This is a genomic window from Streptomyces sp. NPDC057271 (genome assembly GCF_042668715.1).
Lineage (GTDB): Bacteria > Actinomycetota > Actinomycetes > Streptomycetales > Streptomycetaceae > Streptomyces.
This window is the reverse complement of the sequence record NZ_JBHUYJ010000025.1, coordinates 1-54920: the sequence shown is the minus strand read 5'-3', so window position 1 is coordinate 54920 and position 54920 is coordinate 1. Positions and strand designations below refer to the sequence as shown.

The window sequence follows — 54920 nt, the reverse complement described above, 5'->3', positions numbered from 1 at the left end:
GGGCCGCTGAGGAAGGTAACTCATGGCTGCTACGCCGCCCATCAAGCTGTCTGACATCGACAGCACTTTCCTGCCCGAGACGCTCGTCGGGCCCATCTTCGAGAAGTCCGTCGAGCAGTCGGCGGTCATGTCGCTCGCGAAGCGCGTGCCGCTCGCCATGACGGCGAACACCGCGGTCCCGGTGCCACTGGACGTGCCCACGGCCGACTGGGTCGAGCAGGCCGGCCGAAAGCCGATCAGCACCGGCGGCGTCGACATCAAGCAGATGGCCGGCAAGAAGATCGCCGTGCTCATCCCGGTCGCGATGGAGGTCGCGAACAGCAACGCGGCCGGACTGTGGACCCAGCTGCAGCGCGACCTGCCGACGGCCTTCGCCCGCGCCTTCGACCGGGCGACGATCCACGGCAAGACGATGAAGGGCGCCACGGGACCGTTCGCGGACTACCTGGCGATGACGACCAAGAGCGTCACCATCGGCGGCACGACGCAGGCCAACGGCGGCATCTACGGCGACATCGTCAAGGGCATGAAGGAGACCATCGACGACGACTGGGACTACACCGGCACGGTCCTGGACCACCGGATGAAGCCCAGCCTTCTCGGCGCGACGGACACCACCGGCCGGCCGATCTTCGTGGACACCACCCAGCCGGGTACCGGCGCCGCCCTCGCGGGCACGCTGGTCGGCGAGCCTGTCGCCTACTCCCGCAGCGTGTCGGGCAAGCTCCGCCGGCAGTCGGGCACCATCGACACCGGCCTTCGCGGCATCGGCGGTGACTGGTCTCAGACGGCGTATGGCGTCGGTATGGACATCACGGTCAAGATCAGCCGTGAGGCGACGTACATCGACGAGGACGGCGGCGTCCACTCGGCGTTCCAGGAGAACCTGGTGCTCCTCCTGGCGGAGGCGTACTACGGCTTCGTCCTCGGCGACGAGGAGGCGTTCGTGAAGTACCTGGCTGCGGGCGGAGCCTCGTGACGTCGGGCGGGTCCGGCAGCCGGGCGCCGATGCAGATCGTGGCCCGGCTGCACGGCTACCCGCCGCGCCACAACGCTGGCGCCGAATGGATGGTCCACAGCATGCTGCGGGCCCTCGTCCAGCGCGGCCACGAGGTGTCGGTGTGGCTCTCCCGCTACACCGACGACCGCGAGGCCTATGACCTGGACGGTGTGCAGGTCATCCCGCTGCAGACACGACTGGATGCCGCGACGGCTATCCGCAAGTGCGACGTGGTCGTCTCTCATCTGGAGAACGTCCCCAGCGCCGGTGCGCTCGCCCGCGGCTACGGCAAGCCGCTGGCGGTCGTCGTCCACAACACCCACCTGCCGAGCTTTCGGCAGATGGCCGGCGGAGACACCGCGCTCGCGGTCTACAACAGTCAGTGGATGGCGCGGGAGGCGGAGCTGTTCTTCGCCGAGTACCCGAAGGGCGTCCGGCCGGGGGCCGAGGTGATCGTGCGGCCCCCGGTGTTCGCCGAGGAGTACCGCACCCGGCCCGGCAAGAAGGTCACGCTGATCAACTGCAACCTGGAGAAGGGTGGCCGGCTCTTCGAGAAGCTGGCCCGCCGGATGCCGGACGTGCAGTTCATGGCTGTGCGTGGAGCCTACGGCGAGCAGCTCCTTCCTGAGCTGCCGAACGTCGAGATCGTGGACCACCTGTGCGGCCACGAGATGCGGGACCGGGTCTACAGCAACACGAAGGTGCTGCTGATGCCGTCCTCCTACGAGTCGTGGGGCCGGGCCGGTGTGGAGGCCCTTGCGTCGGGGATTCCGGTGGTCGCTCACCCCACCCCGGGGCTGTGCGAGTCGCTGGGCGAGGCCGGCGTGTTCGTCGACCTGCACGACGTCGAGGGCTACGAGACGGTCATCCGCAAGCTGCTGGACGATCCGGCCGAGTACAGGCTGGTGTCGAAGCGGGCGAAGGCCCGCTCGGCGGAGCTGGACCCGGCACCGGACCTGGCCGCCTGGTGTGACGCCGTAGAGGCCCTGGCCTGACAGGAGGCGACGATGCCATTCGTACCCCCGACGGCTGAGGAGCTCGGGCTCTATCTGGGCCTGGGCGAGATTGACGGCGACCGGGCGGATCTGCTGATCGTGCAGGCTGTGGCCTTGTGCGAGTCCGTGGTGAAACCGCTGCCGGACCAGGCTACGGCCGTAGTCTTGTCTGCTGCCGGCAGGGCCTACGTGAATCCGCAGCAGGTCTCTTACGAGACGATCGGCCCCATGTCGGTGCAGCGCCCCAGCGGTTCGGGCGGCCTCTACCTGACGAAGGCTGACAAGGCCGCGCTGAAGAGCCTTGCCGGTCGCGGCGGGGCGTTCACCGTGGACCCGACACCGGCGACGGCTGACCCGTCGCCGTCGTGGCCTGTGGACGACACCTATGGGGCTGGCCTGGAGTATGAGCCGGGTTGGGGGTGGGTCTAATGGCCCGCTACCCGTTCGGGGAGACAGTGGTGCGGCTGCGCCGCGGCACATCTCCCGGCCGGGACTCTCGTGGCCAGCCGATTCCCGGGCCGCTGATGGAAACCGAGGTCGACGGCTGCGTGGTAACGCCTCGCGCAGAGACCCCGCAGGTTGGCGGGGATCAGCAGCAAGCCCGAGACACCGTCATCGTCGGCTACACCGTCTACGACCCGTCTCGAACCAGCTGGAGAACGACGGACCAGGTCCGCATCCGTGGCGAGGTCTGCGAGATCACTGGTGAGCCAGGGGACTGGGGCGTCTCACCGTTCACTGGCACGCCCGGCCCGGTGCAGTTTGCCGCAGACCGAGTCACCGGCTGAAGGAGGGCGACGTGGCGGCCAAGTTCAGGATGTCGAAGAAGGGCGTGGGGCAGCTCCTGCGCAGCCCGATGGTCCTTCACGAGATGGTGCGCCGGGCCGAGGTCATCAAGGGCGTCGGGGAAGTAATCGCCCCTGTCGAGCGAGGCACCTACAAGGCGTCGTTCTTCGTCCGCCCCGTACCTCGCGGCGGCCGGCGTCGCGACCGCGCTGTGGCCGTAGTCGGGAACGCATCGCCTCACGGTGCCCACGTCGAGTACGGCACCGACAAAGTTCGGGCCCATCATGTGCTGCTGCGGGCCGCGCAAACGGGTGGGCGGAACTGATGGCCGCCGTCGGCTCCGTCGACATTGAGCTCGAACTCATCGGCTGGACCCAGGACAAGCTCGGAAGCGAGGTTGTGGTCCGGGACGAACTGGACAACAACCTCACGGACGAGCTGCCCACGGTGCAGATCGAGGTCGTGGGGGGTGACGACGACGGGATCCGGCTCGACCGGGCTCTGGTCGACGTCAACGTCTACGCAGCCACTCGGGCCGAGGCCATCGCCCTGGCGGCCCAAGTGCACGGCCTGTACCTGACCGAACTCCGCGGCTCGAAGACTACGAATGCCGTCTTCGGCCTGGTCGCCACGGTCTCACGCCCGGCGGCCCGACCCTACGAGAACACCGCGCTCCGCCGCGTCGGGGCCACCTACGCCCTTCACAGTCACCCGGTCTCCTGACCGAACTGGGCCCGCGCCGGACCCTTCTCAGTCCCCGCCCGTGCGCGGGCTTCTTCACGTCTGGAGACGTCATGGTCAACATCACCCGCGCCGCGGATCTGCTCGAGGTCGGCGCCAACGGCGGCGGCTGGGTCGCCCCCGTGGGCACCGCATCCCCGGGCGACCCGGCGGTGCAACCGCTCGCCCCGTGGCTGCCGCTCGGCGCACTGTCCGACGACGGACTCGTCCAGGGCTTCGAGGAGGACTCCCAGTCCTTCACGCCGTGGGGCTACACGGCACCGATCCGGACCACCATCACCAGCTCCCTGCGGACCTTCTCCGTCACCGCGTGGGAAACGGGCCGCACCACGGTGCAGTCGCTGCAGTACCGCATCGACGTCGGCGACCTGACGCCCGCTTCCGGGCTGACGACGTTCGCCGAGACGGCGTCTCCGACTCCGGACCGGCGGGCGTTCTGGTTCGTCGTCCTGGACGGCGAGTTCCAGCGCGGCTTCTACGTCCCCCAGGGCGAGATCACCGAGCGTTCGGACGTGACCCACAAGCAGGACGAGGTCGCCGGCTTCCAGTGGACGATCACGTCCTACCCCGACGAGTCCGGCAACACCGTCTACCACGCCGACCGCGTACCCGCGACCCCCGAATACACGGGGTCCTGATCGGGTGGGCGGGCCGTCAACCGTCGGCGCGGGCCCGGCCCGCCCACCTCTACCTCTGCCCGCGCCCTGACCTAGGAGGTCCGCGCCATGACCGACACCAAGACCGACGTCACCCCCGCCGAAGCCCAAGAGACCGAGGCCACGGGCCACTACGTCACCGCTCCGCTGTGCGGCAAGGACCTGGAGATCGTGCCCCCCGGCGCCTGGCGCCAGTCCTGGCAGCGCAAGCTGAAGGCCGGCGACTTCGACGCCTTCCTCGAGGACGTCCTCAGCCCTGCGTCATACGAGTTGTACCTCGACCTCGACCCGACCAACGACGAGGTCGGCGAGCTCCTCAGCGTTGCAGGCGAGGCGGCTGGAGAGCCGCTGGGAAAGTCCGGTGGACCCAAGCCGTCGTCGAGGAGCACGCGGAAGCGGTAGAGGCCGACCTCTGGCGCTACTACCGGCGCGACCTCCTGGACGTACACCGCGGCACGATGACGTGGCGGCAGCTCCGAGTTCTGATCCAGCACTTGCCGCCGGAGTCGTCGACGATGACCGCGCTCAGGAACAAGCTCTCTGACGAGGAGCTGGCCGCGCAGGCGGATGACGGCGAGCCCGAGAAGGGCCGTTGGTCGCAGGATCAGCAGCTGGTGGCCGCCTGTTACGACGTGCTGCGCCGGATCGAGTACGTCCTGATCTGCGTGAACACGGAGAAGCAGTCGCGGCCGGCCCGCCCAGAGCCGATGCGCCGCCCCGGCGCGGCCCCGAAAAGGGTCAAGCCGAAGCTCACACCGGCCAAGGCAGACCGCCTCTTCGCACTCATCAACGGAGGCGCGGCCTGACGCGCGGGAGGGAGTCTCCTAGTGGCGATCCAGGTCGGCTCTGTTGAGGTCGATGTCGTCCCGAACACTCGGGGGATCTATGCCCAGCTGAATGCAGGCCTGGTACCCGCGGCCACTCGGGTGGGGGATGAGATGGGGCGGGTCATCGCCCGCCGTTTGACCGTCCGAATCACGCCGGCGATCCGAGACGCGATCGAGGGCGGCTCTCGTGCGGCTCGTCCGTCCGCTGTACGGCAGGGCGACGAGACTGCGGGAGCCTTCTCGCGGGCGCTGAAGGCTCGTCTGCAAGCCGCGTTCCGCAGCTTGCCGAAGATCACCATTGACGCGAACACCTCAGAAGCAGACGCGGACCTGCAGGCGCTTCGCGTGCGCATGGAGACCCTCGCCAACAAGCACATCGGCATCGACATAGACGCCGGCGCCGCGAGGGCAGAGATCCGCCTCATCGAAGCGGAGCTGACCCGGCTGGGCGCCCAGCATCCGAACGTGCAGGTCCGCGCTGACACGACAACGGCCCTGGGCGAGCTGGCCGCAGTTCATGCCGCGATCGACGCGGTGGACGGCAAGCGGGCCCGCATCGACGTAGACACCTCTGGCGCGGTGGCAGCGGTCCTGCACCTGACCGTAGCCATCGGTGGCCTGGCAGCCATTCCGGCGATCCCTGTCCTCGCTGCTGGCATCGGCGCCATTGGGTCCGCGGCGGTGGCGGCTAGCGTCGGTGTCGGGGCGCTTGCGGCTGTCGCGGTCCCGGCTTTCATCAGCATCGGCGGGGCTCTGCAGGCGCAGAAGGCTGCGCAGGACGCGGCGACCAACTCGTCGCTGCGGGGTGCTCAGGCAAGCAGCCAGGGCGCCTCGCAGGCTCTGCAACTGGCTGGCGCCCAGCAGGCCCTGGCGGCGGCGGAGCGCAACGGTGCCCGGCAGATCGCCCAGGCGCTGCAGCAGGTGCGGCAGGCGAAGATCTCGGCTGCCGACGCTGTGGTGCAGGCCGCAGAGCGTAACGCCCAGGCGGCCCGCAGCATCGAGGACGCCGAACGCGCACTGGCTCGCTCGCAGCAGGACGCACGGCGCGCTCAGGAGGAGCTCACCGACGCCAGGCGCGATGCCGCACAGGAACTCGAAGACCTGAACTCGAGGCTTGCCGGCGCGCAGCTCTCCCAGAAGGACGCGGCCCTCAGCGTCCGGGAGGCTGAAGCCGAGCTGAACGCCGTCCGGGCGAAGGGCAGCAAGGCTACCCAGCTCGAGCAGGACCGCGCCCAGCTTGCCTACGACCAGGCCGTGCAGCGGCTGAAGGATCAGACGACCGAGACGGCCCGCCTCACGCAAGAGACCGCTGAGGCGAACAAGGCCGGCGTCGACGGCTCGGACACGGTCAAGTCCGCGCAGGAACGTCTGGCGGACGCCCAGGAGCAGGTGGCGGATCGTACCCGTGCGGTACGAGACGCCCAGGTTGAGGCTGCCCGCACGCAGGTGGAGACGGCCCGCCAGGTTGCCGCCGCACAGGAGCGGGTTGGCGAGGCGACGGCGAACGTCGCACAGGCCCAGCAGTCCGCTGCCGAAGCAGCGGCCTCAGCGCAGCGTCAGATCGCCTCCGCGTCGCTCTCGGCGGCCGGGGGCGTGGATCAGGCTGCCGTCGCGCAGGCGAAGTACCAGGCGGCTCTGGCGAAGCTGTCGCCAGCCGCGCGGGACACGTTCAACGCGTTCCAGTCGCTTCGGACCGCTTTCAAGGGCTGGTCGACGTCGCTGCAGCCGCAGGTGATGCCCATCTTCACCCGTGCGTTGGAGGGCCTGAAGAACAGCCTGCCTGGCCTGACGCCGTTCGTCCGCGCTGCGGCGCAGGCGATCAGCGACCTGCAGGACCGGGTGTCGCGCGGCTTCAAGTCGCCGTGGTGGCAGCAGTTCAAAGCAGATCTGTCGGGCGGCGCCTATCAGGCGATCATCGGGTTCGGAGTCGGGTTCGGCCGGATCTTCAAGGGCATGGCGGGCGTCGTGCAGGCCTTCCTGCCGCACATGGACTCCATCAGCACCCGGATGCAGGAGATCACCGGACGGTTCGCGAACTGGGGCACCGGGCTGAAGGGGTCGGAGCGGTTCGAACGCTTCCTCGCCTACGCCTCGGAGCAGGCCCCCATTCTTGCCCGCTTCCTCGGCGACATCGGATCGGCTTTCTATCAGATCGCGAAGGCCGCATCGCCTCTGTCCGGACCGGTCCTGACTGTGCTGGGCGCGGTGGCGTCGGCCATCGCTTCGATCGCCGAGAATCTTCCCTGGCTGATCCAGCTGCTGTACGCGGTCTGGGTCGCGACGAAGCTGTGGACGCTCGCAATGATCGCGTTCAACCTGGTCATGAACGCCAACCCCATCGTTCTGATCGTCACAGCGATCGTGGCGCTCGTTGCTGCGGTCATCTACGCCTACAAGAACTGGACGTGGTTCAGGGAGGCTGTCGACGCTGCATGGGAGGGCATCAAGACGACGGTCCTGTTCATCTGGGAAAACGTCCTTAAGCCCGTCTTCAATGCGATCGTCGTGGCCCTCAAGGCTGTGGCGGATGCCGCATCGTGGCTGTGGAACACCATCCTCAGCCCGGTCTTCAGCTTCATCGGGCAAGCGGCAAAGATCCTGGCCACGGCTGTCCTGACGTTTCTGATCGTTCCGATCGTGCTGGCATTCAAGGCTGTGGCGGCTGTCGCCACGTGGCTCTGGGAGAACATCCTGAAGCCTGTCTGGGACGCGATTGCCGCGCTGGCCATCTGGCTCTGGGAGAAGGCTCTCAAGCCTGCCTTCGACAACATCGTAACCATCCTGAAGGCTGTCGGTGCGATCGCCGAGTGGCTGTGGGACAACGTCCTGTCGCCTGTCTTCACCTTCATCGGCGACAAGGCGAAGTGGCTCTGGAGCAACGCCGTCAAGCCTGCTCTCGACAGTTTCAAGAAGGGGCTGGAGGATGCAGGGAACAAGGGGCAGTGGGTCTGGGAGCACCTCCTGCGCCCTGTCTTCAGCTTCATCGGTGACAAGGCAAAGTGGCTGTGGGACAAGGCGCTGAAGCCGGCGTTCGATAACATCAAGAAGGGCGTCCAGGCGGTCGGGGAATCTTTCGACGACGCCAAGGGGTTCATCGAGAAGGCCTGGAACAAGGTCCAGGACATCGCGAAGAAGCCTGTTCGCTTCATCATCGACAAGATCTACAACGCGGGCATCGTGCCGACGTGGAACAAGATCGCAGACGCTTTCGGTGCCCCGAAGATCAAGAGGATGGAGCTGAAGGGCTGGGCCCGAGGCGGCATCCTTCCCGGACAGTCCTCCTTCCGGCAGGGCGATGACCAGCTCGTCCCGATGCGCCGAGGCGAGGGCGTCTACGTCTCCGAAGCGATGCGGGACCCCTACGAGCGCGCCCGGCTGCACGCCGTCAACAGGGCTGCCATGGCCGGCAAGCCGCTCAGCCAGTTCCAGGGATTTGCCAAGGGCGGCATCTTCGACTGGGTCGGCAACGCTGCATCCAACGTGGTCGACTTCGCTTCCACCGGAGTGTCGTGGCTCAAGGACGGCATCAAGGCGTCCGCGACCGCCGGCCTCGACCTGGTCGTGAAGCCGCTGCTGGACAAGATTTCCGGCTCAGCCTCCCTCTACCGCGACATGGTGACCGGCATCCCGCGCAAAATCATCAAGGCGATCGTCGGGTACTCCGGCGAGGCGGACAAGCGTCTGACTGAGTCCGGCATCGGCGGAGGCGGGTTCGCCAAGGGCCTCAGCTGGGCTCGCACTCAGCACGGCCTGCCGTACCAGTGGGGCGGCAACGGCAACCCGTCCTGGGACTGCTCCGGGCTCGTCTCGGCGATCGAGTCCGTCATCCGAGGGCAGAAGCCGCACCGCCGCTGGGCCACAGGCTCCTTCTCCGGGCGTACAGCACCGCCCGACTGGGTCCTGAACGGCCGCTCGCCGTACATGATCGGCATCACGAACGCAGGTGTCGGCCACACGGCAGGAACGATCAACGGGGTCAACGTCGAGTCTCGCGGTGGCGATGGAGTGGTCATCGGCAGCCGGGCCCGCTCGTACCACGACCCGCTGTTCACTCACCGGTACGCCTATCAGGGCAAGTACGACTCGGGCGGCTACCTGCAGCCCGGCCTCAACCTTGCCTACAACGGCACCGGCCGGCCCGAGCCGGTGTTCACGACGCAGCAAGCCAACGCACTCGCGCGAGTGGCCACGGCTCCGGCCGCAGGCGGTCTCCAGCCGGGCGACACGTTGACCCTGAGGGTCGGCGAGCACGAGTTCGCTGCCTACGTCGACCGCAGGGCCGACGGCCGAGTCGACGCGACCCTCCGCCCGGCCGTATCCGCGATGCGCGCGAACAGGAGGGGGTGAGCATGGCGATCCCGGGCAACTTCCTCTCGGCGGTGACGGAGTCGGTAGACCCGAACACCTCGGGCTGGGTGGCCAAGCTCAACTGCTCGATCTCGAAGGGCACGGGCGGCCGGAACGGCGACGGCACGCTGCGGCTGTCGTCGACGGCGGCGGGCGAGATGCAGGCCCGCACCGTCGCCTCCTACCCGGTCACCCCGTGGACGGAGTACCAGACTCTCGCGGATGCGTCCGGCGCTACGGTGCCGGAGCGCATCGGCCTGCGCTGGCTGGACTCCACGGGCACCGAGATCAGCATCTCGTGGTCGCTGACAACGGCCACTGCTTCGGCGACGTGGCACCGGATCAGCGTCGCCGATTTCGCCCCCGGCACGGCCGCTTCGGTGCAGGTCGTGGTCTCCGCGACTCCCGCCGCTGGCAGCGTGATCAACCACTTCGAGAACGTGTACCTCGGCCTTCCCCAGCGGACGACCGGCAACATGATCGCGTTCAATCCGGAGACGCTCGAGCGGGACACCTCGGGCTGGGTCGTCGAGACGAACTGCACGCTGTCGCGCCAGGTCCCGATGGTGCAGTGGCCGGTGAACTACTACGCCGGCGGCGGCCACGTCATGGCCATGACCGTCACCGCGAACGGCAACGCATCGGCGAAGACCGTGGACTCGGTGGCGGCGACGCCCGGCGTCGAGTATCTCGCGTATGCGCTGATCAACCCCCCGACCGCGGGGTCGACTTGCTGGGTTGAGATCCGGTTCCTCGACGCCGCCAACTCGGTGCTGCAGACGGCGCGGGCGAACCTGGCGGCGCCGGGTACCGGCTACTACCGGCAGCGGGTCGCGGACACGGCTCCGGCGAACACGACGCAGATGGTCATCGCCGTCGGCATCACCGGGGCCACGGCCGCGCAGGTTGCGCGCTTCGACGGCATTGTCGTCTACCCGTCCTCGATGACCCCGGTCCGCGAGGGCAGTCTGGTGAAGTGGCCGGACGCCACTTTCGAGCAGGGCGTCGGCAGTTGGACGGTGGCATCAGGTGCGGCGACCCTGGCCCGGATCACGCCGTGGGGCACGGATTTCGTCGAGAACGCGTACTGCCTGGTCGTCACATCCGCGACAGCCACCACCAGTGTCATCCGCACCGGGAAGATCCCGATCGGGGACGCGGCCGGCCTGTCATTCACCACCGAGTACGCCATGAAGGTCGTCTCGGGCGGCTGGACGCTGACGCGCTCGATCCGCTGGTACGACGCGGCGAACGTCGATCTGGGTATCACGTCGGGCGCGGCTGCCGCTGTGCCGACGCCGAACTGGTGGCTGCTGTCGATCCAGCACACGGCCCCGGCGGGTGCGACGCAGGCGGCGGTGGAGTGGACGCTGACGGCCACGGCGGCGCCGTCGGTGCTGCGGGTCGACAAGGTCTCGCTCTGGGAATCCGTGCCGCTCGTCGAAGCCATTCCGAACGACGCCGAGGCCTACGTCACGGTCACCATGCGGGAGCTTCCCCTGGGCGACACGATCAGTGTGTGGCGGGTCGCGGAGGACGGCTCCCAGACGCTGGTGCGCGGCACGTCCGGCCTGATCAACGCCGAGACGATCGCCAGCGACGTCCTGGTCTTCGAGGACTACGAGGCACCCCTCGGCAGCCCGTTCGTGTACTACGGGGAGACCCGGGACAGCAGCAACGGCATCTCGGGCACCCGCGTCAGCGTCAGCATCACCCTGGATCCCGGCGACACCAACTACGGCTGGCTGAAGGACCCTGGCCAGCCGCAGCGGAACACCAGGGTCATGATTGCGCGGGCGCCGGACTGGCAGCGCCCAATCGCACAGGCCGAGCATCGCGTCAAGGGCCGCAAGAACTCGGTCGTCCACTCCGACGTCCGCGGCGGCCTCGAGGGCGACCTCGTCGTCTACACACAGTCCGACGACGAACGGAAACGGCTGGACTGGCTCCTCGACTCCGGAAACGTCCTGCTCTGGCAGGTGGCCCCGGGCATGGGCGAGGACGACGTCTACGTGAACGTGGGCCAGGTTGTCCGCCCCCGCACCGGCGGTGTCGCCTCGGATCCGTGGCGGACGTGGACTCTGCCGCTCAAGGTGACGGACATGCCCACAACGGTCGGCCTGGCCGGCTCGGCGGGCCGCACCTGGCAGGACGTGCTCACGGAGTTCGCCACCTGGGCAGACGTGCTCGCCACCTACGCCACCTGGGAAGACGTGCTCCTGGACCGGAGGATCACCTGATGTACCCGGTCAGTCAGCGGTTCCTCGACACCATCGTCGAATCCCACAACCCGCTGGTCGAGGTGACGCTATTCCGGGCGGACGGCAGGGTGGAGTCCCTGTCTCACACCGGCGGCAGTGTCTCGGTGGACCGGGGGAGCCAGTGCCGGCGGACGTGCAGCGTCACCATCGCCGACATCAGCCTCATCCCGCGGACCGCCCTCGACAAGCTGTCCGTGTACGGCGCCCGTCTGCGAATCGTTCGCGGGGTCGAATACGGAGGTGGGCAGACAGAGACTGTGCCGCTCGGCGTGTTCCGGCTCGACGAGACCGGCGGCGATGTCGACGAGGGGCCCGTCACCCTCACCGGGAAGAGCCTCGAATGTGTGGTCGCCGACGACAAGTTCACCGCCCCGTACCGGGCGACGGGTACAGCCGTGAGCGCGGTGACCGCACTCATCCAGCGCAGCATCCCCGACGCCGTCGTCACTACCGCCTCGACCGTCGCGGATGCCGCCATCGGGCCGCGGACCTTCGACATCGAGGGCGACCCGTGGGCGGCCGTGCAGGAGATCGCTGCCGCGATCGGCGCCGAGGTGTACGCCGACGCCGACGGCCAGTTCACCGTCTCCGACCTTCCCGACCTGCTGACAACACCGGTCGCCTGGACGATCAGCGCGGGGGAGGGTGGCGCCTACATGCAGGCGAGCCGGGCCATGACTGCCGACGGCATCTACAACGGAGTCCTCGCCCGCGGGGAGAACGCCGAGACGAACACCGCTCCTGTGTCGGCGCTGGTCGTCGACAACGACGCTGGCTCGCCCACGTACTGGTCGGGCCCGTTCGGGCACCGGCCGATGTTCTACACGTCCAGCACGCTCATCACAGCCGGCCAGTGCACGGCCGCCGCGACCCTCAAGCTCCGGGCGGCTCAGGCGCCGAGCGCGAGCGCGGACATCACATCGCTGCCCAACCCGGCTCTCGAGCCCGGCGACATCGTGCGCGTCGTCTACCCCGACGGCACGAAGGAGCTCCACCAGGTGCACAGCTTCTCGGTGAGCCTGGACGTGGGTGGCAGCTTCACGATTCAGACCATCTCGGCGAAGGAGGGCTCGTGACGTCGAACGCGCTCTCGCTGCAGTTGGCGGACGCCGTCAGGCAGCAGGCGGTGGCCGCGGGGCAGGAGTCCACGACCGTCCGCGGCTCCGACTGGCGCATGGCCACGGTCGCAACGGTGGGCACCGACGGGACTGTCACCACGACCGACGGCATCGTCGCCCGCCGCATGGACACCTACGCCTCGCCCGCCGTAAGCGACCTGATCTACATCACGATCAGCAGCGCAGGGAACTGGGCCGCATGGGGTCGTGCGGCACCATCCACGACGGCAGGAACGTGGCAGGCACTGAGCTTCGCCGGTTCCTGGTCGGCGTGGGGCTCCCCGTACTACACGCCCGCGTACCGCATCAACGGCGACCGCACGGTACAGATGTGCGGTCTAGCCCGAGCGCCGGCCGCGACGACCGGGGCGTCCACGGTCGGCACGCTGCCGACCGCGGCGCGACCGGCTTCGAAAGTGCGTTTCCCGGCCCAGATCGCCGTCGGGATTCTCGGCGTCATCGACATCAACACGGACGGGACCGTCGTGATCAACGACTACACGGGAAACGCAAGCTGGGCGCCGCTGGACGTCGTCCGCTTCCGGCTCAGCTGACAAGGAGGGCCGATGGCCACCGACGACTACGGGCAGAGCATCACAATCCCCGCCCTCACAGATGCTCCGAGCATCGCGGCCATGAGCGCCGCCGTACAGCAGGTCCTGCAGCGCGCGGTGCTGTCCTTCGCCTCCGCCTCAGCCCGCAACGCCACCCTGGTCAGCCCCGTCGAAGGCATGACGGCCTGGCTGCAGGACAGCAACACGATGACCCAGTACGACGGAGCCTCCTGGCAGCCTCTCCAGTCCGGCGGCACGTGGACGGCATACGCGCCAGCCTGGACGGCGAACGGCTCCAACCCTTCGATCAGCAACGGCAGCATCGCGGGCCGGTACCAGCTCATTGGCAAGACGTGCACGGCGGTCTTCGAGGTCGTGTGCGGCACGACGACCACCTTCGGCACGGGCAGCTGGGCGATCTCGCTCCCCTTCGCTGTGGCGTCCCCTGGAAGCACCTCCGCGAACTGGTGCTACCTCGGAAGCGCCCGCGGGCACAACCCCAGCCAGTGGGTGGCCGGCACCGTAGCCGCCCTGCAAGGCACATCGGTAGCCCGGATCTACTCCCACGAGCACGCTGCCGAATGGTCGAACTCCCAACCGCACGTCTGGACCGCGACCACCGCAAACCATTTCCAAGGCCAAGTGACCTACGAAGTCGTCTGACCCCACCCCACCCCTGACGCCCCGTGCCCGCCGGCCGGGGCCTTCGCCATTTCTGGAGGCCTCATGGCCTGGTACTCCGCGGCCACGCAGATGGAGCTCCAACCGGAGTCGGACTCGCAGCCGGCCATCCGGCCGACCCAGTTCATCCTCCACAGCATCGCCGCGCCGTGGACCGCGCGCCGCATGTACGAGTACTGGCGCGACAGCACGAACTTGGACAGCCATTTCGGCCTCGGGTACGAGGGCGACCTCGGTCAGTACATCGGGACCGAGACCCGCGCGGACGCCAACTACCGGGCGAACCGGCGGCCTGACGGTACCGGCGCCGTCTCGATCGAGACCGCGTCGAACCTGCAGCACACCGATCCGTGGACTGACGCCCAGGTCGAGCAGCTGATCAGGCTCGGTGTGTGGCTCCACCAGCGGCACGGCATCCCACTGCGGATCTGCCGCACAGCATCCGACCCCGGCTACGGCTACCACCGGTTGCACGCCGACTGGGCCGTTTCCGGTACGGCCTGCCCCGGCGACGCCCGGGTCCGCCAGTTCCGAGAGGTCGTGTTCCCGGGCATCGTCGCCCGCGCGACCGGCACCGCACTCCCTGAGGAGGAAGACATGGCCACGCCCGTAGAGCTCTGGGCCTACAAGGGCCGGGATGAGACGCAGGACGCCTACGCCTACCTGCGCGGCACCAGCCGCAAGATCGACGCGCTCACCACGCAGGTCGCCGGGCTCTCCGCCGCAGTGCAGGCGATCGCCGGGCAGCTCGGCGACGACGTCGACACCGCCACCGTCGTGGCGGCCGTCGAGCAGGCCATCGCCGACGCCGTCGTCCAGGTCAACGTCGACATCACCGGCCCCACCAACCCCTGAACGGATCGGACATCATCGTGAGACTCTTCGGCAAGGAGCCGGCGCTCGTCATCGCCGCCATCTCCGCAGCGCTGTCGCTGCTCGTCACCTTCAACGTCGGCCTCAGCACGGAGCAGGCGGGCGCGATCGTCGCCGTCATCTCCGCCGCCCTCGCCGCCGCGACTGCGGCCATGACCCGGCCGATCGCGCCCTCCGCGTTCACCGGCCTCGTCGCCGCCGGTGTCGCCCTGCTCGCTGCCTACGGCTTCAACGTCGCCCCGGAGACGGTCGGTGCCCTGAACGCCGTCGTCCTCGCCGTCCTCGGCCTCGTGACGCGCGGCCAGGTCAGCCCGACGACCGGCGCCCGCCCGCTGTCTGGGGTGTGAGTGCCGCGCCGCGTAGCCCGGCGGCTGTCCCGGATCCTCGGCCGCCGCGGCGCATTCCTCGCCAGCTTCGGCGTGCTGTGGGCGCTGTACGGATTCGGGCAGCTCGTCGAGCCTCTGCCGGACACTCGCGGCATCCGGCTCCTGCTGCACCTGATGCCACTGGAGGCGTGGGCCTGGTGCTGGGTCGCCTGCGGTCTCGTCGCCGTGGCATCGGCTGTACTACCAGAGGGGCGGGACTGGTACGGATTCCCCGCCCTCCTGGCCATCGTTGTTCCGTGGATGCTCGCGTACCTCGTGTCGTGGTGGCCGCTCGGAGACAACGCTAGGGGGTGGGTGACGGCACTGATCTGGGCGGTAGCCACAGTGCCGGTGATCGTGGTGGCCGGGTGGAGAGAACCACCGCGCCCCAAGAAACTGGAGTGAGCCCATGAGCGTCGAGATGTGGACCGCGGTGTCCAGTGGCGTAGTGGGGGTGGCCTCCGCCGGGGCCGCAGTGTGGAGCGGGCGTGCGGCACGCCGGACGCGACGGGACCATCGGCGTGATGACTTCAGTGTCGTCACGGACGCCATGCGGAAGGAGATCAGCAGGCAGGGTCAGCGGATCGACGAGCTGGAGCAGGTCGCCGACCGGCAGGACCAGCGCCTCGAGGGCGCGGGCGTCGCCATCTCCTACCTCATCGAGCGGGTCCGCGGCCTCACCACATGGGTGCGGGGTGCCGGCCTCGAGCCGCCGGCCGCACCACCCGTACCGCAGCGAGCCCGCGAGTTCATCCACCACGACCTGTGAACTGGGATGCCATGACCGAACTACCGTCCCAACGGCCCGTCGCTCGCCGGATCGACGAGACCGCTGCCGACATGGGCACCCTCGTCGACATGGGCGTCGTCCCCGAACAGCCCGAACCGCCGCCGGAGGAACCGGCCCCCGAGCCTGTGCCTGAGGAATGACAGAGCCCCCGCCGCCTCGCGCGGTGGGGGCCTTCTGCTGTGCCCAGAGGTCAGTGCATGTGCTGGATCATGCGCTCGGCCTCTTCGCGGCTGGAGCCGTTCTCCATCTCGACTTCGATGAGGCGGTCGGTGGCCAGCTTGGTCTGACGCAAGCAGTAGTCCACGAAGTCATCGGAGCTGGCACCAGGGTTGTTCCTGCGCCACTGCTCCAGTTCCTGCCGGACGAAGACCCATGTGGCTGCCTCGATCTGAGCCTGAAGGGTCTCGTGGGCGTTGGCCATCCTGTCCCCTTGATCATCCGTTGACGGCAAACCACCGTCTATCGTCATCACGTCAACGAGCCTATCGTCGCAGGAAGTTGATGTCGACAACTCGCGTCGAAAATCTATGACGGGTAACCCTTCGCCGGTAGAGTCGTCACATGGACTTCGGATACGCCCGGGTCTCAACGGCAGACCAGAACCCGGATCACCAGATCGACGCCCTCCTGCGGGCCGGCGTCGACGAGCAGAACATCCACATCGACTACGCCAGCGGCGCCAAGGCGTCCCGGCCTGAGTTCGACATCCTCCTGAAGCGACTGCGAGACGGAGACACCCTCAAAGCCACGCGGCTGGATCGCATCTCGAGGTCTCTGCTGCACCTGGTCACGCTGGGTGCCGACCTGCGGGAGCGGGGCGTTGGGCTGCACATCATCGAGCAAGGCATCGACAGCTCCACCCCAGAAGGCCGCGCCATGTTCGGGATGCTCGGCGTCATGGCCGAGCTCCAGCGAGAGCTGATCCTGGCGAACACCCGGGACGGACTGGCCGCGGCCAGGGCTCGCGGTCGAGTCGGTGGCCGGCGGGCAAGGCTCACAGAGCACCAGGCTGCCATCGCTCAAGAGCTGTACGACAAGCGAGAGAAGACCGTGCAAGAGATCGCCGACCTGTTCAGCGTTCCGCGTACAACCGTGTATGGGCACCTGAACAGAGACGGCACCAACGCACGCAAGTCCAGCAAGTAGCCGAGACGTTATGCGCTGGACGAGTTACGTCGTCCGTCCTAGGTAAGGGCCACTCGCCGAGGAGGACGCATGGAGTGCACGTTCTGTGGAATGCCCCTGAGGGGCGACGATCCGAAGCTGGTCTGGGGTGAGGGCAAGGATCGCGACCCGTTCTGCAACGTCGAGTGCGAGGCGTCCGAGATCGTGGACAGAACGATCTCGGAGGCCGGCAACCGCCGCCGAAGGCACTGGAGGCGCCGCGTCGCAGCATGCTTGGCCTACCGCTAGCCCGTCCCGGTCTTACCGCCGGGGCGGGCTTCGTCGTTGCACATTCTGCAAGACCGCTTGACGCCCGGGGCTGTCAGTGCCCGCTCGTACAGTGGTGTCATCTATCCGCGCTCGCTGGCTGCGGCGCACTCGGACCCGCCCGTCGGACCCCGCCCGGGGACAGCGCCCGACGGGCGGGGCATACCCCTCGGAGACCCCATGGACGACCTCGCGCAGTTCCTCCGCGCCCGCCTCGACGAAGACGAGCAGACCGCGCGCCGCGCGGGCGACAGCTTCCGGCAGATCGGGAAGACCGGCGTCATCGTCTCCACGGAGGGCGACAGGGCCGAGGAGTGCGCCACCGCGAACTGGGCGGGCATTGCCGAGCACATCGTCCGCCACGACCCGGCCCGCGTCCTTGCCGAGGTCGACGCCAAGCGGCAGCTGATCGACTGGGTGCTCAGGTGGCCGATGCGCCCGCACGCCCCGTCCTCGGTGGACGGGATCCTGGAGCGCCTTGCCCTGCCGTATGCCGACCACGCCGACTACCGGGACGAGTGGCGGCCCTAGTCGCCCTCGGGCTCTGGGTTCCGCACCCGCTTCTTCAGCTCCGTCTCGACCTCGTACCGGGACTGCCCGGTCGCTTCGGCGTGTGCCGTGATGGCGGCCTGCACGGCGGCTGCCGTGTCGAAGGTGAGGACGCCGGCCTGGATCTCTGCCCAGGCGCGCGTCTCGAGCTGGATGAGTTCGTCGGTGAGTTCGATTGCCACGGCCGGATCCTAAGCTGCGAGCTCCTGCTCGACGCGCATCGCCTCGGCCCGCACGACGAGCAGCTGGTGATACTCGGCCTGGCGCTCGGCGGGCAGCGTGCCGCCAACCCACAGGTCGCGGATCGCCTGGTTCACCGCGGCTGCGGTGGGCTTCTCCTCCGGCATCGATGCCATGCGGCAAGGCTACGGGGCGGGTGTGACAGCGGACCCCCGAGCTTCGCTGTCGGTCACATATTCACACCCGGTGCGAACGGAACGTAGAAGTTTCCCTCGCACACCCGTTCCCAGGCATATGCCGGATGATGCATGCTCCGTAATGCGCGTCGGGCCCGGCACTACTGGGCGCCCCCGCCGACGCGCGCTACGCCGTGCCGCTCAGGCGGATCATCCACCGATCCATCGGGAGGACGAGATCAGCAGTCTCCACAGGGCGCCCAGATGTATCCAGTCGGGTCCGCACCAGCCTGTACGCCAGCACGTCCGAGACCAGGCCGAGGGCCGCAGCCTGGTCCTCGTCGAGCGGTGCGACGCTCAGCTCCACCACGTAGCTTGCGTGCGGTCGGCGCTGGCCCCGCCACCACGACGACACGAGCATGGCCGACCGGCCGCCCGGATCCAGGCACTCGACAGTCTCGTGCTGCAGGGTGGCCCCCACGGGTACGTCAAGGCGGGCGGCAAGCTCGGCATCGGCCCGCCGGGTCCGGGTGTCGGTCGTCTCGGATGAGTGGGGCCAGTCGGCATCCGCGTCCGTGAGGGTGCGCATAGCAGGAGGGTGCGCCACATAGACGCCCTTACGCTTCTCGCCCTCGAGGATTCCAGTCCGACGGAGAAGGGCATGAGCCAGTCGCATCGTCTGCGGGTGGACGTCGTACTCGACTGCCATCACTTCGCGGGACGGGAGCTTGTCGCCTATGGCCCACTCGCCGGCCTCGATGCGGGCGCGGATGTCAGCTGCGATGCGGCGGTAGCGCGCGTCGGCTGACATGGGACCCCTGGCGACGATCATGACGTGACGTCGCACAGTAAGAGGTACCGTGATGACTAGATATATCTAGGCCTCGGATGGCCGGAAGTCCGCCCTTGCGGCAACTGAAGAGTGAGAGTTCGGCAGTTCGGGTTCAAGTCCCGGGCGGCCGACGGGACCGCCTCCGCCGCTCGTACCCGCCTGCGATCGGAAGCGGCCCCAGCGACCATCCGTCTCCCAACGGCGGATGGGCGCACCGACGAGTGTCGCTCAGGGCGTGATTCCTGTACGAGGCATTCGTTGGCCATATGCCGGGACTGGGCCGCTGTAGTCGCCTCCAAGGGCGCGCGGTCCAGTCCCGGTTTGGCGTTTGTGGGGGCAAGTGGGAAACCGGTGGGAGTTGATCATGTCCGCAGAAGGGAATAGCCGTCTTGACGTGTCCCGCGCTACTTCGGGAAAGCGCCAGGTCAGAGCCATGGTGGGGGAGTGCATGCAGGTCGCGGCAGGGTGTCGTTACATGTACCCGGTCATCATGTGCATGTTGAGCGGGACGTCCCTGCCGCCCGCCGCCTTCCTGATGTCCGCCTTGAACTGCCTCATCGCGGGGCTGTCGGCCTCGAACGGCTGGAACTGCAGCAGCACATGGACCCCGTCGAGCGCCTGCCTCGTCGCGTCCTTCGTGAGCAGCCCGGGATCGTAGTCCGTCGGGTCGGAGAGCAGGCCCTTGTACCCGGACCGCTTGAGGGCGGTGAACAGGCCGATGTTGTACGGCGTCTGCATCACGGAGACGACGGCGTCGGGGGCCCCGCCTCCCGGGCCCGAGCGCAGGATCTCCTTGGTGTACGCCGACCAGTCGCTGGGCATCGAGGTCGCGGGCACCACGGCCTTCGCGTAAGGAACCTCGAAGCCCGCCGCCTTGAACCCCTGGGTGAACGTACGGATGCCGAACGTGCCGGCGTCGTTGTCACCCGCGATGAGCGCGACCGACTTGCCGCGCGCACCGCCGAGCACGGCGGCGAGGCCCTCGGGCCAGGTCTGGTTGAGCGTGCCGCCGGGGGTGGGGACGAGGCAGCCGTTGAAGCCGTAGATGTGCTGGGGGCCGCAGAACGAGGGGAGCGTGCCCCAGCCCACGGTGGGGACCTTCTGGCCGTCGAGGAAGTCGGCTCCGGCGAAGGTGACCGAGCTCATGGGGGAGACCGCGAAGACCTCGTCCTGCTGGACGAGCTTGCGGGCGGCGGCCAGGTTCCTGGCCGGGTCCTGGCCGTCGTCCTCGGCGCCCAGGTAGTCGATCCTCCGGCCGTTGATCCCGCCTTCGGCGTTGGCCCGGTCGTAGCGGGCCCTGGCGCCGAGGTCGGTGTCCTTCTTGGAGTAGCCGCTCGCGGTGGTCATGGAGACGATGCCGCCGACCTTGACCGCGTCGGCGGTGACTCCGCGTACGGAGGAACCGGGGGAGCCCGGCTTCCCCGGACTTCCCCCGGTGGAGGCGGAGTTGCAGGCTGTGGCCAGGAGCAGGGCCGCCGCAGCGGTGGCGAGGGTGCGGATCGGTCGCGGCACGTCGGTCGTCCCTCCGTCGGGTGACCGCATTCTGTGACTGGCCTGACGAACCGTCAATAACTGATGCAGCGTCAATTGACGATGCATCAGTTATTGACCCCGGTGGCCCTTGACCGCCGCCCGGTCAGCCGTACAGCGCCTCGACCTCCGCCGCGTACGCCTTCTCGATCGCCTTGCGCTTGAGCTTGAGCGAGGGCGTGAGCAGCCCCTGCTCCTCGCTGAACGGATGGGCCAGGATCCGGAAGGTCCGGATGGACTCCGCCTGCGAGACCAGGGTGTTGGCCGCCACCACGGCCCGCCGGATCTCCGTCTCCAGGGTCGGGTCGCGCACCAGGTCGGCCGCCGGCAGCGGCGCCCGCCCCTGCATCGCCAGCCAGTGGTCCACCGCCTCCTGATCCATCGTCACCAGCGCGGCGATGTACGGCCGGTCGTTGCCCACCACGATGCACTGGGCGATCAGCGGATGCGCCCGTACACGCTCCTCCAGGCCTGCGGGCGAGACGCTCTTGCCGCCGGAGGTCACCAGGATCTCCTTCTTGCGCCCGATGATCGTCAGGTAGCCGTCCTCGTCGAGCATCCCCAGGTCACCGGTGGCCAGCCAGCCGTCGTTCAGGACGGCCGAGGTGGCCTGCGGATTGTTGAGGTATCCCGAGAAGACCTGGCCGCCGTGCAGCCACACCTCCCCGTCCTCGGCGATGTGCACCGTGGTCCCCGGCACCGGTTGCCCGACCGTCCCGTACCTGACGCGCCCGGGCGGGTTCGCCGTCGCCGCCGCGGAGGACTCCGTCAGGCCGTACCCCTCGAACACCGTCACCCCGGCGCCCTCGAAGAAGAGGCCGAGGCGCCGGTCCATGCCCGAGCCACCCGACATCGCGTGCCGGACCCGCCCGCCCATGGCGTCGCGGACCTTTCCGTACACGACCTTCTCGAAGAACTGGTGCTGCATCCGGAGCCCGGCCGACGGGCCAGGGCCGATGCCGAACGCCTTGTGCTCCATCGCCTCCGCGTACTTCACCGCCACCTCGACGGCCTTGTCGAAGGGGCCCACCCTCCCGTCGCTCTCGGCCCTGCGGCGGGCGGCGTGGAAGATCTTCTCGAAGATGTAGGGCACGGCCAGGATGAAGGTCGGCCGGAAGGACGCCAGGTCCGGCAGGAGCGCGGACGCCGCCAGCACCGGCTGATGCCCCATCTTCACCCCGCTCTGCACCGCCGCGACCTCCACCATCCGCCCGAAGACATGGGCGAGGGGGAGGAAGAGCAGAGTCGAGGCCTCTCCCCCGGACTCCGTCCGGGAGTGACCCCATCCCGGCTTGGAGGCGAAGACCGGCTCCCAGCGGCCGACCAGCATGTCCGTCTCGAACATGAAGTTGGAGTGGGTGAGCACGCAGCCCTTGGGGCGGCCCGTGGTGCCCGAGGTGTAGATGATCGTGGCCACCGAGTCCGGCGTCACCGCGCGGCGGTGCCGCTGCACGACGTCCTCGTCGATCTCCGTACCCGCCGCCATCAGCTCGTCCACCGCGCCCGCGTCCAGCTGCCACAACCGCTGGAGCCGGGGCAGCCGGTCGACCACCGAACCGATCGTCATCGCGTGGTCCTCGTGCTCCACCACGCAGGCGGTGACCTCGGCGTCGTGCAGCATCCAGTAGACCTGATCGGCCGACGAGGTGGGGTAGATCGGCACCGACTGGGCGCCCAGTGTCCAGAGCGCGAAGTCGAACAGGGTCCATTCGTAGCGGGTCCTGGCCATGATGGCGACCCGGTCGGCGAACCGTACGCCGTGCGCGATCAGCCCCTTCGCGAGCGCGAGCACCTCGTCCCGGAACTGCGCCGAGGTCACGTCCCGCCACTGGCCCGAGGCGTCCTTACGGCCGAAGGCGACCCGGTCGGGCGTCTGCTCGGCGTGTTCGAACACGGCGTCCGCCAGACCGCCGACCTGAGGCGCCGCCTCGATGGGCGGCACGGTGAACTCGCGCAAAGACCTGCTCCTCGACCGCTCGTTGTCGCGCTCCGTACGGCGCGGGTGACGGTACCCCACCCGACTGGCGGGCGGGAGGGCCTTCACCAAGCCGGGACATTGGGTGTTGTCACAGGTCAGGGGAGGGAGAAGGGGCAAGTGGCGGGTGGCCGGGGACCGTTACTGACCGTGCGGTAAGTAGGGCGGTCGGGAATCTCCACGGAATCTGTACCGGCCGCTCACCCGCTCGCCCGGGGTTCAGGGGCCGAGAGGTCCGGCGGTCCGGTGCGGGCGGTGCAGCCGGTCGGCCCCCGCGAGGATCGCCGCGGCCAGGGCGTCGGCCGCCTCCCGCGCCTTCCCGGGGTGCCGCCCCTTGCGCAGGACGAAGTCGACGTCGCCCAGGCCCGGCAGCCCCGCGCGGGCCGGCAGCTGCGACAGACCCGGCGGAACCAGCCCACGGGTGTGCGCCATCACCCCGAGACCGGCCCGGGCCGCCGCGATGTTCGCGCTCAGACTGCTGCTCGTACACGCGATCCGCCAGGCCCGCCCCTGTGCCTCCAGGGCTTCCAGGGCCCGGGCGCGGGTGATGCCGGGCGGCGGGAAGACGATCAGCGGCACCGGACGGTCCGGGTCGAGTCGCAGCCGCGCCGAGCCGATCCAGATCAGCGAGTCCTGCCAGACCAGCTCGCCCGCGCTCTCCTGCGCGCGCCGCTTGGCGAGGATCAGGTCGAGCCGGCCCGCCTCCAGCCGGGCGTTGAGCGTCCCGGACAGCTCGACCGTCAGCTCCAGATCCACCTCCGGGTGCTCGCGCCGGAACGACTCCAGGATCTCGGGCAGCCGGGTCACCACGAAGTCCTCCGAGGCCCCGAAGCGCAGCCGCCCGCGCAGCCGGGTCCCGGTGAAGTAGGTGGCAGCCCGCTCATGGGCCTGGAGGATCGTCCGGGCGAAGCCCAGCATCGCCTCGCCGTCCTCCGTCAGCTCGACGCTGTGGGTGTCCCGCGCGAACAGCGGACGCCCGGTGGCGTCCTCGAGCCGCCGCACATGCTGGCTCACGGTCGACTGCCGCACCCCGAGCCGCCGGGCGGCCTGGGTGAAGCTCAGCGTCTGCGCCACGGCGAGAAAGGTGCGGAGCTGCGCGGGTTCGTACACGCCGTCCAGGATACGCACGGTCATCGCGATGCGTGATGACAGTCAGAGCGCTGTGCGGGATTCCCGATCGCCGAGCCGGGGAGCAGGATGGGGACGCACGATCCGTCGCCCGAGAGCAGTGGAGCACATGAGCCGCCGTACCACCCTCCTGCCGTCCCGGCTGCCGGTCGATCCGTACATCGCGGCTCTGCTCGCCACCGTCGGCATCGCGGCGCTGCTGCCCGCTTCCGGCGCGGCCGCGACGATCGCCGACGGGGCCTCGACGGCGGCCATCGCACTGCTCTTCTTCCTCTACGGCGCGCGGCTCTCCACACGCGAGGCGCTGGACGGGCTCAAACACTGGCGGCTCCACCTCACCGTCCTCGCGGCCACCTTCGCCGTCTTCCCGCTGCTCGGTCTGGCGGCGAAGGGGCTGGTCCCGGCCGTTCTCACGCCCTCGCTCCACAGCGGCCTGCTCTTCCTCTGCCTGGTGCCGTCCACCGTCCAGTCCTCGATCGCCTTCACCTCGATGGCCCGGGGCAACGTCCCGGCCGCGATCTGCGCGGGCTCCTTCTCCTCCCTGGCCGGCATCGTGCTCACTCCGCTGCTCGCCGCCGTCCTGCTCGGCGAGGGAGCGGGCGGATTCCCGGCCGACTCGCTCCTGAGGATCGTGCTCCAGCTCCTCGTGCCGTTCCTGGCCGGACAGGCGCTGCGGCGCTGGGTGGGCGGATTCGTCGTCCGGAGGAAGAAGGCGCTGGGGTACGTTGACCGGGGCTCGATCCTGCTCGTCGTCTACACGGCTTTCAGCCACGGCATGGTCGCCGGCATCTGGCACCAGGTCACCCCGGCGCGGCTCGGACTGCTGCTCGCCGTCGAGGCGGTGCTGCTCGCGGTGATGCTGACGCTGACCTGGTACGGCGCGAAGTGGCTCGGCTTCGACCGGGCGGACCGGATCGCGATCCAGTTCGCGGGCTCGAAGAAGAGCCTGGCGGCGGGGCTCCCGATGGCGAGCGTGCTGTTCGGAACGCAGGCATCCCTGGCGGTCCTGCCCCTGATGCTCTTCCACCAGATGCAGCTGATGGTCTGCGCTGTCATCGCCAGACGCCGCGCCAGGGACCCGGAACGGCCTCCGGAAGGCGGGACCCCGCTGCCCGAGCGGGCTCCGGAGGCCGCGACGGCCGCGAGGGGGTGAGGGGTGATGCCGGTGGGGAGGTCCGGCCGTCCGGTGGCACTGCCGTCGGGCGCCAGGGCGTCGGGCGGCGGGCGTCGAGCGCCAGGCCGTCGGGTGGCGGGCGTCGGGCGCCAGGGCGTCGGGCGGCGGGCGTCGGGAAGTCCTGCCGTCGGACGCCCCGCCGTGCGCGTTGGCGGGATCACGTCCCCGTCCCCACCGCGATGATCATCCCGCCCGCTACCGTGCTCCCATGCCCGCACTCGATCCCGGCCGCACCGCGCTCGTCCTCGTCGACCTGATGGAACGCATCGTCGCGCTGCCGCTCGCCCCTCGTCCCGGAACCGATGTCGTCGCCGCCGCGGACCGACTCGCCGACACCTTCCGGGTCGTCGGCGCACCCGTCGTCCACATCAGGGTCGAGCGCCCGAACGTCGATACCCAGCCGCCCGGCAGCGACCTCGTCACCTCTCTCGTCCGCGACGGTGACCACGTCGTCGTCAAGCGGACCGTCGGCGGATTCCAGAACACCGGCCTCCACGAACTCCTCGCCGCGCACGACGTCACCACGGTCGTGCTCGCCGGCATCGCCACCAACCTCGGCGTCGAGTCCACCGCCCGCGCCGCCTGCGACCTCGGCTACGAACCGGTCTTCGCCGAGGACGCCATGACCGCCCTCACCGCCGACGAGCACCACGCCTCGGTGACCCTGGACTTCCCGCGCCTCGGCACCGTCGCCGCCGTCGACACGATCACCCTGGACGGACCCGAGTGACCCGCGTTCCGATACGCTACGGCGCCCGCCCCTGCTCCCTGGTCGTCTGCCGCGGCTGCTGCTGCGGCGACGCGGGCAAGAACCCGGGCGTCGACCACGAGGGCCAGCTCGCCCGGCTCCGCGAGGCCGCGGCGCGATCCGGCGGCCGGCTGTCCGTCCGTACGAGCGACTGCCTCGGCCCCTGCGCACAGGCTGACATCGTCGTGGTCCAGCCCTCCACCGAAGGCCGCCGCCGCGGCGGACGCGCCGCCTGGATCGGGTTCACGGCGGACGACGACTGCCTCGACGACATCCTCGCCTGGACGGCCGCGGGTGGCCCCGGCATCGCCGAACCCCCGGCGACCCTCACGCTCCAGATGATCGACCCGCCGACCGGGACGACCAGCACCCGGGCGGGACGCCGCGCCCGGTAGGGCGTCGAGGGGTGCCGGACCGGCCGGCGCGGGGGGCCCTCCCCGCCGGCCGACGGCCCGGGCAGCGCGCGGAGCCGTCAGCCCCGGCCGGCCGCCGCCCCGAGGACGATCCGGTGCTCGCCCGCGTACACGTTCATGTCCTGGCCGCGCAGGAAGCCGACCAGCGTGAGACCGGTCTCCGCGGCCAGGTCCACCGCCAGCGAGGACGGCGCCGAGACCGCCGCGAGCACCGGGATGCCCGCCATGACCGCCTTCTGCGCCAGCTCGAACGACGCCCGCCCGGAGACCAGCAGCACCGCCCGCTCCAGCGGCAGCCGCCCGTCGCTCAGCGCCCGGCCCACGAGCTTGTCCACCGCGTTGTGGCGCCCCACGTCCTCCCGTACGTCGAGCAGCTCGCCGTCCTCCGAGAACAGCGCCGCCGCGTGCAGGCCGCCGGTCCGGTCGAAGACCCGCTGCGCCGCCCTCAGCCGGTCGGGGAGGCGGGCGAGCAGCTCCGGCGTGAGCCGGACCGGGGGAGTGTCGGCGATGGGGAAGCGTGCCGTGGTCCGGACGGCGTCCAGGCTGGCCTTGCCGCACAGCCCGCACGACGACGTCGTGTAGACGTTCCGCTCCAGGGTGATGTCCGGGACGGGGACACCGGGCGCCAGCTGCACGTCCACCACGTTGTACGTGTTCGTGCCGTCGTCCTTGGCGCCCGCGCAGTACACGATGTTCCGTACGTCGGAGGCACCGCCGAGGACACCCTCGCTGACCAGGAAACCGGCGGCGAGCGCGAAGTCGTCGCCGGGCGTGCGCATCGTGACGGCCAGCGGCCGGCCGTTCAGCCGGATCTCCAGCGGCTCCTCGGCCACCAGCGTGTCCGGGCGTTCGTTGACGGCCGTGCCCCGGATCCGGATGACGCGCCGTCGTTCGGTGACCCGTCCCATGTGGTTACACCCGATTCTCTACGTGCTGGAAGCCGAAGCGGCCCTTGATACAGAGGTTGCCATGGGGCGCCGGGTCGTCGTGCGGGGAGGCGACCTCGCCGATCGCACCGGCGCCGAGGACCGCGACCTTCGCACCCGGATCTCCGGGTGCGTGGCGACGGAATATCGTCCGCGGTACGGGGTCGGGGTCGGCAGGGCCGGGAGGCTGCTCCTTCCCTGCCGTTGTCACGGTCGGGAGGCTGCTCCTCCCTGCCGTTGTCACGGTCGGGAGGCTGCTCCTCCCTGGCGTTGTCACGGTCGGGAGGCTGCTCCTCCCTGGCGTTGTCACGGTCTCCCAACAGGTGCGGGCGAATCTTGGTGGTTTACGTGCCCGGTTACCGATCGGTCGCTGGCAAGACTGGGTGGTCCTGCTTCCGCTTGAACCGCGCAAGCGCACCATGCGTCACCTGAACCAAGGGGGTCCCGGGCATGACGGGCACTCGTATCGCCGCGCTCGGGCACTACCAGCCCGCCAAGGTCCTGACCAACGCGGACCTGGCCAAGATCGTCGACACCAGCGACGAGTGGATCAGCAGCCGCGTCGGCATCAGGACGCGTCACATGGCGGGCCCCGACGAACCGGTCGACGAACTCGCCGCCCACGCCGCGGGCAAGGCGCTCGCCGCGGCCGGTCTCGGCCCCGACGACATCGACCTGGTCCTCGTCGCCACCTCCACGGCGATCGACCGCTCGCCCAACACCGCGGCCCGTGTCGCCGCCCGGCTCGGCATGGGCTCGCCCGCCACCATGGACCTCAACGTGGTCTGCGCGGGCTTCACCCACGCCCTCGCCACCGCCGACCACGCCATCCGTGCGGGCGGCGCCCGGCGCGCCCTGGTCATCGGCGCCGACAAGATGACCGAGATCGCCGACTGGACCGACCGCACCACCTGCGTGCTCGTCGGCGACGGCGCGGGCGCGGCGGTGGTCGAGGCCGTGGAGGACGGCGCAGAGCCCGGCATCGGGCCCGTGCTCTGGGGTTCCGTGCCGGAGATGGGCCACGCCGTCCGTATCGAGGGCACCCCGCCGCGGTTCGCGCAGGAGGGCCAGACCGTCTACCGCTGGGCCACCCAGCAGCTGCCCGCCCTCGCCCGCCAGGTGTGCGAGCGGTCCGGGCTCGCGCCGGAGGAACTCGCCGGCGTCGTGCTGCACCAGGCCAACCTGCGGATCATCGAGCCGCTCGCCGCGAAGATCGGCGCGGTCAACGCGGTCGTCGCCCGTGACGTGGTCGATTCGGGCAACACCTCGGCCGCCTCGATCCCGCTGGCGCTCTCCAAGCTGGTCGAGCGCGGGGAGCTCCCGTCGGGCGCGCCCACCCTGCTCTTCGGCTTCGGCGGCAACCTCTCGTACGCGGGGCAGGTCGTCCGCCTTCCGTAGCCCGCTTTTCGCCTACGGCGTACGAGGGGGCCGCGATGTCCGCAGGACTGCCGCAGGGGGCCGTGCCCGGGCCGGAGCGCCCGACCCGGCCGCGCGACCGGGTCGACGAGGCGCTGCTCGAACTGGTCACGACCCGCGCCCCGCGTCCCGGCAGTATCTGGTCGAGAGCGAACGGGTCGGACACCTCGGGTTCTCCCGTCAGCCGGTCTCGTGGACGAAGGCTCCCTCTGCGGGCCGGAGGGCGACCCGGCCTCCGGTTTCAGCCGCTGGAGTGCCTCGCGCGACCGACGGGGAGGCCGGCCAACCGCTCTCCGTGCGTACGCTCCTGGAGGCGGAGACCACCCGGCCCGCCGCCGTGAACTCCGGCTCGGCCGGGATCGCCGCCCTGGAGGAACTCTGCGCGAAGGACGAGCGGGGCCGTGGCCCCGTTCGGCGGAGCCCGGTGGCGGCGCGCCCGGGGCCGCCCTAGCTTCGGACGGGGCGAGGGACATCACCCGCCGTACGCGGCAACGGGCCGCCGGGCGTTCCTCGTGTGATCTGGAGGATCGCCATGCGCGCGATACGTGTTGCCTCCGCGGCCCTGCTCGCCACGGCCGCCCTGTCGCTCGGGGCGCCGACGGCAGCCCTGGCCGACGAGGGGGAAGGAAGCGACATGCCGCCGAGCGTGGGCGCGCAGGTCGGCGGTGCGGAGGGCGACCCGACGGACGCCGACGGCGCTCAGGTGGACCCCGTGGACCCGGTCGACCCCCTGGGGGTCGGCGCGTCCGGCGACGCCGTCCCGACGACCGACGGCACCGCGAGCGACGTCACGTCCTTCGGCTTCTCCGTCACGCCCGCGACCGTCGCCCCCGGCGGCTCGGTCACCCTCACGTCCGACGGCTGCGAAGCTCCTTCCGTGGCCGTCTCCTCCGGTGTCTTCGACACCGTCACGCTCACCGAGGGCCGGGCGGGCACCGCCACCATCGACGTCGAGGCCAAGATCGCCGCGGAGTACCAGGTGACCTTCGACTGCAAGGGAGAGAAGGGCACCACCCCTCTCGTCATCGCCGCCGATTCCAGCGGTCACTCCACGGGCGGCCATGACACCGGCGCGCACAAGGGCGTCAAGGCCGGCTTCGGCGGCGGCGCCGGAGAGCTCGGCGCCACGGAGGTGGTCATCGGCACGGCGCTGATCGCGGGCGCGCTGGGCGGCGGCGGTGTGCTCCTGACCCGCCGTCGCGGAGCCGACGACCTCGCCTGATACGGCTCCTTCCGCCCCGGGGTGACGAGGTCCGGGGCGGGGGAGCGCCGTCTACGTACACCGGGAGTGCGGATCGTGCACGGGTCGAGCGGACTGTCCAGGCGCGGCGCCTGGGGCGTCGTCGCCGTCGTCCTGCTCGTGGGCGTCCATCTGGTCCGGGGCGGTACGGAGGAGTGGCGCGCCGGGCGCCCCCCGCAGCCGCTCGCCGCCGCGGCCCCGGAGCACGCCGCCGCCCTCGCTCCCGCGCCGGGTCCCGGCGCACTCTCCGCCTCCCGTCCCCTGCGCGTCCGCGTGCCCGGTGTCCGTATCGACGCGCGCGTGACGCCGGTCGGACTCGACACCGAGGGCTGGATCGACACGCCGCCCGGGCACGAGACCAACCTCGCCGGCTGGTTCACGGGCGCCGTCACCCCCGGCGAGAAGGGCACGGCGGTCGTCGTCGGCCATGTCGACACCCCGGAAGGACCGGGCGTCTTCTACGAGCTGGGAGCGCTGGCCAAGGGCCAACGCGTCGAGATCGCCCGCCAGGACGGCCGGACCGCCGTGTTCTCCGTGTACGGGATCGAAGTCGTCCCGAAGGAGCGCTTCCCGGCCGAGCGGATCTACCGGGGTGGTGCCCACCCCGAGCTGCGCCTCCTCACCTGCGGCGGCGGCTTCTCCCGGCAGAAGGGGTACGACGGCAACGTCGTCGTCTCCGCCCGCCTCGTCGAGGTCCGCTGACCCCTGCGCCGGAAGGGGCGCCCGCGCGGCGCCTTCGTGGGCGGCGAGTCGCTCGTCGAGGCCGTCACCGAAGCCCGATGGCGAGCGGCTCCCCGGCGACTTCCCCGACCGTCATCTGATGCCCCGGCCGCCGCCCGATCACCCGATTCCCTGGCGGTCGCCCTCCAGCGCGAACGCGCGGTCGGCTGCCTCCGGCGCCGTACGCTCCACCAGCTGAGTCAACAGCGTGCGGTGCCGGACCAGCGGATCCCGGCGCCCGTCCGGCACCAGCGAGAGCAGATCGTCGATCCCCGCCAGCATGCGTCGCGACACCTGGGGACTGCCCGGCGCGCAGCCCCGGATCTCGGTGAGACCGAGATCGACCAGATCCGTCCAGTCCGGTACGTCCTGCACCAGCCGGATCGTGCCCTTACGGTCGCGGTGGTGGACGGCGCCCAGCGGCCGGTCCGCCACCGCCGCCAGGATCTGGGTGATCCGGTCGAGACACTGCACCGCCGTCGTCGGGTCGTTGACGGCGGGGGAGAGGGCCCGCAGCCCGATGTCAGCGAGCTGCCGGAGGCCGAAGCCGAGGTCCTGGTGGAACGTCCGCTCGACCCCGATCGAGACGGCCGCCCCGATCCGGCGGGGCACCGTTCCGCCGTGCACGGCCAGGATCGGCGTCCCCGGCACCACGAAGTCCCCGATCCGCGGCAGCACGCGCAGCACCACGCCGTGACGCTCGGCGATGCGCACGAGCAGCGCGACGTTCACATCCCGCAGCACCCCGGCGCGCCCCCGGTGCGGGACGTGGACGGTCGCCTCGCCGAGGTCGGCGAGTTCACCCACGTGCCACGGTTGTTTGGCGAGGACGCCGAACGACTCCCGGGTGATCAGGTCCACCACGTGCCCCACCCGCATCAGCCGCAGCGTCGAGTTCACGTACGCCACGAAGAGCAGCAGGCTCAGCGCGACCATGAGCAGGGTCAGCAGCGATGACACGAGCGGCACGGTCGACACGTACCGCGGATCGGTCTCGCTGTCGTAGGAGGTGAGCACGAGCAGCGAGAGCGCGAACGTCGCCAGGAAGACGGAGAAGGCCGCCTTGGTGATGCGGCTCCGGATGAAGATCCGGACGATCCGGGGGCTGAACTGGCCGCTGGCCATCTGGACGGCCACCAGCGAGATGGAGAAGACGACACCGATGAAGGTCATCATCGCGGAGCTGATCGTCGTCACGATCGTCTGGGCGTCCTGGACGATCCCGATCAGCTCGCTGACCTCGGCGTACGCCCGCTCCTCCTGCAGGAACCCGATGATGGCGGAGTCCACGGCGGAGGCGATCAGCCACAGCACGAAGATGCCGACCAGCGCGACGACCGGGGCGAACCAGAAGGTGTCCCGCAGATGCTCCCGCATGGGCGACAGCATCCGGGGCCTGCGGTACGTGGTCCCGCGGCGGGGCGCCTCGCCGTCTTCGAAGAGGTTGCTCACCCAGCGCAGGCTAGGCGGCCGGGACGGCGACTCCCCGTATGCGTACCACGACACTCTGTGCGTCGATCCGACGCGCCCGTGCCGATCAAGGACCCCAAGGCCGCCGCACCTCACTGACCACGGGAAACGTGGGTGAAAGGCACCTGAAACCCCTGGTAGAGTTATCCATGTCGCCGCGGGGAACACCCCGAGACGACACAACACCTGGTCCGGGTGGCGGAATGGCAGACGCGCTAGCTTGAGGTGCTAGTGCCCTTTATCGGGCGTGGGGGTTCAAGTCCCCCCTCGGACACACATCGGAGACGGCCCCAGTTCAACTGGGGCCGTTTCCGCGTTTCCGCCCTGAGGAGCGTCCCGGCCCAGACCCGACCCGGTCCCGAGACCGGGAGCGTCCGTTCCTGGAGGCGACGCCGACCGTCTGGGGCCGACGGCCGGCTCACGCCCTGCCACGGCACCGGCTACGACTGCCACGGCACCGGCTACGCCTTCCGTGCCATCACCAGCCGGCACCTCGGGCTGCCGTCCTCCTGGCGGCCCAGGGTCTCCAGTGCCTGTGTCTCCACCGTGAAGCCCGCTCGCGTCAGGCGGTCCCGGACGTCCGCGAGGCGGAACGTGCGGTAGTACATGACGAAGGGGGGCCGCCACAGCGCGTTCCGTACGCGCATGGCCGCGTCGAAGCCCAGCAGCGTCCAGTACGGGAGTGAGCCGACGCGGGGCGGTGCCGGGAGGGGGAAGGCGAGAAGGCCGCCCGGGCGGAGGGACGCGTGGGCCTGGCGGAAGAGGGTGAGCTGGTCCTTCGGGACGAAGTGGCCGAAGGCGCCGAAGCTGACCGCCAGGTCGAACGCGGGCGTGAAGGGGAGCGAGAGCACGTCCGCGCGGATCAGGGTGGCCTTGGGGTGCGCCCGGTTGGCCTCCGTCAGCATGCCCGCGCTGAAGTCGACGCCGGTGACCCGGCCGCCCGCGCACAGCGATCGCAGGACGGAGAGACCCGCGCCCGTGCCGCAGCAGAGGTCGAGGCCCGCGTCGAAGGGGCCGAGGGGGCGCAGCGCGTCCGTCACCGCCGAGAGCACCGGGTCCGGCGTGCGGAACGGCGTCGCGTCGAACTTCGTCGCCAGCAGGTCGTAGCCGTGCTCCACCGAGGAGAGGGCCTGGACGGTCAGCTCACGGACGGTCGGGCCCTGAGGGGTGAACATGCCCCGACACTACGCCGTCCTCCGCCGTGTGCAGGGCGGTCCAGGAGGGCGCGATCCCGGTCAGCTGGCAGGTCAGCAGATACAGGGGGATGGGCGGGGTGTACGGAGAGGTGCCGTCGGGGTGGTGGATCAGACGGGCGCGGCGGTCGGGGACCTCCGCGCCGGGGGCGTAGCAGGACGGCAGCGGCCAGCTCACGTCCAGGTCGGAGCCGGTCGGGACCAGCCACCACCACCAGTCCGTGTCCGCGTAGACACAGCCCTTGGCGGGGAGCCGGGACAGGATCCGGAAGCCGTAGCGCGCCGGCACGCCCACCGCGTCGCAGCCCAGCGTCGTACGGAATTCCCGCGGGACCACCAGGCGCGTCGACGCCGCCGTGCCGAGCGCCGCGTCGATGGACGAGCCGGCCGAGGAGCCGGCCGATGAGCCGGTCGTCTCCGAGGTCCGGCGTGATCTCGGCGTCAGAAGGGTCGCCATCGACCTCAGCACGTGTACCCCATGCCGTGGGCCAGCTCGGCCCAGACGATCCGTGCCGTGCCGTGCCCCGTGCTGTCGGCCCCCCATGCGTGGGACAGCGCCTCCACGAGCACCAGTCCGCGGCCGCGCTCCTCTTCGCCGCAGTCCCGGATCCGGGGGTCTCCCAGGCCGCCCTCGTCCCGTACCGCTATGCGCAACTGCTCTTCCCCTTCGCGCAGTTCACAGACCACTTGGCTGCTCGCGGTGTGCACGACCGCGTTGGTGACCAGCTCGGAGACGATCAGCGTCACCGTTTCACGTATGTCGGGGGCGCATCCCCAGAGGATGAGCCGCTCCTCCGCCAGTCTGCGGGCGCGCGAGACGGATTCCGTGCGGGCGGGCAGTTCGAAGGCGAACCGTCGGACGTCGTGACGGAGAGCATCGGTGCGTGGGCGCTGCTGCATGACGCGGGGGCCCATAAGGCCTGAGGGAAGCGCGTTACCAGAAGCCACGACCGGTTCCTCACAACAGTGGGTAAGCAGCGCCGCGATCCGCCTCCCCCGAGGCGGGCGCGCGGCAGCAGCGCGTACTGGTTCACCGGAATACTTTGCTCCCGATGCGGACACTTGGCAAGGGGCACTCTGGAAATTGCAGAGTGCGGTGTTCTCTCTGGCCGTGTTCGTGGCACACTCAGGCGAAACAGCGCGTCGGGGAGGTCTGAGAGTGAGCGAGCCGCGGTCCGCCCCCACGGTGGGACAGGTCGTTCTCGGCAAGCGTCTGCAGGATCTGCGCGAGCGGGCCGGCCTGAAGCGCGAGGAGGCCGCGAGGATCCTCCGTGTCGCCCCGGCCACCATCCGCCGCATGGAGACCGCGGAAGTCGCGCTGAAGATCCCGTACGTACAGCTCCTGCTGAAGGCGTACGGCATCACGGACTCCGAGGCCGAGGCGTTCGTCGCCCTCACCGAGGAGGCCAACCTTCCCGGCTGGTGGCAGCGGTTCCACGACGTGCTGCCCGGCTGGTTCTCCATGTACGTCAGCCTGGAGGGGGCCGCGAGCCTCATCCGGGAGTACGAGCCCCAGTTCGTCCCCGGTCTGCTGCAGACCGAGGGGTACGCCCGCGCCATTCTGCGCAGCGGGGCGGTCGGCGGCAGCAACGCCGAGGAGATCGAACGCCATGTAGCCCTGCGGATGGAGCGTCAGTCCCTGCTGACCAGGGAGGACGCCCCGAAGTTCTGGGTGATCATGGACGAGACGGTCTTCCGCCGACCGGTCGGCGACGGGCCCGAAGCGATGCGCGACCAGCTCGACCGGCTGCTCGAAGCGTCCGAGCTGCCGAACGTCACCCTGCAGATCGCGGAGTTCTCGTCCGGCCATCACCCCGGCACCTACGGACCGTTCGTCCTCTTCCGCTTCGCCGTGCCCGAACTCCCGGACATGGTCTACAGCGAGTACCTCACGGGCGCCGTCTACCTCGACGCGCGCCCGGAGGTGGCCTCCCATCTCGAGGTCATGGACCGAATGGCGGCCCAGGCCGCGACTGCGCAACGTACGAAGGAGATCCTCCGGGGTCTCCGCAAGGAGCTGTGAATGGATCGCATATACAACGGCATGCCCGCCGCGGATCTCGGTGCCGAGGGATGGCACAAGCCGTGGAGCGGCGGCAACGGGGGCAACTGCGTGGAGGCCATGAAGCTGGCCGACGGCAGGGTCGCCGTGCGACAGTCCGCAGACCCTGAGGGACCCGCGCTCATCTACACCCACGGCGAGATCGCCGCGTTCATCCAGGGGGCGAAATCCGGTCAGGCCGACTTTCTGCTCACCTGACCCCTTCCGTCGTCCCCCTACCGTCGCGTAACTCTTGCTGCAGTGCCAGTAGTTCCACTCCCGGACCAGGAGCCACGATGACCCAGGACCCCGCAGCCATACGGATCGACACCAGCAAGCCGCACCCGGCGCGGATGTACGACTGGTTCCTGGGCGGCAAGGACAACTACCCCGTCGACGAGGAGATGGCCAGGCAGCTCCTGACCGTGGACGCCCGCGGCCGGGACATGGCGCGGGTCAACCGGGCCTTCATGCACCGTGCGATCCGCTGGCTGAGTGCCGACGGTGTACGCCAGTACCTGGACATCGGCACCGGCATCCCGACCGAGCCGAACCTGCACCAGATCGCGCAGGAGGCCGCGCCCGAGTCGCGGATCGTCTACTGCGACAACGACCCGATCGTGCTCGCGCACGCGGCCGCGCTGCTGCGCTCGACGCCCGAAGGGGCGACCGAGTACATCCAGGCGGACGCTCGTGACCCCGAGGTCATCCTGGAAAGGGCCGGAAAGGTCCTTGATTTCGATCAGCCCATAGCCCTGTCGATGCTCGCTCTGCTCCACTTCGTCGGGGACGAGGACGGGGCGTCCGACCTGGTCCGCAAGCTCGTCGACCAGCTGGCGCCGGGCAGCTACCTCGTGCTCTCGCACGTCACCGGGGACTTCGACCCGGAGGGTGCGGCGAAGGCCGTCGGCATGTACAAGGCCCGCGGGCTGACGCTGCGACCGCGTTCGCGCGACGAGCTGGCCGCCTTCTTCGACGGTATGGAACTCGTCGAGCCCGGGGTCACGCTCACCGCCGAGTGGCATCCGGAGCTGGGCGAGGTCGTCCCGGTCCAGGGCGACGACCCGATCCCGGGCTGGGCCGCCGTCGGCCGCAAGGTCTGACGGGGCCCGCTGTACGCGTCGGGGCCCGCCGTGCGAGATGGGGCCCGCTGTACGAGACCGAGCCCGCCGTACGTGCGAAGGCCCGCGGACCGGAAGGGTCCGCGGGCCTTCGCACGCCCATCGTGGGCCGCGCCCGTCCGTCGACGCAGCCCGCTCGGAGCCGCCGAAGCCCGCTCGGAGTCGCCCGGTCGCCTCGCCCCGTCAGCCGCGCGGCTTGACCAGCGTCACCAGGAACGACTTCGCCCTGCTCACATTGCCTGCCGCGTCGATCGTCCGGTACTCGACCGTGTGGGTGCCGTAGTCCGGCGTCGCGTCGTCCCACGGCACCGCCCGGCTGCGGCCAAGCTTTCCGTAGACGAGGCCGTCGACGACCGTGCCGGCCGGTGAGAAGCGGAACGGTGCCCCGGCGTCGGTCGGCCATCCGTAGTACGTGTACCAGCCGTCGCCGTCCACCTGGAACTGGCTCACCACGGCGCCCGGTTGATCGTCACGTGCCGTCAGCCTCATCGTGAACTCGCCGTCGTAGACATACTCGACCGGACGGCCGGGCCGGTTCACCGTGCGCAGGGGTTCGGACAGTTCGTACGTCGCCGTCGCCGGGCGGGCGTCCACCGTCCACCTCAACTCGGCGTCCGTGCCCGGGATCCCGGCCGTCAGCGTGTGGGTGCCGGGCGACAGACGCAGAGAACGCAGGTCCAGATCACGGTCGTTGCCCGGGTTCGCGACCTGCCGGCCGTCGAGGCGCCACCGGACGGGAGGCGTCCGGCGGGTCGGGTGCGTGGTGTCGGCGTGGACCACCGAGCGGGCGCCGACCGGGGACGTCGTCGGCGTGTGGCCGGTGAAGGCCGGGGCGACATTCCCCTCCGGGGTGGTCAGGGAGCGGTCGACCGTCCAGCTCACCGTTCGGGTCAGCGCTGTCGAGCCGCGTACCGCCGGGTCGCGTACGAAGGGTGTCGGGTCGCTGACCGTCGCCGTCAGGGTGTGGGCTCCGGGAGAGAGGGAGAGCGAACGCAGGTCGACCGTACGGGCGTTGCGGGTGGGGAGCGTCCGGCCGTCCAGTCGCCACACCACGTCGAGCTCCCCGCCGAGCGGATGCAGGGTGTCGACCCACACCGTCCGATCGGCCCCGATCGGACGTGAGTTGCCCGTGTGTCCCTGGACGAGGTTCACCTTCGCCGAGATCGCCTTCACCATGACCTCGCGCTCGACCTGGTCGAAGGCGTAACCGAGCGTCTTCATGATCGAGTGCCTGCTCGGCCGCCACACGCCCTTCGTGCTGTACAGCCCGCCTTCGTGCCGGCCGATGACACCGCCCGCCTCGCTCGGCTCGCCCAGCCAGCGCCACCACTTGGCGCGCTGCTCTCGCATCCGCTCCTCGGTCAGCAGGGTGTGGTGCGCCGACGAGGGCTCGGTCCCCTCGTAGGTGCCGCCGGCGACGCCGCGCGCGTAGTAGTCGTACTCGTCCTGGAGTCCGCCCAGGGAGTGGCCGATCTCGTGCGGGGTGATCAGCGAGGAGAGCGCGTTCCCGCCGGACGCCGTTGCGTAGCTGCCGCCCGCACCCCCGTAGGTGTCGCTGTTCGCGAGGGCGACGATCTGGCGGTTGGCGGGGCTCGTGCCGGGGACGAGACCGGCGAACGCGGCCGCCTTCGCGCTGTCGACGGTCAGCAGCCGCTGCACGCTGTCCGGATCGCAGCCGCCCCAGAAGCCCATGTCGAGCGGAGTGTCGCGCCGGGGCGCGTCGAGCCCCGGATCGCAGTCGACCCCGGACTCCTGCGAAGGTACCTCCACCGCCCAGACGTTGACGTACGAGCGATAGGAGGCGAACGGCTCGATGCTCCACAACACGCTCAGGTGGGTGTCGACGTCCGCCCGGAACTCGGCCGACTCCTCGGCGGTGTAGCCGTCGCCCATGACCACCAGGTTGAACCGTCTGTCGGCGGGGCCGGTGAGCTGGACGGGGACGACGTTCGCCGCGGCGAGGGCGGTGTCGGTGGGCGCGGCGGACTCGGCGACCGCCGGTCCGGTGCCCACCAGTCCGGCGGTCAGCAGACAGCTCGCGACGAGACGGACCGTCGCCCTTCGAAAGCGCGTGCCAGGTTCCATGGGGCGCGAGCGTAGGCCGCGCCCCCTGTGGCGTAAAGATGTTCGCCGGACAGTCGTCCGGACGCCGGATCAGCGTCGCAGGTACGCCAGCTCCGCGTGCTCGGCGGTGTAGCCGTCGACGAGCCGGCGCGCCACCGACACCGAGTCGACCAGGGGGTGCAGGGCGAACGCCTTCACCGCCGTGGCCCGTGATCCGCTCGCCGCCGCCGCGAGCACCTCGCGCTCGACCGCCTTGACCGCCGTGACCAGGCCCACCGCGTGGTACGGCAGGGGCGCCACGGAGACCGGATGGGCGCCGGCCGCGTCCACGAAGCATGGCACCTCGATCACCGCGTCCGCGTCGAGGACCGAAAGGGTCGTGCCGTTACGGACGTTGAGGATGAGCGTGGCCCGTTCGTTGCGCGCGATCGCCCGCATCAGCGCCAGGGCCACCTTCTCGTACCCGCCCGACTCCAGGTCCTCCTCGTCCCGCTCGCCGATTCCCGCCGCCTCCCGGTTGGCGGCCATGTAGGTCGCCTCGCGGTCGGCGAGCGTGCGGTGCCAGGTGGCCAGCGGAGGCGTGTCGGGCTTGCCCATCTCCGTGTAGAAACCGGCCTGTTGGTCGCGGAGATAGGCGCCCCGCGTCCGTTCGGCCTGCTGGTAGGCGCGCACGGCCTCACGGTTGAAGTAGTAATAGTGGAGGTACTCGTTGGGGATCGCGCCCAGCGCGCGCAGCCACTCCGGGCCGAAGAGCCGTCCCTCCTCGAAGGAGCCGAGGGCCTCCTCGTCCGCGAGCAGCCGGGGCAGCTCGTCCCGTCCGCCGACCCGCAGACCCCGCAGCCAGCCGAGGTGGTTGAGACCCACGTAGTCGATCCAGGCCTCGGCCGGGTCCGCGCCCAGGATCCGGGCCACCCGGCGGCCGAGCCCGACGGGGGAGTCACAGATGCCGACGACCCGGTCGCCGAGGATCCGGGACATCGCCTCCGTCACCAGGCCGGCGGGGTTGGTGAAGTTGATGACCCAGGCGCCCGGGGCGAGTACGGAGATCCGCCGGGCGATGTGCTCCGCGACCGGCACGGTCCGCAGCCCGTACGCGACACCGCCCGCGCCGACCGTCTCCTGACCGAGGACCCCTTCGGCGAGGGCGATCCGCTCGTCGGCCGCCCGGCCCTCCAGGCCGCCGACCCGGATCGCCGAGAAGACGAAGTCCGCCCCCCGCAGCGCCTCGTCCAGATCCTTCGTCGCCGTCACCTCCGGTGCGTCCGGCACACCAGCCGCCTGCTCGGCGAGGACCCGGGCGATCGCCGAGAGCCGACCGCCGTCGAGATCGTGGAGCGTCACACGGGTGACCCGCCCCTCGGCGTGGTCGCCGAGCAGCGCGCCGTACACCAGGGGGACCCGGAATCCGCCGCCTCCGAGAATCGTCAGTTTCATGGTCGTACGCTACTGCGATGCACGTATTGAGCAGCCGGATTCTGCTCCGGCCGTCCGACCCCGAGGCCTCCCGGCGCTTCTACGGAGAGCTGCTCGGGCTCCCGGTGTACCGCGAGTTCGGCACCGGACCCGACCGGGGCACCGTCTACTTCCTCGGCGGCGGCTTCCTGGAGATCTCCGGGCGCGCCGCCCCGACCGAGCCCCAGCCACGGCTGCGGCTCTGGCTCCAGACGGCGGATGTGCGGGCGGCGCACCGGGAGCTCGTGGACCGGGGCGTCGAGATCCGGCGCGAGCCGCTGACCGAGCCCTGGGGACTGGTCGAGATGTGGATCGCGGACCCCGACGGCGTGGAGATCGTCGTCGTCGAGGTCCCCGAGGACCATCCACTGCGCTACCGCCCCTGAGCGGCGCGCCGGATCACCCCACGTCCAGGGCGTTGCGCAGACCGAGCCGGTACCGCAGCCGGTCGTGCCGCTTGAGCGCCTCCATCTCGGGCGCGCGGAACAGGGGCTCCACCGTGCAGCGCGCCGCCGTCGAACCCGTACGGTCGAGCAGCGCGTTGACGGCCTGCCGGGCCGAGGCGTTGGCCCCCTCCATGGTCGCCAGGTCGATGTCGACGGCCACGTAGTCGCCGGCCAGATAGAAGTTCGGCACCCTCGTGGCGGCCTGCGGACGGTTGTGGAAGGTGCCGACGGGGTGGATGAGGAGCTGGTCGTCGTTGGTCGGGTTCGGCGTGCCCAGACCGTCCACGCCCGGGTCCAGGAACCACGAGTGCAGGGCGCCGTCCTTCAGCACCGTACGGCCCGTGTCGTTGAACGCGGCCTTGAGCTGCGCCCACACCTCCCGCGCGACTTCCGTAGGGGTGCACTGCTTGGCGGTCCTGCCGTACAGGACGCCGGGCACGTCCCACTCCGAGACGTCCACCGACAGACAGTCCACGACCGAGCCGTCGCCGTAGTCCGTGGGGAAGTCACGGGTCGGCCAGTGCTGTGCCTGCTGGATGCAGGTCAGGGACCAGGGGGAGTCGATCAGGTTGGCGTGCCCGGCGAGCAGCGGCGCACGCTCGGTCAGATAGAACTGGATGCCCGTCATCCAGTCCGTCTCCAGTCTGTCGCACCGGGCCAGTTGCGGATCGGCCGCCCGCAGCGCGGCGCCCCAGGTCCGCCGGGCGTGCTCCACCGGCATGGCGGAGACGTAGTGGTCGGCCGTCACCGAACGCCGCTCGCCGTCCGGGTCCTCGATCACGGCGGCGGAGATCCTGCCGCCCTCGGAGTCGTACGCCATCTCCCGTACGGTCCAGCCGACGCGGAACTCCACGCCGAGGCCGGTCAGATGAGTGACCCACGGGTCGATCCAGGCCTCGTTGGTGGGCAGGTCGAGAATCCGGTCGAGGGGGCCGTCCGCGCCGCGCCCGAGGGCGTTGAAGGCGAAGGCCTCAAGCAGTGTGGCGACCGTACGGGTACTGGCCTCCTCCGCCTTGGTGGCCACGATGTTGCGGGTGAGCCCGACGGCGAGGATCCGCTGGTAGTCGTAGCTCATCCGGTCGGCCCGCAGGAAGTCCCACCAGGGGGTGGCCTCCCAGGTTCCGTTCCGCCGCTCGTCGCAGCTGGTGAGGAAGACCAGGAAGCGGTTGACGAAGTAGGCGGCTTCGTGGAGCGGGATGGACCGGGCGGTGTCCAGGAGCGCGGTCAGGGCCCGGCGGATCTCGTCGAGGGTCAGCTCGGCGGGCCGGTGACCGGGCCAGGGGAGCGGGATACGGAGGTCCTCGCGGCCGGTGCGGGAGAAGGACATCTCGGCCGGAGCGACGAGGTTGTCCCAGACGCCGTTGGCGTTTCCGGGGAAGGGGATGCGCCGCATCGTGTCCGGGAGGTTGTGGTAGATCCCGGGGATGAAACGGAAACCGTGCTCGGCGGGGAGCGGCCGCCGTCCGCCGCGCGCGCTCTCGGGCACGTCCATCGAGCGGGCCTTGCCGCCGAGCGCCCGGCGCTCGTAGACGGTGACGCGGAAGCCGCGTTCGGCCAGTTCGTGGGCGGCGGTCAGCCCGGCGACGCCGCCGCCGAGTACCGCGACGGACGGCGGTGCGGCCGGATGGGACACGGGCACGGCTGCCGCCCGGGCCGGTGCGGCACCGACGGTGGCCGTGGCGGTGGCCGCGGTGACGGCGGCGGCCGTGGTCACGAAGGTGCGTCGCGAGGTACCCGTACGGTTCATGCCCCAGCCCCTTTGGCTTACCGGCGGTAACGGTCACGTCCGGCGCAGGAGCATAAGGGCCTCCCCCTGCTCCCGGAAGCATCGTGCGGGCCACACCACGCACATGGCGCGATCCCGCCCCTCCAAGCGCGCGACAATGACGTCATGTCCCGACGCACCACCCGCCCCAAGCGGCGCCCCGCCACGCCCTCCGCTCCCTCCGCGCCCGCCGTCACCGCGGGTTCGCCGTGCCCCTGCGGCCTGCCCGCGGCGTACGGCGAGTGCTGCGGACGCTTCCACTCCGGGCCCGCCACCGCGCCGACCGCCGAGCTGCTGATGCGTTCCCGCTACAGCGCCTTCGTCGTGCGCGACGCCGGGTATCTGCTGCGGACCTGGGCCCCGGAGACCCGCCCCGGTGAGGTCGACTTCGACCCCTCGATGCGCTGGGCGGGGCTGGAGATCCGTGACACCGCCGACGGCACGGCCTTCCACCAGTCCGGGACGGTCACCTTCGTCGCCCGCTACACCCACGGCGTCGAGGCAGCCGGCTCGCTCCATGAACGCAGCCGCTTCCGGCGCCACGAAGGCGCCTGGGTGTACGTGGACGGCGACTTCATCGACGAGCCCTGAAACGGGCCGCCGGACCGCTGGACCGCCGGACTGTCGGCTCGCGTACCGCCGGACTGCCGGACTGCCGGACTGCCGGCTCGCGTACCGCCGGACTGCTGGGCTCGCGTAGCGCCGGGTCGCGTACCGCCGGACCGCCGGGCCGCCGAACCGCCGGGCTGCGGACCGCCGGACCGCCGGCTCGCGTACCGCCGGACGGTCCGAGCGTCCGGCTGCGGCCCCTGGGTCTCAGGACGTGACGCCCACCGGCTCCCGGTCGCGTCGCGGCAGGCCCTGGGCCAGGTCCTCCGCGATCAGCTTCTTCGTGATCGCGTCCGTCGCGGCCCTGAGTTCCGGGCCGCTCGGCCGCCCGGTCTCCCGCTCGACCTGGTCGCTGAGCCAGTCCCCCCAGGCGTGGGTGATGACCTCTGCCTCCCGCCGCCCCGCCGGGGTGTGGGAGAGGAGCGAGCCGTCCCGGGTCAGGAACCCTTCGTCGACCAGGCGGTCGAAGACCGGCAGCAGGACCTCCGGCGGGACCCGCCGTCCGGCGGAGATCAGGCCGAGACTGGCGTGGCCGACCGTACGGGTGAAGAGCTCCACCTGCATCACCGCCCACGCGCCCGCCGTGTCGAGCCGGGTGTCCGAGCCGGAGACGATCCGTCGCGCGGTCGCCAGATCCGTCTTCTGCAGGATCCTTCCGACGGTGAGTTCGAGCAGCTTCGCCGAGTCGCCCGACGTGGTCGGAGACCCGAAGCCCTCGCCCATGTCGGGCGCCGAGGCGCGGGCCGTGTCCCGGAGCGCGACCTGTTTGAGGAAGAGCGCCACGACGAAGCCGATCGCCGCGACCGGCACGGTCCAGAGGAAGACCGTGTGCAGGGTGTCCGCGTATGCCTGGACGATCGGCGCCGCCACGTCTTCCGGCAGCCCGTGCACCCCGTCCGGGCTCTGTGAGGCCGCCGCGATCGCGGCCGGGTCCATGGCCGGCCCGGCGATCGCGGCCGCCTCCTCGACCCCCTGGGCCAGGTTGGGCTTCAGCGAGTTGGCGTAGATCGTGCCGAAGACCGCCGTGCCGAAGGAGCTGCCGAGCGTACGGAAGAAGGTGACGCCCGAGGTGGCGGTGCCGAGGTCGGCGTAGTCCACCGTGTTCTGCACGGCGATGGTCAGTACCTGCATGCACAGACCGATGCCGGTGCCCAGCACGAACATGTACAGGGACTCCAGCCAGGCGCTGGTCCCGGTGTCCATCAGGGACAGGAGGAAGAGGCCGACGCCCATCACCGCACAGCCCACGATGGGGAAGATCCGGTACGTGCCCGTCTTGCTGACCACGTTGCCGCTGTAGATCGAGGCGATCAGCAGGCCGACGACCATCGGCAGCGTCCGGATGCCGGAGACGGTGGCCGAGTCCCCGTCCACGTACTGCAGATAGGACGGCAGGAAGGTCATCGAGCCGAGCATGGCGAAGCCGACGACGAAGCTCAGGACGGAGCAGACGGTGAACACCGGGTTGGCGAACAGCCGCATGGGCAGCATCGGTTCGGCGGCCCGGGTCTCCACCCAGCAGAACAGGGCGAGCGAGATCAGGCCGCCCACGAAGAGTCCGATGATGACGGGGGAGCCCCACGCGTACTCGTTCCCGCCCCAACTGGTGGCCAGGATCAGGGTACTGGAGCCGATCGCGACCAGCGCGATGCCCGTGTAGTCGATGACCGGCCTGCTCGCGGAGCGCACGGAGGGGATCGTGCGGGCAGCGGCGATCACGACCAGGATCGCGATCGGGACGTTGACGTAGAACGCCCAGCGCCAGGTCAGGTGGTCGGTGAAGAGCCCGCCGAGCAGCGGGCCGACGACGGTGGAGACGCCGAAGACCGCGCCGATCGCGCCCTGGTACTTCCCTCGGTCACGCAGCGGGATCACATCGGCGATGAGCGCCATGGAGGTGACCATCAGACCGCCGGCGCCGATGCCCTGCAGCCCCCGCCAGACGATCAGCAGGGTCATGTTGGTGGCGAGTCCGCAGAGGAACGAGCCGGTGATGAAGACGATCGCCGAGATCTGGAAGATCACCTTACGGCCGAACAGGTCACCGAACTTGCCGACCAGGACGGTGGCGACCGTCTCGGCCAGGAGGTACGAGGTGACCACCCAGGACATGTGGGCGGCGCCGCCGAGGTCCGAGACGATGGTGGGCAGGGCGGTGCCGACGATCGTCTGGTCGAGCGCGGCCAGCAGGACGCCGAGCATGATGGTGCCGAAGACGATGTTGCGGCGACGGCTGTCGAGCACGGGCGGCTCGACGGCCGGGGGCGCGGGGGCGGCGTCGCTGGTGGTCGTCACCCTCGCAGCCTCACACCGGGTGACGCGGCCCGCATGCGGGGGACGTCCGAACCGGTGCGGCGCCGGGTCCACGCCCCGAACGGGCTAGGTCGTGTCGTCGAAGTCCCGGCTGCCCGGCGGCGTCTGGCACGCACGCTCGCCGCGTTGTCGGTCGTCGGCGCAGCCCGCTGCGCTCTCCTCCCTCCGCCTTGCGATCGCACGCTCCCCCAAGCTCTCGGCTGCGCTCGAGCAGGGGGGACCCCCGTGACGCCGCCGGGCCCGCCCTTCGGGCGGACGACGCTACTTCGACGACCCTCCCTAAGGGGTGACCGGAAGCAGCGGGTGGTGCTTGGCCAGGATCTTGTTCGCCCGGGCGAGCGTGGACAGCGCGTGCTCCCGGTCCGCCCGGTCCTCCGCGCAGAGCGGCCCCCGGAAGCGCAGCACCTCGCGCGCCGCGCAGTCGGCGTCGACCTCCGCCTGCAGGACGTGCAGCGGCAGACAGGAACCGATCATGGCGGCCACACGGTCGGGGATCGGGACGGGTACGAGGGGCGAGGGCGAGGTGATCACGGGCCAGTCCTTGTGGGTACGGATGTCGGGGGCGGGGTCTCCCTCTCCATACGTACAGGATGGCGTTCCGGGTTCGGAGACGGGGATGTCTCCGTGAGGCAACGGCGTGTCCTCCGCTCGGCGAGGTGTGCGGACGGTCCCGGCCCGGCACCGGTACCCGCCCCACCGTGTCTCCCGGTGTTCCCGCAGGTGCGCGCGGCGGGGGAGGATCTTCCTTCTGAAACGACCTTCCGTATCGCTCGGTTGTGCACCGAACGTGGACTCGGGCCCGTGTGTGTGAGTGTGAAGCATCTCACTCCCGGCAGAGCGGACGGTCGTATGTGTGTCTCGTGTGGAGCCGGTGCGCGAGGGCGGTTGAAATCCGGTTACGGCCAAGTAAGTTGACTTGCCGGTAAGGCATCGGGCCCCGCACACTCCCGGCCCGCTCGCCGCGAACAGTGGCCATCTCATGGGCGTACGCAGGGACTTGAGGCAGGCCGGGAAGCACCCCGATCTGCGCGCCCGGTTCCCCGTCGAGCTCGTGCGCGGAGGACGGGGTCGTACGCGAGGACGGGGTCGTACGCGAGGCGCGCACGCCTCTCCCGGCCGGGCCTCCGCCAGGTTCCCGCGCTGCTCGCCGACGTCGCGGCGGAGATCGAGGCGCTGGACCGCTGACCGCTATGCCAGCACCTCGGAGAGGTCGTACGAGACCGGCTCCTCCAGCTGTGCGTACCCGCACGATTCCGGCGCGCGGTCCGGGCGCCACCGCTTGAACTGGGCGGTGTGCCGGAACCGGTCGCCCTCCATGTGGTCGTACCCCACCTCGCAGACCCGTTCCGGGCGCAGGGCCACCCAGGAGAGGTCCTTCTTGCCCGACCAGCGGCTCGGCGCGCCCGGGAGCCGTGCCCCCGCGTGTGCCGCCTCCTCCGCCCAGGCCGCCCAGGGGTGTCCGTCGGGCGGGTCCATCCGCAGCGGTTCCAGCTCGGTGATCAGCTCCTCGCGGCGTTTGGCGGTGAAGGCCGCGCAGACCCCGACGTGCTGGAGGGTGCCGCCGTCGTCGTACAGGCCGAGCAGCAGTGAGCCGACCACCGGCCCGCTCTTGTGGAAGCGGTAACCGGCCACGACCACGTCGGCCGTGCGTTCGTGCTTGACCTTGTACATCAGCCGGGCGTCCGGCCGGTACGGCAGGTCCAGCGGCTTGGCGATCACCCCGTCGAGGCCCGCCCCCTCGTACTGCTCGAACCAGCGCGCCGCCAGCTCCGGGTCCGTCGTCGCGGGCGCCAGATGCACCGGGGCGTCGATGCCGTGCAGCGCCTCCTCCAGTGCGGCCCGCCGGTCGGTGAGGGGCGTGTCGAGCAGTGAGTCGTCGCCGAGGGCGAGCAGGTCGAAGGCGATGAACCGGGCGGGAGTCTTCTCGGCCAGCATCCGCACACGGGAGTCGGCGGGGTGGATGCGCTCGGTGAGCCGGTCGAAGTCGAGCCGCCCGTCGTGCTCGATCACGATCTCGCCGTCGACCACGCACCGCTGCGGGAGCCGGGGGAGCAGGGCCTCGACGAGTTCCGGGAAGTAGCGGGTCAGCGGCTTCCCCGTGCGGCTGCCGATCACCAGCTCCGGGCCGTCGCGGTGCACGATGGCCCGGAAGCCGTCCCATTTCGCCTCGTACTGCATGCCCGGCGGAATTTTCTTCACGGCCTTGGCCAGCATCGGCTTCACGGGCGGCATCACCGGCAGATCCATGAGCCGATTGTCCGGTATGCGGGGAATGAGGGCGAGCTCTACGCTGACTCGCATGGCGACCAAGGCGGCAGCGGTGGAGCTGGAAGTCGGAGAGCGGACGGTACGCGTCTCCCATCCGGACAAGGTGTACTTCCCCGAACACGGCTACACCAAGCTCGACATGGTCAGCTACTACCTGGCCGTCGGCGACGGCATCACCCGCGCGCTGCGGAACCGGCCCACGACCCTGGAGCGTTACCCCGACGGGGTGACCGGCGAGTCCTTCTTCCAGAAGCGCGCTCCCAAGTACCTTCCGGAGTGGATCCCGACCGCCCACATCACCTTCCCCAGTGGCCGGTCCGCCGACGAGATGTGCCCGACCGAGCCTGCGGCCGTGATCTGGGCCGCCAACCTCGGCGCCATGACCTTCCACCCGTGGCCGGTACAGCGCGAGGACACCGACCACCCCGACGAACTGCGCATCGACCTCGACCCCCAGCCCGGTACCGACTACGCCGACGCCGTACGGGCCGCCCACGAACTGCGCGCCGTCCTGGACGAGCACGGGCTGCGCGGCTGGCCCAAGACCTCGGGCGGGCGCGGGCTGCACGTCTTCGTGCCGATCGAGCCGCAGTGGACCTTCACCCAGGTCCGCCGCGCCGCCATCGCCGTCGGCCGCGAGCTGGAGCGCCGGATGCCGGACCGGGTGACGATCAAGTGGTGGAAGGAGGAGCGCGGCGAGCGGATCTTCGTCGACTACAACCAGACCGCCCGCGACCGCACGATCGCCTCCGCCTACTCCGTACGCCCCCGCCCGCACGCCCCGGTCTCCGCACCGCTGAACTGGGACGAGATCGACGACGCGACACCGCGGGACTTCGACATCAGGACGATGCCGGCCCGGTACGCGGCGGTGGGCGACGTCCACGCCGACATGGACGACCACCGGTTCAGCCTGGAGAGCCTGCTCGAGCTGGCCCGCCGCGACGAGGCGGAGCACGGACTCGGCGACCTGCCGTACCCGCCGGAGTACCCGAAGATGCCGGGCGAACCGAAGCGGGTCCAGCCGAGCAGGGCGAAGAAGACGGACTGAGGAAGACCCACCGGCAAACCTGGCCCCGAGCGGTCCCGAGCCGGCCTCGAGCGGTCCCGAGCCGGCCCCGAGCGGCCCCGAGCCGGCCTCGAGCGGCCCGGAGAGGCCCTCTGACGGCCCTCGGCGCGGATCTCCGTACCCGCGCACGGGTGATCACGACTGGGCGGACGGCCCTGTTCCGCCGCGGGGCGACCCCGACCCCGCCCACCTGACCGCGCGCGGGCCCCATGGCCGGGGGAGACTCGGAGACGTCACCCACTCCCCGGGAGCTCCGAAGGAGCAGCGCCATGCTCACCACGCGCTACGTCAGCGGATCGCTGAACTGGATCGACCTCGGCACTCCGGACATCGATCGGGCGGCCGCCTTCTACCAGGGCGTCTTCGGCTGGGACTTCGTCTCCGCGGGGCCGGAGGCGGGTGGGTACGGGATGTTCCGCTCCGACGGCAGGACGGTCGCCGCCGGTATGCAGGTCGAGCCCGGGCAGGGCGGCCCGCCCGCCTGGACCGTGTACTTCCGGTCGGCGGACGCGGAGGCGACCGCCAAGGCGGTCCGGGCGGGCGGCGGAACGGTGCTGTTCGAGCCCATGGACGTCTTCGAGTTCGGCCGTATGGCCGTCTTCACCGACCCCGCGGGCGCGGGCTTCGCGACCTGGCAGCCCGGTACGTTCCAGGGCCTCGACCTCGTCGACGGGCCGAACTCCATGACCTGGGCCGAGCTCCACACCCCGGACGTGGACGCGGCCGTCGCCTTCTACCACTCCGTCTTCGGCCTGGAGAGCGCCGCGATGCCGATGCCGGAGGACACCGGCGCGTACCTCACGCTGTACCCGGCGGGCCTGGGGGAGGAGGGGATGTTCGGTGGCGTCGTCCCTCTGGACCTCGACCCCGTAGAGGCGGAGGGCGGCCCGGCCTGGCTGGTCTACTTCGAGGTCCCGGACACCGACGCGGCGGTGGCGGCGGCCGAGCGCCTCGGCGGCACCGTGCGACTCGCCCCGATGGAGCTGGAGGGCGTCGGCCGCATGGCGAAGCTCGCCGACCCGTTCGGCGCACGTTTCGCGGTGATCACGAGCGCCCCGCTCGAAGAGGCGGCGTGAAGCGGCGAGGCAGCGTGAGGCGCCGAGACGCCGGAAGCGGTCGAGCCGGCCGGAAGCGGCGTGGAAGTCTGCCCGGCGCGCCGCATTGATCGAACGTTGATGGACCGTTTACGGCCGAACGGCAGCGTATCGGCCATGCAGACCGACACCACCGTGATGACCGCCCCGGCCGCCCCCGACATGTCCTGGCAGGAGAACGCGCTGTGCGCCCAGGCCGGGCCCGAGTTCTTCTTCCCCGCCCCCGGCTCCTCGACCCGCGAGGCGAAGCAGCTGTGCGGGGCGTGCGAGGGCCGGGTGGCGTGCCTCCAGTACGCGCTGGAGCACGACGAACGGTTCGGGGTGTGGGGCGGCCTCTCGGAGAAGGAGCGGGGGCGGCTGAAGCACACGGAAGGCGCCCGCCGTCACCTGCGTCCCTGATCGGGACGCGGGTACCGGCGAGCGCCTGGGAGCGGGCGGGCCTCGCACGGGGCTGAGGGCCGAGAATGCCTGAGGGCCGAGAAGGCCCGGGGGCGGGTCGTGCCCACCCGGGGCGGGGCGGGTCAGCCCGCCGCGCGGGCCGCCATGCGCGCCTTGCGCGCCGCCAGCTTCTCGTCGAACTTCGAGGCCTCGCTGTCCAGGCCGTTCATGTAGAGCCCCAGCTCCTCCTGGGCCTTCAGGCCCTCCGGGCCGAGACCCTCGATCTGGAGCACCTTGAGGAAGCGCAGCACCGGCTGCAGCACGTCGTCGTGGTGGATGCGCATGTTGTAGATCTCGCCGATCGCCATCTGCGCCGCCGCCCGCTCGAACCCGGGCATGCCGTGTCCCGGCATCCGGAAGTTCACGACGACGTCCCGCACGGCCTGCATCGTCAGGTCGGGGGCGAGCTCGAAGGCCGCGCCCAGGAGGTTGCGGTAGAAGACCATGTGCAGGTTCTCGTCGGTGGCGATGCGCGCCAGCATCCGGTCGCAGACCGGGTCGCCCGACTGGTGGCCGGTGTTCCGGTGCGAGATGCGGGTCGCGAGCTCCTGGAAGGCGACGTACGCGACGGAGTGCAGCATCGAGTGCCGGTTGTCGGACTCGAAGCCCTCGCTCATGTGCGCCATCCGGAACTGCTCCAGCTTGTCCGGGTCCACGGCGCGCGAGGCCAACAGATAGTCGCGCATCACGATGCCGTGGCGGCCCTCCTCCGCGGTCCAGCGGTGCACCCAGGTGCCCCACGCGCCGTCCCGCCCGAAGAGGGTGGCGATCTCGTGGTGGTAGCTGGGCAGGTTGTCCTCGGTGAGCAGGTTCACCACGAGGGCGATCTTGCCGACCTCGGTCACCTTGGACTGGGACGGGTCCCAGGCCTCGCCGTCCTCGAAGAAGCCCGGGAAGTTCCGGCCGTCGGACCAGGGGACGTACTCGTGCGGCATCCAGTCCTTGGTGACCTTGAGGTGCCGGTTGAGCTCCGTCTCCACCACCTCTTCCAGCGCGTAGAGCAGCCGCGCGTCGGTCCACCCTGTCGAGCTGCCGAGGTGGGGAGAGGTGAGCGTCACGGGAACTCCTGGGGACGGAGAGAGGGCATACGGGATTACCTACGGATTCGTAGGTTACGAGACCGTAGGTTAAGGCCCCGTAAGGCCTCGGCCAAGCCCGAACGGGCGATGTCCGGTTACGTTGCGTTATGTGCGCTGCTGGTGGCGGTGCACGGAGAGGCAGGTCACGGTCCCGGGCATGCCGAACGTGGCGTGATCACGGCTACTGAGAGCAGGCGGCCGGCCGCCGCGGCGTGCGCCGCGAAGGCCGGCGCGCCGTGCGCCGCGACCGCCCCTCGCGGACGTCACCGAACCGCCTGGGCGACCTCCTCCGGGCTCGTCGGCCGCAGCTCGCCGTCGAGGACCAGCCAGCGGGTGATCCCCAGCGACTCCAGGAACGGAACGTCGTGGCTCGCGACGACCAACGCCCCTTCGTACGCCTCCAGCGCGGCCGTCAGCTTCCGCACCGAGGCCATGTCCAGGTTGTTGGTCGGCTCGTCCAGCATCAGCAACTGCGGGGCCGGCTCTGCGAGCAGCAGCGCAGCCAGGGTCGCGCGGAAGCGCTCCCCACCCGACAGCGTCCCGGTCGGCCGGTCCGCCCGCGCGCCCTTGAACAGGAACCGCGCGAGCCGCGCCCTGACGGTGTTCGCCGTCGCCTCGGGCGCGAACCGGGCCACGTTGTCCACCACGCTCAGCCCGTCGTCGAGGACGTCGAGCCGCTGTGGCAGGAACCGGAGCGGCACATGGGTCTCGACTGTGCCGGCGACCGGCTCCAGCTCTCCGGCGATCGTCCGCAGCAGGGTCGACTTGCCGGCGCCGTTCCGCCCGACGAGCGCGACCCGCTCCGGTCCACGCAGCTCGAACTCGCCGTCGACCCGGGCGCCGTACCGCAGTTCCAGCTCGCTCAGTCGCAACACCTCGCGGCCGGGATGGACCTTGGTGCGCGGCAGCTCGATCCTGATCTCGTCGTCGTCCCGTACCGCCTCCTCCGCCAGGTCGAGCCGCTCCCGCGCCTCCGCCAGCCGCTCGGTGTGCAGGGCGCGGTGCTTGCCCGCCGACACCTGGGCGGCGGCCCTGCGGTTGTTGGCGACGATCTTCGGTACGACCTTGTTCTCGAAGCTCTTCTGGCCGTATCGCCTGCGCCGAGCCAACTTCATCTGAGCGTCCGAGAGTTCGCGCTTCTGACGCTGGACGTCGGCCTCGGCGACCCGCACCATCCGCTCCGCCGCCTCCTGTTCGGCCGCGAGCGCCTCCTCGTAGGCGGAGTAGGTGCCGCCGTACCAGGTCACCTCGCCCTCGCGCAGATCGGCGATCTGGTCGACACGCTCCAGGAGTTGACGGTCGTGACTCACCACGACCAGCACGCCCGACCAGGCGTCCACCGCCTCGTAGAGCCGGGCGCGGGCATGCAGATCGAGGTTGTTGGTCGGCTCGTCCAGCAGCAGGATGTCCGGCCGGGCGAGCAGCAGCGCCGCGAGCCGCAGCAGGACCGACTCGCCGCCGGACACCTCGCCGATGGTCCGGTCGAGACCGATGTGCCCGAGCCCCAGCTGGTCGAGGGTGGCGCGGGCCCGTTCCTCCACGTCCCAGTCGTCGCCGACCGCCGCGAAGTGCTCCTCCGCCACGTCGCCCGCCTCGATGGCGTGCAGCGCGGCACGGGTCGCCGCGATCCCGAGGGCCTCGTCGACCCGCAACGCGGTGTCGAGGACGAGGTTCTGCGGGAGGTAGCCGACCTCGCCGACCGTACGGATCGTGCCCTCGGCGGGGGTCAGCTCACCCGCGAAGAGCTTGAGGAGCGTCGACTTGCCGGAGCCGTTCAGGCCGACCAGTCCGGTGCGGCCGGGGCCGACCGCGAGCCGGAAGTCGTCCAGGACCTGGGTGCCGTCCGGCCAGGAGAACGAGACGGAGGAGCAGGTGAGGAAAGTGGGATGGGTCGCCATGGGGCCTCCCTGTTGCATGAGCGTGGGCTGGGGGCAACGGGTGAGACACCGGGGCGCGGGCAGGCGGGAACGCTCGTACGCCGAGGGCGAAGACGGCACACGCGGCGCTGCGTGAAGCAGCTCAGGGCACGCGCGGCACGGTGTCTCGCATCCTCAGACGAGCAACGGCCTTCTCCGATCGGGCGACAACAGGGCCAGTCAGGACGGTACGCCTGGGGCCGAGTGGCGGCAATCGAATTGTTCGGGCGGGGCGGACGCGCGCGGCGGGGCGGTCGGGGCCGGCGTGATGCCCGCGCGGCGGGGCGGTCAGTCGTCCAGGAGCTGTGCCAGATCCTGGTCCCAGTCCAGGTACTGATGCTCGCGCCCCGCCGGTACCAGATGCTGCGAGCGCTTCAGGAAGTGCCGCAGCTCGGACGTGCGGACATGCACCACGGCCACGCCCTCGGGCGCGTGGAACTCGACGACGGTGCGGTCGTAGCCGTACGGACGCACCCGGACGTCCCCGAGCCCGGCCGGCCCGTCCACGCCCTCGGCGAGCAGCTCGCGCGCGAAGGCCCACGACACCTCGACGCCTTCCAGCGTCGCGGGCGGCGGGAAGGCCATGCTCACCGCGAAGGGATCCTCGCGGTCGTACCGCAACGTGGCGGGGACGGTTTCCATCCGGGGAGCGGATGCGACCAGACGGGCCTGAACGGCCTGCTCGATGACGGTGGACAAGGCCAGCTCCTGTCGCGCGGCTTCGGTTCCTGACGTCTCCCTGACGCAAGGAAAGACGAACGACGGGGCCGGAACGTGCACTGGAGGGTCACGTGACCTGTGTCACCGCCGCATGGCCCACGAGGCGCTCTGGACGGGGTCCACGGGGTGGGCTAGCTTCCGGCGCCATGACGTCCAAGGGGAAGACGAGACGAATGGTGTCGGCGGGACTGAGCGCGGCGGCCCTCGCGCTGGCGCTGACGGCCCCCGCGCACGGCACGCCGCGGTCCGCACCGGACGCGGAGGCTCCGTTCGAGGCGCACGGTGCCGGCTGGCAGCTGACGGAGACCGGCACCGACGCCCGCTTCCGCGGGCTCGCGGCCGTCGACCGCAGGACCGCCTGGGCCGCGGGCTCGAAGGGGACGGTGCTGCGCACCACGGACGGCGGCCGGAGCTGGCGGAACGTCTCGCCGCCCGGCGCGGGGGAGCTGGAACTCCGCGACGTGGAGGCCTTCGACGCCCGGCGCGCCGTGGTCCTCGCGATCGGGGAGGGCGAGGCGTCACGGGTCCTGCGCACCGACGACGGCGGCGCGACCTGGACGGAGTCCTTCCGCAACACCGACCCGCGGGCCTTCTACGACTGCATCACGTTCTTCGACCACCGGCACGGACTCGCCATGAGCGACCCCGTGGACGGGAAGTACCGCATCCTCTCCACGCGGGACGGCGGCCGGTCCTGGGCGGTGCTGCCGGACGCGGGGATGCCGGCCGCGCTGCCCGCTGAGGCCGGATTCGCGGCGAGCGGGCAGTGCCTGGTCTCCTCCGGGCCGAGGGACGTCTGGCTGGCGACCGGCGGCGGGGCGACCGCACGCGTGCTGCACTCCCGCGACCGGGGGCTGAACTGGACCGTCACCGAGACGACCGTCCCGGCGGGCGACCCGGCGCGGGGCGTCTTCGGGCTCGCCTTCCGCGACCGTACGCACGGGCTCGCGGTCGGCGGCGACTACCGCAAGGACCAGCCGTCGCCGCAGGCGGCCGCGGTCACCGGGGACGGCGGACGCCGGTGGAGCGCCGCCACGGCCCCGCCGCCCGCGTACCGCTCGGGTGTGGCCTGGCTCCCGCACTCCTCCTCGGCCGCTCTCGCGGTCGGCCCGACCGGGACGGACCTGACGACCGACGGCGGCCACACCTGGCGGACCGTCGACACCGGCTCGTACGACACGGTCGACTGCACGCGGGACGGCGCGTGCTGGGCCTCCGGCGAGCAGGGGCGCATCGCCCACCTCGGCAGGCGCTAGCGGGGGCTGGGGCGTGTCGTCAAAGTCCCGTCTGCCCGGCGCTACTTTGACGACACTCCCTAGTGTTCTGAGTCTGGAATTCTGTTTAGATGTAGGCTTTCGGTATGGCGATGGGGCGGCCGAAGGCCGAGTTGGTGCTGACCGATGAGGAGCGGGCCGCGCTCGAGGGCTGGG

Annotated in this window: 57 protein-coding genes, 1 tRNA gene and 5 pseudogenes (1 of these 63 running past the window's edge); 40 read left to right on the top strand and 23 right to left on the bottom strand. The window is 70.5% G+C overall.

Features of this window, described 5'->3' with window-relative positions:
- From ACFUJR_RS14765 to ACFUJR_RS14670, 20 genes are all read left to right on the top strand, one after another.
- On the top strand, window positions 1-10 hold the 3' portion of the coding sequence (locus ACFUJR_RS14765; RefSeq protein ID WP_383166358.1) for a hypothetical protein. Its footprint begins 620 nt before the window's first position; only the last 10 of its 630 coding nucleotides appear in the window; its start codon lies off the left edge, out of view; the stop codon is at window positions 8-10.
- 12 nt (window positions 11-22) lie between these two features.
- Window positions 23-979, top strand: coding sequence for a phage major capsid protein (locus ACFUJR_RS14760; RefSeq protein ID WP_383166361.1), 957 nt, complete (start codon window positions 23-25; stop codon window positions 977-979).
- Window positions 976-1995 (top strand): glycosyltransferase family 4 protein, encoded by a 1020-nt coding sequence (locus tag ACFUJR_RS14755; RefSeq protein WP_383166364.1) that lies wholly within the window; start codon window positions 976-978, stop codon window positions 1993-1995. The genes ACFUJR_RS14760 and ACFUJR_RS14755 overlap by 4 nt, the downstream gene beginning before the upstream one ends.
- A 12-nt stretch (window positions 1996-2007) precedes the next feature.
- A complete protein-coding gene (locus ACFUJR_RS14750; RefSeq protein ID WP_383166367.1) occupies window positions 2008-2424 on the top strand; it encodes a hypothetical protein in 417 nt (138 codons plus the stop codon).
- Window positions 2424-2783 carry a hypothetical protein gene (locus ACFUJR_RS14745; protein WP_383166370.1) on the top strand — a complete coding sequence of 120 codons (360 nt, stop codon included), beginning with the start codon at window positions 2424-2426 and terminating at the stop codon, window positions 2781-2783. The genes ACFUJR_RS14750 and ACFUJR_RS14745 overlap by 1 nt, the downstream gene beginning before the upstream one ends.
- Before the next feature lie 11 nt (window positions 2784-2794).
- Window positions 2795-3106, top strand: coding sequence for an HK97 gp10 family phage protein (locus tag ACFUJR_RS14740; protein WP_383166372.1), 312 nt, complete (start codon window positions 2795-2797; stop codon window positions 3104-3106).
- A complete protein-coding gene (locus tag ACFUJR_RS14735; RefSeq protein ID WP_383166375.1) occupies window positions 3106-3504 on the top strand; it encodes a hypothetical protein in 399 nt (132 codons plus the stop codon). The genes ACFUJR_RS14740 and ACFUJR_RS14735 overlap by 1 nt, the downstream gene beginning before the upstream one ends.
- A 71-nt stretch (window positions 3505-3575) precedes the next feature.
- Complete coding sequence (locus tag ACFUJR_RS14730) at window positions 3576-4160, top strand: phage tail protein (RefSeq protein ID WP_383166378.1); 585 nt, start codon at window positions 3576-3578, stop codon at window positions 4158-4160.
- 87 nt (window positions 4161-4247) lie between these two features.
- A complete protein-coding gene (locus ACFUJR_RS14725; RefSeq protein WP_383166381.1) occupies window positions 4248-4580 on the top strand; it encodes a hypothetical protein in 333 nt (110 codons plus the stop codon).
- Between the two features lie 56 nt (window positions 4581-4636).
- On the top strand, window positions 4637-4984 hold the full coding sequence (locus ACFUJR_RS14720; protein ID WP_383166384.1) for a hypothetical protein: 348 nt from the start codon (window positions 4637-4639) through the stop codon (window positions 4982-4984).
- 21 nt (window positions 4985-5005) lie between these two features.
- Window positions 5006-9352, top strand: a complete 4347-nt coding sequence (locus ACFUJR_RS14715; RefSeq protein ID WP_383166387.1) for a hypothetical protein — start codon at window positions 5006-5008, stop codon at window positions 9350-9352.
- A gap of 2 nt (window positions 9353-9354) precedes the next feature.
- Window positions 9355-11592 (top strand): hypothetical protein, encoded by a 2238-nt coding sequence (locus ACFUJR_RS14710; RefSeq protein WP_383166390.1) that lies wholly within the window; start codon window positions 9355-9357, stop codon window positions 11590-11592.
- A complete protein-coding gene (locus tag ACFUJR_RS14705; protein ID WP_383166393.1) occupies window positions 11592-12689 on the top strand; it encodes a DUF5047 domain-containing protein in 1098 nt (365 codons plus the stop codon). Before ACFUJR_RS14710 ends, ACFUJR_RS14705 begins: the two co-directional genes overlap by 1 nt.
- Window positions 12686-13285: a hypothetical protein gene (locus ACFUJR_RS14700; protein WP_383166396.1), complete on the top strand. Its 600-nt coding sequence runs from the start codon at window positions 12686-12688 to the stop codon at window positions 13283-13285. Before ACFUJR_RS14705 ends, ACFUJR_RS14700 begins: the two co-directional genes overlap by 4 nt.
- Before the next feature lie 12 nt (window positions 13286-13297).
- Window positions 13298-13948: a hypothetical protein gene (locus tag ACFUJR_RS14695; protein ID WP_383166399.1), complete on the top strand. Its 651-nt coding sequence runs from the start codon at window positions 13298-13300 to the stop codon at window positions 13946-13948.
- 63 nt (window positions 13949-14011) lie between these two features.
- The gene (locus tag ACFUJR_RS14690) at window positions 14012-14821 is read left to right on the top strand and encodes an N-acetylmuramoyl-L-alanine amidase (protein WP_383166401.1); all 810 of its coding nucleotides are present in this window, start codon (window positions 14012-14014) and stop codon (window positions 14819-14821) included.
- A 17-nt stretch (window positions 14822-14838) separates the two neighbouring features.
- On the top strand, window positions 14839-15186 hold the full coding sequence (locus tag ACFUJR_RS14685; protein WP_383166404.1) for a hypothetical protein: 348 nt from the start codon (window positions 14839-14841) through the stop codon (window positions 15184-15186).
- Window positions 15187-15609: a hypothetical protein gene (locus ACFUJR_RS14680; RefSeq protein WP_383166407.1), complete on the top strand. Its 423-nt coding sequence runs from the start codon at window positions 15187-15189 to the stop codon at window positions 15607-15609. It abuts the gene before it with no gap.
- 4 nt (window positions 15610-15613) lie between these two features.
- Complete coding sequence (locus ACFUJR_RS14675) at window positions 15614-15973, top strand: hypothetical protein (RefSeq protein ID WP_383166410.1); 360 nt, start codon at window positions 15614-15616, stop codon at window positions 15971-15973.
- An 11-nt stretch (window positions 15974-15984) separates the two neighbouring features.
- The gene (locus tag ACFUJR_RS14670) at window positions 15985-16134 is read left to right on the top strand and encodes a hypothetical protein (protein WP_383166413.1); all 150 of its coding nucleotides are present in this window, start codon (window positions 15985-15987) and stop codon (window positions 16132-16134) included.
- A gap of 50 nt (window positions 16135-16184) precedes the next feature.
- On the opposite strand, the gene ACFUJR_RS14665 is transcribed toward ACFUJR_RS14670, so the two are convergent.
- Window positions 16185-16415, bottom strand: coding sequence for a hypothetical protein (locus tag ACFUJR_RS14665; protein ID WP_383166416.1), 231 nt, complete (start codon window positions 16413-16415; stop codon window positions 16185-16187).
- Window positions 16416-16555: 140 nt separating this feature from the next.
- Here ACFUJR_RS14665 and ACFUJR_RS14660 point away from each other — a divergent pair, with 140 nt between their 5' ends.
- A complete protein-coding gene (locus tag ACFUJR_RS14660) occupies window positions 16556-17140 on the top strand; it encodes a recombinase family protein (protein WP_383166419.1) in 585 nt (194 codons plus the stop codon).
- A gap of 465 nt (window positions 17141-17605) precedes the next feature.
- On the top strand, window positions 17606-17956 hold the full coding sequence (locus ACFUJR_RS14655; protein ID WP_383166422.1) for a DUF6221 family protein: 351 nt from the start codon (window positions 17606-17608) through the stop codon (window positions 17954-17956).
- On the opposite strand, the gene ACFUJR_RS14650 is transcribed toward ACFUJR_RS14655, so the two are convergent.
- The 6 genes and pseudogenes from ACFUJR_RS14650 to ACFUJR_RS14625 all read right to left on the bottom strand — a co-directional run bounded on the left by ACFUJR_RS14650 (window position 17953) and on the right by ACFUJR_RS14625 (window position 23801).
- Window positions 17953-18156, bottom strand: a complete 204-nt coding sequence (locus tag ACFUJR_RS14650) for a hypothetical protein (protein ID WP_383166425.1) — start codon at window positions 18154-18156, stop codon at window positions 17953-17955. The two genes, ACFUJR_RS14655 and ACFUJR_RS14650, sit on opposite strands and share 4 nt — an antisense overlap.
- A 9-nt stretch (window positions 18157-18165) precedes the next feature.
- On the bottom strand, window positions 18166-18330 hold the full coding sequence (locus tag ACFUJR_RS14645; RefSeq protein ID WP_383166428.1) for a hypothetical protein: 165 nt from the start codon (window positions 18328-18330) through the stop codon (window positions 18166-18168).
- A 187-nt stretch (window positions 18331-18517) separates the two neighbouring features.
- Window positions 18518-19141 carry a GntR family transcriptional regulator gene (locus ACFUJR_RS14640; RefSeq protein WP_383450420.1) on the bottom strand — a complete coding sequence of 208 codons (624 nt, stop codon included), beginning with the start codon at window positions 19139-19141 and terminating at the stop codon, window positions 18518-18520.
- 495 nt (window positions 19142-19636) lie between these two features.
- Window positions 19637-20704: pseudogene (locus ACFUJR_RS14635) on the bottom strand (ABC transporter substrate-binding protein); the annotation flags it as partial.
- 94 nt (window positions 20705-20798) lie between these two features.
- Window positions 20799-22649: an AMP-dependent synthetase/ligase gene (locus ACFUJR_RS14630; protein ID WP_383166434.1), complete on the bottom strand. Its 1851-nt coding sequence runs from the start codon at window positions 22647-22649 to the stop codon at window positions 20799-20801.
- A gap of 237 nt (window positions 22650-22886) precedes the next feature.
- Window positions 22887-23801 carry a LysR substrate-binding domain-containing protein gene (locus ACFUJR_RS14625; RefSeq protein ID WP_383166437.1) on the bottom strand — a complete coding sequence of 305 codons (915 nt, stop codon included), beginning with the start codon at window positions 23799-23801 and terminating at the stop codon, window positions 22887-22889.
- A gap of 103 nt (window positions 23802-23904) precedes the next feature.
- Between ACFUJR_RS14625 and ACFUJR_RS14620 the strand changes: the two genes are divergently transcribed.
- The 3 genes from ACFUJR_RS14620 (at window position 23905) to ACFUJR_RS14610 (ending at window position 26112) form a co-directional block, all read left to right on the top strand.
- Entirely contained in the window at window positions 23905-24948 is a 1044-nt protein-coding gene (locus ACFUJR_RS14620; protein ID WP_383166440.1) for a bile acid:sodium symporter family protein, read from the top strand.
- A 229-nt stretch (window positions 24949-25177) separates the two neighbouring features.
- Window positions 25178-25699 carry an isochorismatase family protein gene (locus ACFUJR_RS14615; RefSeq protein WP_383166443.1) on the top strand — a complete coding sequence of 174 codons (522 nt, stop codon included), beginning with the start codon at window positions 25178-25180 and terminating at the stop codon, window positions 25697-25699.
- Complete coding sequence (locus tag ACFUJR_RS14610) at window positions 25696-26112, top strand: (2Fe-2S) ferredoxin domain-containing protein (protein WP_383450417.1); 417 nt, start codon at window positions 25696-25698, stop codon at window positions 26110-26112. Before ACFUJR_RS14615 ends, ACFUJR_RS14610 begins: the two co-directional genes overlap by 4 nt.
- 77 nt (window positions 26113-26189) lie before the next feature.
- Here the strand turns inward: ACFUJR_RS14610 and fdhD are convergent, their stop codons facing one another.
- Together fdhD and ACFUJR_RS14600 are read right to left on the bottom strand one after the other, a co-directional pair.
- A complete protein-coding gene (gene fdhD, locus ACFUJR_RS14605; protein ID WP_383166448.1) occupies window positions 26190-27038 on the bottom strand; it encodes a formate dehydrogenase accessory sulfurtransferase FdhD in 849 nt (282 codons plus the stop codon).
- A gap of 4 nt (window positions 27039-27042) precedes the next feature.
- A pseudogene (locus tag ACFUJR_RS14600) lies at window positions 27043-27141 on the bottom strand (Fe-S-binding domain-containing protein); the annotation flags it as partial.
- A 365-nt stretch (window positions 27142-27506) separates the two neighbouring features.
- Here ACFUJR_RS14600 and ACFUJR_RS14595 point away from each other — a divergent pair.
- Window positions 27507-28454, top strand: a complete 948-nt coding sequence (locus ACFUJR_RS14595) for a beta-ketoacyl-ACP synthase III (protein ID WP_383166451.1) — start codon at window positions 27507-27509, stop codon at window positions 28452-28454.
- Window positions 28455-28489: 35 nt separating this feature from the next.
- Window positions 28490-28662 (top strand): annotated as a pseudogene (locus tag ACFUJR_RS14590) (GntR family transcriptional regulator); the annotation flags it as partial.
- Here ACFUJR_RS14590 and ACFUJR_RS14585 read toward each other — a convergent pair.
- Window positions 28662-28735: pseudogene (locus ACFUJR_RS14585) on the bottom strand (GntR family transcriptional regulator); the annotation flags it as partial. The pseudogenes ACFUJR_RS14590 and ACFUJR_RS14585 overlap by 1 nt on opposite strands.
- A gap of 2 nt (window positions 28736-28737) precedes the next feature.
- On the opposite strand from ACFUJR_RS14585, the pseudogene ACFUJR_RS14580 reads away from it, so the two are divergent.
- The 3 genes and pseudogenes from ACFUJR_RS14580 to ACFUJR_RS14570 all read left to right on the top strand — a co-directional run.
- Window positions 28738-28869 (top strand): annotated as a pseudogene (locus ACFUJR_RS14580) (GntR family transcriptional regulator); the annotation flags it as partial.
- A 135-nt stretch (window positions 28870-29004) separates the two neighbouring features.
- Window positions 29005-29694 (top strand): hypothetical protein, encoded by a 690-nt coding sequence (locus ACFUJR_RS14575; RefSeq protein WP_383166454.1) that lies wholly within the window; start codon window positions 29005-29007, stop codon window positions 29692-29694.
- A 75-nt stretch (window positions 29695-29769) separates the two neighbouring features.
- The gene (locus tag ACFUJR_RS14570; protein ID WP_383166457.1) at window positions 29770-30414 is read left to right on the top strand and encodes a class F sortase; all 645 of its coding nucleotides are present in this window, start codon (window positions 29770-29772) and stop codon (window positions 30412-30414) included.
- A gap of 138 nt (window positions 30415-30552) precedes the next feature.
- Here ACFUJR_RS14570 and ACFUJR_RS14565 read toward each other — a convergent pair whose 3' ends face one another.
- Window positions 30553-31821 (bottom strand): DUF2254 domain-containing protein, encoded by a 1269-nt coding sequence (locus tag ACFUJR_RS14565; RefSeq protein ID WP_383166476.1) that lies wholly within the window; start codon window positions 31819-31821, stop codon window positions 30553-30555.
- A gap of 270 nt (window positions 31822-32091) precedes the next feature.
- On the opposite strand from ACFUJR_RS14565, the gene ACFUJR_RS14560 reads away from it, so the two are divergent.
- Window positions 32092-32176, top strand: a tRNA-Leu gene (locus tag ACFUJR_RS14560).
- Between the two features lie 187 nt (window positions 32177-32363).
- Here ACFUJR_RS14560 and ACFUJR_RS14555 read toward each other — a convergent pair.
- The 3 genes from ACFUJR_RS14555 to ACFUJR_RS14545 are packed head-to-tail and all read right to left on the bottom strand — an operon-like array spanning window position 32364 to window position 33995.
- Complete coding sequence (locus ACFUJR_RS14555; RefSeq protein ID WP_383166460.1) at window positions 32364-33077, bottom strand: class I SAM-dependent methyltransferase; 714 nt, start codon at window positions 33075-33077, stop codon at window positions 32364-32366.
- Window positions 33046-33552, bottom strand: coding sequence for a hypothetical protein (locus ACFUJR_RS14550; protein ID WP_383166463.1), 507 nt, complete (start codon window positions 33550-33552; stop codon window positions 33046-33048). Before ACFUJR_RS14550 ends, ACFUJR_RS14555 begins: the two co-directional genes overlap by 32 nt.
- A gap of 5 nt (window positions 33553-33557) precedes the next feature.
- On the bottom strand, window positions 33558-33995 hold the full coding sequence (locus ACFUJR_RS14545; protein WP_352188171.1) for an ATP-binding protein: 438 nt from the start codon (window positions 33993-33995) through the stop codon (window positions 33558-33560).
- 259 nt (window positions 33996-34254) lie between these two features.
- On the opposite strand from ACFUJR_RS14545, the gene ACFUJR_RS14540 reads away from it, so the two are divergent.
- The 3 genes from ACFUJR_RS14540 to ACFUJR_RS14530 all read left to right on the top strand — a co-directional run bounded on the left by ACFUJR_RS14540 (window position 34255) and on the right by ACFUJR_RS14530 (window position 36239).
- Complete coding sequence (locus tag ACFUJR_RS14540; RefSeq protein ID WP_383166466.1) at window positions 34255-35118, top strand: helix-turn-helix domain-containing protein; 864 nt, start codon at window positions 34255-34257, stop codon at window positions 35116-35118.
- On the top strand, window positions 35119-35355 hold the full coding sequence (locus tag ACFUJR_RS14535) for a DUF397 domain-containing protein (RefSeq protein ID WP_137992288.1): 237 nt from the start codon (window positions 35119-35121) through the stop codon (window positions 35353-35355).
- A 77-nt stretch (window positions 35356-35432) separates the two neighbouring features.
- A complete protein-coding gene (locus tag ACFUJR_RS14530) occupies window positions 35433-36239 on the top strand; it encodes an SAM-dependent methyltransferase (protein WP_383166470.1) in 807 nt (268 codons plus the stop codon).
- A gap of 201 nt (window positions 36240-36440) precedes the next feature.
- On the opposite strand, the gene ACFUJR_RS14525 is transcribed toward ACFUJR_RS14530, so the two are convergent.
- The gene (locus ACFUJR_RS14525) at window positions 36441-38342 is read right to left on the bottom strand and encodes a M64 family metallopeptidase (protein ID WP_383179687.1); all 1902 of its coding nucleotides are present in this window, start codon (window positions 38340-38342) and stop codon (window positions 36441-36443) included.
- A gap of 69 nt (window positions 38343-38411) precedes the next feature.
- Entirely contained in the window at window positions 38412-39755 is a 1344-nt protein-coding gene (locus tag ACFUJR_RS14520; protein WP_383179684.1) for a 6-phospho-beta-glucosidase, read from the bottom strand.
- Window positions 39756-39772: 17 nt separating this feature from the next.
- On the opposite strand from ACFUJR_RS14520, the gene ACFUJR_RS14515 reads away from it, so the two are divergent.
- Entirely contained in the window at window positions 39773-40159 is a 387-nt protein-coding gene (locus ACFUJR_RS14515) for a VOC family protein (protein WP_383179681.1), read from the top strand.
- A gap of 13 nt (window positions 40160-40172) precedes the next feature.
- On the opposite strand, the gene ACFUJR_RS14510 is transcribed toward ACFUJR_RS14515, so the two are convergent.
- Window positions 40173-41966, bottom strand: coding sequence for an FAD-dependent oxidoreductase (locus ACFUJR_RS14510; RefSeq protein WP_383179678.1), 1794 nt, complete (start codon window positions 41964-41966; stop codon window positions 40173-40175).
- A gap of 144 nt (window positions 41967-42110) precedes the next feature.
- Between ACFUJR_RS14510 and ACFUJR_RS14505 the strand changes: the two genes are divergently transcribed.
- Window positions 42111-42575 carry a YchJ family protein gene (locus tag ACFUJR_RS14505; protein ID WP_383179675.1) on the top strand — a complete coding sequence of 155 codons (465 nt, stop codon included), beginning with the start codon at window positions 42111-42113 and terminating at the stop codon, window positions 42573-42575.
- A 225-nt stretch (window positions 42576-42800) separates the two neighbouring features.
- On the opposite strand, the gene ACFUJR_RS14500 is transcribed toward ACFUJR_RS14505, so the two are convergent.
- From ACFUJR_RS14500 to ACFUJR_RS14490, 3 genes are all read right to left on the bottom strand, one after another.
- The gene (locus ACFUJR_RS14500) at window positions 42801-44795 is read right to left on the bottom strand and encodes an MDR family MFS transporter (RefSeq protein ID WP_383179690.1); all 1995 of its coding nucleotides are present in this window, start codon (window positions 44793-44795) and stop codon (window positions 42801-42803) included.
- A 390-nt stretch (window positions 44796-45185) separates the two neighbouring features.
- Window positions 45186-45380 (bottom strand): hypothetical protein, encoded by a 195-nt coding sequence (locus tag ACFUJR_RS14495; protein ID WP_383179343.1) that lies wholly within the window; start codon window positions 45378-45380, stop codon window positions 45186-45188.
- 714 nt (window positions 45381-46094) lie between these two features.
- Window positions 46095-47153, bottom strand: a complete 1059-nt coding sequence (locus ACFUJR_RS14490; RefSeq protein ID WP_383179324.1) for an ATP-dependent DNA ligase — start codon at window positions 47151-47153, stop codon at window positions 46095-46097.
- 52 nt (window positions 47154-47205) lie between these two features.
- On the opposite strand from ACFUJR_RS14490, the gene ligD reads away from it, so the two are divergent.
- The 3 genes from ligD to ACFUJR_RS14475 all read left to right on the top strand — a co-directional run bounded on the left by ligD (window position 47206) and on the right by ACFUJR_RS14475 (window position 49736).
- The gene (gene ligD / locus ACFUJR_RS14485; RefSeq protein WP_383179326.1) at window positions 47206-48225 is read left to right on the top strand and encodes a non-homologous end-joining DNA ligase; all 1020 of its coding nucleotides are present in this window, start codon (window positions 47206-47208) and stop codon (window positions 48223-48225) included.
- A 287-nt stretch (window positions 48226-48512) separates the two neighbouring features.
- Window positions 48513-49319 (top strand): VOC family protein, encoded by an 807-nt coding sequence (locus ACFUJR_RS14480; RefSeq protein ID WP_383179328.1) that lies wholly within the window; start codon window positions 48513-48515, stop codon window positions 49317-49319.
- A 135-nt stretch (window positions 49320-49454) separates the two neighbouring features.
- Complete coding sequence (locus ACFUJR_RS14475) at window positions 49455-49736, top strand: WhiB family transcriptional regulator (RefSeq protein ID WP_383179331.1); 282 nt, start codon at window positions 49455-49457, stop codon at window positions 49734-49736.
- Between the two features lie 122 nt (window positions 49737-49858).
- Here the strand turns inward: ACFUJR_RS14475 and ACFUJR_RS14470 are convergent, their stop codons facing one another.
- From ACFUJR_RS14470 to ACFUJR_RS14460, 3 genes are all read right to left on the bottom strand, one after another.
- A complete protein-coding gene (locus ACFUJR_RS14470) occupies window positions 49859-50833 on the bottom strand; it encodes an acyl-ACP desaturase (RefSeq protein ID WP_383179334.1) in 975 nt (324 codons plus the stop codon).
- Between the two features lie 284 nt (window positions 50834-51117).
- The gene (locus ACFUJR_RS14465; RefSeq protein WP_383179337.1) at window positions 51118-52752 is read right to left on the bottom strand and encodes an ABC-F family ATP-binding cassette domain-containing protein; all 1635 of its coding nucleotides are present in this window, start codon (window positions 52750-52752) and stop codon (window positions 51118-51120) included.
- A 306-nt stretch (window positions 52753-53058) separates the two neighbouring features.
- A complete protein-coding gene (locus tag ACFUJR_RS14460) occupies window positions 53059-53469 on the bottom strand; it encodes an SsgA family sporulation/cell division regulator (protein WP_361666873.1) in 411 nt (136 codons plus the stop codon).
- Between the two features lie 167 nt (window positions 53470-53636).
- On the opposite strand from ACFUJR_RS14460, the gene ACFUJR_RS14455 reads away from it, so the two are divergent.
- Window positions 53637-54746 carry a WD40/YVTN/BNR-like repeat-containing protein gene (locus tag ACFUJR_RS14455; protein WP_383179340.1) on the top strand — a complete coding sequence of 370 codons (1110 nt, stop codon included), beginning with the start codon at window positions 53637-53639 and terminating at the stop codon, window positions 54744-54746.
- Window positions 54747-54920 lie beyond the last annotated feature (174 nt).

Coding starts and splice junctions, on each gene's coding strand:
- ACFUJR_RS14620 (WP_383166440.1), top strand. CDS start 23,905: ATGAGCCGCCGTACCACCCTCCTGCCGTCCCGGCTGCCGGTCGATCCG.
- ACFUJR_RS14550 (WP_383166463.1), bottom strand. CDS start 33,552: ATGGCGACCCTTCTGACGCCGAGATCACGCCGGACCTCGGAGACGACC.
- ACFUJR_RS14655 (WP_383166422.1), top strand. CDS start 17,606: ATGGACGACCTCGCGCAGTTCCTCCGCGCCCGCCTCGACGAAGACGAG.
- ACFUJR_RS14575 (WP_383166454.1), top strand. CDS start 29,005: ATGCGCGCGATACGTGTTGCCTCCGCGGCCCTGCTCGCCACGGCCGCC.
- ACFUJR_RS14565 (WP_383166476.1), bottom strand. CDS start 31,821: ATGCTGTCGCCCATGCGGGAGCATCTGCGGGACACCTTCTGGTTCGCC.
- ACFUJR_RS14480 (WP_383179328.1), top strand. CDS start 48,513: ATGCTCACCACGCGCTACGTCAGCGGATCGCTGAACTGGATCGACCTC.
- ACFUJR_RS14495 (WP_383179343.1), bottom strand. CDS start 45,380: ATGATCGGTTCCTGTCTGCCGCTGCACGTCCTGCAGGCGGAGGTCGAC.
- ACFUJR_RS14705 (WP_383166393.1), top strand. CDS start 11,592: ATGTACCCGGTCAGTCAGCGGTTCCTCGACACCATCGTCGAATCCCAC.
- ACFUJR_RS14665 (WP_383166416.1), bottom strand. CDS start 16,415: ATGGCCAACGCCCACGAGACCCTTCAGGCTCAGATCGAGGCAGCCACA.
- ACFUJR_RS14710 (WP_383166390.1), top strand. CDS start 9,355: ATGGCGATCCCGGGCAACTTCCTCTCGGCGGTGACGGAGTCGGTAGAC.
- ACFUJR_RS14510 (WP_383179678.1), bottom strand. CDS start 41,966: ATGAACCGTACGGGTACCTCGCGACGCACCTTCGTGACCACGGCCGCC.
- ACFUJR_RS14475 (WP_383179331.1), top strand. CDS start 49,455: ATGCAGACCGACACCACCGTGATGACCGCCCCGGCCGCCCCCGACATG.
- ACFUJR_RS14760 (WP_383166361.1), top strand. CDS start 23: ATGGCTGCTACGCCGCCCATCAAGCTGTCTGACATCGACAGCACTTTC.
- fdhD (WP_383166448.1), bottom strand. CDS start 27,038: ATGGGACGGGTCACCGAACGACGGCGCGTCATCCGGATCCGGGGCACG.
- ACFUJR_RS14535 (WP_137992288.1), top strand. CDS start 35,119: ATGGATCGCATATACAACGGCATGCCCGCCGCGGATCTCGGTGCCGAG.
- ACFUJR_RS14530 (WP_383166470.1), top strand. CDS start 35,433: ATGACCCAGGACCCCGCAGCCATACGGATCGACACCAGCAAGCCGCAC.
- ligD (WP_383179326.1), top strand. CDS start 47,206: ATGGCGACCAAGGCGGCAGCGGTGGAGCTGGAAGTCGGAGAGCGGACG.
- ACFUJR_RS14735 (WP_383166375.1), top strand. CDS start 3,106: ATGGCCGCCGTCGGCTCCGTCGACATTGAGCTCGAACTCATCGGCTGG.
- ACFUJR_RS14465 (WP_383179337.1), bottom strand. CDS start 52,752: ATGGCGACCCATCCCACTTTCCTCACCTGCTCCTCCGTCTCGTTCTCC.
- ACFUJR_RS14490 (WP_383179324.1), bottom strand. CDS start 47,153: ATGGATCTGCCGGTGATGCCGCCCGTGAAGCCGATGCTGGCCAAGGCC.
- ACFUJR_RS14745 (WP_383166370.1), top strand. CDS start 2,424: ATGGCCCGCTACCCGTTCGGGGAGACAGTGGTGCGGCTGCGCCGCGGC.
- ACFUJR_RS14595 (WP_383166451.1), top strand. CDS start 27,507: ATGACGGGCACTCGTATCGCCGCGCTCGGGCACTACCAGCCCGCCAAG.
- ACFUJR_RS14525 (WP_383179687.1), bottom strand. CDS start 38,342: ATGGAACCTGGCACGCGCTTTCGAAGGGCGACGGTCCGTCTCGTCGCG.
- ACFUJR_RS14750 (WP_383166367.1), top strand. CDS start 2,008: ATGCCATTCGTACCCCCGACGGCTGAGGAGCTCGGGCTCTATCTGGGC.
- ACFUJR_RS14690 (WP_383166401.1), top strand. CDS start 14,012: ATGGCCTGGTACTCCGCGGCCACGCAGATGGAGCTCCAACCGGAGTCG.
- ACFUJR_RS14720 (WP_383166384.1), top strand. CDS start 4,637: ATGACGTGGCGGCAGCTCCGAGTTCTGATCCAGCACTTGCCGCCGGAG.
- ACFUJR_RS14670 (WP_383166413.1), top strand. CDS start 15,985: ATGACCGAACTACCGTCCCAACGGCCCGTCGCTCGCCGGATCGACGAG.
- ACFUJR_RS14725 (WP_383166381.1), top strand. CDS start 4,248: ATGACCGACACCAAGACCGACGTCACCCCCGCCGAAGCCCAAGAGACC.
- ACFUJR_RS14675 (WP_383166410.1), top strand. CDS start 15,614: ATGAGCGTCGAGATGTGGACCGCGGTGTCCAGTGGCGTAGTGGGGGTG.
- ACFUJR_RS14645 (WP_383166428.1), bottom strand. CDS start 18,330: ATGGCATCGATGCCGGAGGAGAAGCCCACCGCAGCCGCGGTGAACCAG.
- ACFUJR_RS14520 (WP_383179684.1), bottom strand. CDS start 39,755: ATGAAACTGACGATTCTCGGAGGCGGCGGATTCCGGGTCCCCCTGGTG.
- ACFUJR_RS14730 (WP_383166378.1), top strand. CDS start 3,576: ATGGTCAACATCACCCGCGCCGCGGATCTGCTCGAGGTCGGCGCCAAC.
- ACFUJR_RS14695 (WP_383166399.1), top strand. CDS start 13,298: ATGGCCACCGACGACTACGGGCAGAGCATCACAATCCCCGCCCTCACA.
- ACFUJR_RS14500 (WP_383179690.1), bottom strand. CDS start 44,795: ATGCTCGGCGTCCTGCTGGCCGCGCTCGACCAGACGATCGTCGGCACC.
- ACFUJR_RS14615 (WP_383166443.1), top strand. CDS start 25,178: ATGCCCGCACTCGATCCCGGCCGCACCGCGCTCGTCCTCGTCGACCTG.
- ACFUJR_RS14660 (WP_383166419.1), top strand. CDS start 16,556: ATGGACTTCGGATACGCCCGGGTCTCAACGGCAGACCAGAACCCGGAT.
- ACFUJR_RS14515 (WP_383179681.1), top strand. CDS start 39,773: ATGCACGTATTGAGCAGCCGGATTCTGCTCCGGCCGTCCGACCCCGAG.
- ACFUJR_RS14640 (WP_383450420.1), bottom strand. CDS start 19,141: ATGTCAGCCGACGCGCGCTACCGCCGCATCGCAGCTGACATCCGCGCC.
- ACFUJR_RS14455 (WP_383179340.1), top strand. CDS start 53,637: ATGACGTCCAAGGGGAAGACGAGACGAATGGTGTCGGCGGGACTGAGC.
- ACFUJR_RS14545 (WP_352188171.1), bottom strand. CDS start 33,995: ATGCAGCAGCGCCCACGCACCGATGCTCTCCGTCACGACGTCCGACGG.
- ACFUJR_RS14555 (WP_383166460.1), bottom strand. CDS start 33,077: ATGTTCACCCCTCAGGGCCCGACCGTCCGTGAGCTGACCGTCCAGGCC.
- ACFUJR_RS14505 (WP_383179675.1), top strand. CDS start 42,111: ATGTCCCGACGCACCACCCGCCCCAAGCGGCGCCCCGCCACGCCCTCC.
- ACFUJR_RS14625 (WP_383166437.1), bottom strand. CDS start 23,801: ATGACCGTGCGTATCCTGGACGGCGTGTACGAACCCGCGCAGCTCCGC.